This window comes from Pseudomonas sp. NBRC 111123 (assembly GCF_001320205.1).
GTDB classification, from domain to species: Bacteria; Pseudomonadota; Gammaproteobacteria; order Pseudomonadales; family Pseudomonadaceae; genus Aquipseudomonas; species Aquipseudomonas putida_J.
Map to the genome: position 1 here is coordinate 1 of NZ_BCAZ01000043.1, position 47,715 is coordinate 47,715.

Consider the following 47,715-nt stretch of genomic DNA (forward strand, 5'->3'; position numbering starts at 1 on the left):
GGGCCGCAAAGCGGCCCCAGATGCCAGTTATCTTACAAAGGCTTCCCGCGGTTGCCATGCTGGCTAACGAATGCCTGAACAGCCTTCAGGTCATTGGCCAACACGGTGCAACGCTCTTCACGGCTGAACAGATCGCTCAGGTGCGCCGGCAGCTCCAGTGCCTTGCCGACACCGGCCTTCTCTACCGCTTCCGGGAACTTGACCGGGTGCGCGGTGCCCAGCACCACCATCGGCGTGTCCAGGCTGCGGCGGCACTCGCGGGCGGCCTTGACGCCAATCGCGGTGTGCGGGTCGAGCACTTCGCCAGTGGCGGCGAACACCTCGGCGATGGTCTCACAGGTCTGCTCGTCGCTGACGGCCAGCGAATCGAACAGCTTGCGCGCTTCGGTCCAGCGGTCCTGCTCGACGCTGAAGCCACCGCCCTGCTTGAAGGTCGCCATCAGCTCGGCCAGCGCTGCGCCGTTACGGCCGTGCAGGTCGAACAGCAGGCGCTCGAAGTTGGACGACACCATGATGTCCATCGACGGCGACAGGGTCGCGTGCAGGGTTTCCTTGACGTACTGATTGCCGCTCATGAAGCGGTGCAGGATGTCGTTGCGGTTGGTGGCAACGATCAGTTGGCTCACCGGCAGGCCCATGTTGCGGGCCAGGTAACCGGCGAAAATGTCGCCGAAGTTGCCGGTCGGTACCGAGAACGCCACCGAACGGGCTGGGCCGCCCAGCTGCAGCGCCGCGTGGAAGTAGTAGACGATCTGGGCCATGATCCGCGCCCAGTTGATCGAGTTGACCGCAACCAGGCGAGTGCCCTTGAGGAACGACTGGTCGGCAAAGCTGGCCTTGACCATCTCCTGGCAGTCGTCGAAGTTGCCTTCGATGGCGATGTTGTGGACGTTGTCGCCAAACAGGGTGGTCATCTGGCGGCGCTGCACTTCCGACACACGCTGGTGCGGGTGCAGGATGAAGATATCGACGTTTTCGCAGCTGCGGCAGCCTTCGATAGCAGCGGAGCCGGTGTCACCGCTGGTGGCACCGATGATCACCACACGCTCGTTGCGCTTGGCCAGCACGTGGTCGAGCAGGCGACCGAGCAGTTGCAGGGCAAAATCCTTGAACGCCAGGGTCGGGCCGTGGAACAGCTCCAGCACCCACTCGTTGCTGTTCAGCTGGCGCAGCGGGGCGACCGCAGCATGGGCGAACTCGCCGTAGGTTTCTTCGAGGATCTTCTTGAAGTCGGCATCGGCGATGCTGCCTTCGACGAACGGGCGCATCACCCGGAAGGCCAGCTCGTGGTACGGCAGGCCTGCCCAGGAGGCGATTTCTTCCTGGGTGAAGCGTGGCAGGTTCTCAGGGACGTACAGGCCGCCGTCGCTGGCCAGGCCAGCCAGCAGCACGTCTTCGAAATTCAGGGCCGGAGCCTGGCCGCGGGTACTGATATAGCGCATGGGTGCAAACCTTCGATGCTAGGGCCGCGCAAGCGGCCCGATTGGCAAATTAATTCAGCTGTTCGACGCGGATGCGCACGACCTTGCCGACCACGTCCTGCAGGGCTTCCAGGGCGACGATGGCGTCGTTGATGCGCTGCTCGACCACACCGTGGGTCAGCAGGATCATCGGCACCAGGCCGTCCTGTTCCTCGGCTTCCTTCTGCATGATCGATTCGATGTTGATGCCGCGCTCCGACAGGATGCTTGCCACCTGGGCCAGCACGCCGGGGTGGTCCTTGGCCTGGATACGCAGGTAGTAAGCACTTTCGCAGGCCTCGATCGGCAGGATCGGGTGGGCCGACAGCGAATCTGGCTGGAAGGCCAGGTGCGGCACGCGGTTTTCCGGGTCGGAGGTCATGGCACGGACCACGTCGACCAGGTCACCGACCACCGACGAAGCGGTCGGCTCCATGCCGGCGCCAGCACCGTAGTACAGGGTGGAACCAGCGGCGTCGCCGTTGACCATGACCGCGTTCATCACGCCGTTGACGTTGGCGATCAGGCGGTCGGCCGGGATCAGCGTCGGGTGCACGCGCAGCTCGATGCCTTCGGCGGTGCGGCGGGCCACGCCCAGGTGCTTGATGCGATAGCCCAGCGCTTCGGCGTAGTTCACGTCAGCGGTGGTCAGCTGGGTGATGCCCTCGGTGTAGGCCTTGTCGAACTGCAGCGGGATACCAAAGGCGATGGACGCCAGGATGGTCAGCTTGTGCGCGGCATCGATGCCTTCGACGTCGAAGGTCGGGTCGGCTTCGGCATAGCCCAGTGCCTGGGCTTCGGCCAGCACGTCGGGGAAGGCGCGGCCCTTCTCACGCATTTCGGTGAGGATGAAGTTGCCGGTGCCGTTGATGATGCCGGCCAACCAGTTGATACGGTTGGCCGACAGGCCTTCGCGGATCGCCTTGATCACCGGGATACCACCGGCCACTGCCGCTTCGAAGGCCACGATGACGCCCTTCTCCCGGGCCTTGGCAAAGATCTCGTTACCGTGCACGGCGATCAGCGCCTTGTTGGCGGTAACCACGTGCTTGCCGTTCTCGATCGCCTTGAGCACCAGGTCGCGGGCGATGGTGTAGCCACCGATCAGCTCGATGACAATGTCGATTTCCGGGTTGCTCGCAACTTCGAACACGTCAGCGGTAATGGGGGTACCGGTAATCTGGCAGTTCGGGTTCTGCGAGCGCATGGCAATCTGTGCCACTTCAATACCGCGCCCGGCACGGCGGGCAATCTCCTCGGCGTTGCGCTGAAGTACATTGAAGGTTCCGCCACCGACGGTCCCCAACCCACAGATGCCTACTTTGACCGGTTTCACTGTGAACTCCCCATTGAACGGCCGGCGCCTTCACCGACCGTGAAACATGCCGTCACCCCATGACGACGGCGTATTGAATGAATTACTTGGCAGCCTGCTGCTCGCCAGCCAGGGCCAGTTTGGCCACTTGCGGTGCGGGCTGGTAGCCCGGAATCACATGGCCGTTCTCGAGCACGATGGCCGGCGTGCCGTTGACGCCGATCTGCTGGCCCAGCTGGAACTGCTTGCTGACCGGGTTGGCGCACTTGGCTGCCTTGATTTCCTTGCCTTCGACCATCTTGTCCATCGCCGCCCGGCGATCGCTGGAGCACCAGACTGCTTGCAGTTGCTCATCGCCCGGCGAACCGAGGCCCTGGCGCGGGAAGGCGACATAGCGCACTTCGATACCGCGGCGGTTGAGCTCGGGCACTTCGGCGTGCAGCTTGTGGCAGTACGGGCAGGTAGTGTCGGTGAATACGGTGATGTGCGACTTGGTCTCGCCCTTGGCAGGGTAAACCACGGTCTCGGCGGCTGGAATACCGTTGATGAGCTTGGCGACGCCTTGACGCTCGGTTTTTTCTGTCAGGTTGACCGGCTTGCCGTCCTGCAGCTGGTACAGGTAGCCCTGCATGACGTACTGGCCGTCAGCGCTGGCATACAGCACACGGCCGCCCTGCAGCTTGACTTCATAGAGGCCATTGAGCGGGCTGCTGCCGACGCTTTCAACCGGCACTTCGAGTTCGAGGTTCTGCAACGACTTGCGGATGGCCTGCTCGGCGCTGGCATTGCTGTCGGCCGCGGCAACGGCAAAGGTACTGGCCAGCGCCATCACGGCGGCGGCGAAAATCTGGGTCACGCGCATGGGGAACTCCTGGAGGCGGACAGGGGCCGGCGGGCGTCACCTGCGGAAAAAACGCGGCAACCGTGCGGCCCTTGATGCAAACCGCCCAAGCCTACCACATCAAGGTGCAAATGAAGGGGCCTGCAAGGACCGGTCAGCGGAACATGAAAAACATTCATCCACGTGGATGATGCTGGGCGTGCAGTTGCTGCAGCCGCGCCTTGGCCACGTGGGTGTAGATCTGGGTGGTCGACAGGTCGCTGTGGCCCAGCAGCATCTGCACCACGCGCAGGTCGGCGCCGTGGTTGAGCAGGTGCGTAGCGAAGGCATGACGCAGGGTATGCGGCGACAGCGACTTGTCGATACCGGCCACCCGCGCCTGGTGCTTGATGCGGTGCCAGAAGGTCTGGCGGGTCATCTGCTCGCCGCGCTGGCTGGGGAACAGCACATCGCTGGGGCGGCCGTTGAGCAGGTCGGCACGGCCGTCACGCAGGTAACGCTCCAGCCATACCACCGCCTCCTCGCCCATCGGCACCAGGCGCTCCTTGCTCCCCTTGCCCATCACCCGTAGCACGCCCTGACGCAGGTTGACCTGGTCGAGGGTCAGGCTGACCAGTTCGGTCACGCGCAGGCCGCAGGCGTAAAGCACTTCGAGCATGGCACGGTCGCGCTGGCCAATGGCTTCGGCCAGGTCCGGCGCCTGCAGCAACGCCTCAACGTCGGCTTCCGACAGGGATTTGGGCAAGGGCCGGCCGAGTTGCGGCATGTCGACCTGCAGGGTGGGGTCGACGGCAATCAGTTTTTCCCGCAGCAGATAGCGAAAGAAGCCGCGCAGGCCTGAGAGAAAGCGCGCCGTGGAGCGAGGTTTGTAGCCTTGGTCGAGGCGCCAGGCCAAGTGGTCGAGGATCAGCTCGCGGCCGGCATCGGGAAGGGTTACCGAATGTTCCTGAAGCCAGCCGTTGAACAGGGCCAGGTCGCTGCGATAGGAGACTCGAGTGTTGTCGGACAGGCCTTTTTCAAGCCACAGGGCGTCGAGGAACTGGTCGATCAAGGGGTGGTCGAGGGCAGGCATGAAATCTCGATGGCAAACGACGAAATGACGCTTAGTCTTTCATAACAACGCCGGCATAGGGAGCCCGCATGAGCGAACAGCAAATCCTTCTGAGTGTGGGTGGCATTGGCGCGGCTGCGCTTGCCTGCCAATGGCTGGCCTGGCGCCTGAAACTGCCCGCCATCCTGTTCTTGCTGCTGTGCGGAATCGTCGCCGGCCCAGTGCTGGGCTGGCTGTCACCTGAGGCCCTGTTCGGCCCACTGCTGATGCCCCTGGTGTCGCTGGCTGTAGCACTGATCCTGTTCGAAGGCAGCCTGACCCTGCACCTCTCTCAGTGGCGGGAGATCGGCAGCGTGGTGCATCGCCTGGTCACGCTCGGGGCGCTGACCACCTGGCTGGTAATCGCCCTGGCCACCCACTGGCTGCTGGCATTCGAATGGCCCTTGGCGATCCTGTTCGGCGCGCTGACCCTGGTGACCGGGCCTACGGTGATCGTGCCCATGCTGCGCGTGGTACGGCCAACTGCGACGATCGCCAACATCCTGCGCTGGGAAGGCATTGTCATCGACCCGATCGGCGCCTTGCTGGCCGTGGTGGTCTACAGCTTCATCATCGCCAGCGGCGACGGCCTGAGCCAAAGCCTGATCACCTTCGCCGGGGTGATTCTGTGCGGCTGCGCACTGGGTGCAGCCGGTGGCTGGCTGCTGGGTCAGGTGATGCGTGAGCAGTGGCTGCCGGAGTACCTGCACAACTTGGCCTCCCTGGCTGCCGTGCTGGGCATCTTCATTGCTGCCAACCAGATCGTCCACGAGTCCGGCCTGCTGGCGGTGACGGTGATGGGCATGTGGTTGGCCAACATGCGCGGGGTCGATGTACGGCAAATCCTGCACTTCAAGGAAAACCTGAGCGTCCTGCTGATTTCCGGGCTGTTCATCCTGCTGGCCGCCCGCCTCGACCTGCATGCCCTGTTCTCCCTGGGCCCGGCGGTGCTCGCCTTGCTGTTGGTCATTCAGTTGCTGGCCAGGCCGCTGAATGTGCTGGTTTCCACTGCCGGATCCTCACTGAACTGGCGCGAGCGCGCCCTGCTGGCCTGGATAGCGCCGCGCGGCATCGTGGCTGCTGCGGTTTCGGCGGTATTTGCCATTCGCCTGGACCAGGCTGGCCACCCCTCGGCCTTGCTGCTGGTGCCGCTGACATTCGCCGTGATCATCGGTACGGTCGTACTGCAAAGCGCTACTGCCCGCCCGCTGGCGCGGCTGCTCAAGGTTGCAGAGCCTGCCCCCAGCGGCTTTCTGCTGGTAGGCGCCAACCCGCCTGCGCGCACGCTGGCCAAAGCATTGCAACAGCTCGGTTGCCGCGTCCTGCTGACCGATTCGAGCTGGGAAAACATCCGGGCTGCACGCATGGATGGCTTGCCGACCTACTTTGGCAACCCGGCCTCGCAGCACGCCGACGCGCATCTGGACCTGGTCGGCCTCGGCCATCTGCTGGGGCTATCGCCTGCCGGCGAACTCAATGCCCTGGCGTGCGCACGGTTTCGCCATGATTTTGGCCACAAGCGGTTGTTCGTACTGGCCAGCGGGCTGGAAAACCGGCGCAGTGACAAGCATCGCGCCAGCGAAGAACACCGCGGCCAGTTGTTGGGTTCCAGCCCCATGACCTACCTGCAACTGGCCAACCGCCTGCTTGAAGGGAGCGAATTGTTCAGCACCACGCTCACTGAAGCCTTCGGCTGGCAGCAGTACCAGGCCTTGCATGGCGAACGCGCAACCTTGCTGTTCGCCCGCGATGCCCACGGCTGGGTGCATGTCGCATGCCCGGACGCCCCGCTCGCCCCTCAGGCAGGCTGGACGCTGGTATCACTGATCGACCCGGAGCCGGCCGACGCGTGAGGGTCAACTACCGGGCAGTACCGGCACCGGGCGCTTGTCCTCGTCGATGGCGACAAAGCTGAACACGCCATGGATCGCCCGCTCGCGCCCATCCAGGTACATGTTCTCGACGAACACATCCACTTGCACCTGCAAACTGGTATTGCCCACCTTGACCACCGTGCCTACCAGTTCAACGATCGAGCCCGCCGGGATCGGGTGCTTGAAGTCGATGCGGTCGGTTGACACGGTCACCAACGGCAGCCGGCAGAAGCGTGTGGCCGCAATGAACGACACTTCGTCCATCCACGCCAGCGCGGTGCCGCCGAACAGGGTGTTGTGGTGGTTGGTGGTGTTGGGGAACACCGCTTTGGTCACGCGGGTCACCGACAGCTCGGTGCGGCGCTGGATTTCCTGGTCTCGGCTGGTCATATCCGTCACTTTTCACGGGTTTCAGAATGCAAAAAAGCAGCCCGAAGGCTGCTTTTTTCTCGCAAGGGGCCTTAGGCCACCGGGCAAACTGTACTCAGGACAGTTTTTCCTTGATGCGAGCGGCTTTGCCGGACAGGTCGCGCAGGTAGTACAGCTTGGCTTTACGCACGTCACCACGACGTTTCACGGCCAGGCTGTCGATCTGCGGGCTGTAGGTCTGGAAGGTACGCTCAACGCCTACGCCGCTGGAGATCTTGCGCACGGTGAAGGCGCTGTTCAGACCGCGGTTACGCTTGGCGATGACAACGCCTTCGAAAGCCTGCAGACGGGAACGATCACCTTCCTTCACTTTAACCTGAACGACGATGGTGTCGCCTGGTGCGAAGGTTGGGATTTCCTTGCTCATCTGCTCGGCTTCGAGCTGCTGGATGATCTTGTTGGTCATGCTGTGCTCCTAAGATGGATACTTGATCCACCATCGATACGTTTAACTATCGTCCCGCTCGTGGAGATATTCCTCGAGCAGCTTCTTCTCTTCTCCAGAAAGCGAGCGACTTTCCAGAAGATCGGCGCGTCGTTCGAAGGTCCTACCAAGGGACTGCTTCATCCTCCAACGCCGGATATGTGCATGGTTGCCACTTAGCAACACGTCGGGAACACGCTGATCCGCATACACCTCAGGCCGGGTGTAGTGCGGGCAATCCAGCAGACCGTCAGTGAAGGAATCTTCCTCCGCCGAGTCCACATGCCCTAAAGCTCCGGGCAGCAGCCGTGTAACCGCATCGATCAGTACCATGGCCGGCAGCTCGCCACCGGAAAGCACATAGTCGCCAATCGACCACTCCTCATCGACATGAGCCTCGATAAAACGCTCGTCGATGCCTTCATAACGGCCGGCGATCAGGATCAACGATTCCTGTTCGGCCAAGCCTTTGACCGCCTGCTGAGTCAGCTTGCGGCCTTGCGGCGAAAGGTAGATCACCTTTGCCGATGCTCCGGTCGCTTGCCTGGCGCTAACCAGGGCGTCTTCCAGAGGCTTGATTTTCATCACCATGCCCGGACCACCGCCAAACGGCCGATCATCCACGGTGTGGTGGCGATCTGTGGTGTAGTCCCGCGGGTTCCAGCAAGTCACCTGAAGCAACCCCTGTTTCACCGCACGGCTGGTAATGCCGTACTCTGTGATGGCCGAGAACATCTCGGGGAACAGCGTGATGACGTCTACGCGAAGGTTACCCATCGTTTAGAAGTCCGCGTCCCATTCAACCCGCATCACGCCTGCTTCCAGGTCGACGTTGAGCACGCATTGCGCCGTATAGGGCAACAGACGCTCGCGATCATCCAGGCTGCCTGCGCAGGGCTTGACCACCATTACATCGTTCGCACCGGTCTCCAACAGGTGATCGACCTTGCCGAACAGCTGTTCGTCCTGGTTGATGACCTTCAGGCCCTGCAGCTGGTACCAGTAGTACTCGTCTGCGGCCAGGTTGGGCAAAAGGCTCCGCGCAATGCAGATTTCATGACCACTCAGAAGACGGGCTTCATCGCGATCATCAAGGCCTTTCAGTTTCACGACCAGGCCCTTTTGGGAGCCACGACCGCTGACCAGCTCGACCTGCTTTACCTTGCCTTCGTGCCGAAGCGTCCAGCGCGGATAATCCAACAGGTTTTCAATCGGATCGGTAAAGGAATACACCTTCACCTCGCCGCGAACGCCGTGAACCGAAAAAATCTTGCCAACGACGATGAGGTCGTCAGCCTTTTCTGGCGTCGCGTTCATACTGTTTAGGCGGCAGCCTTGGCAGCGTCCTTCAGCAGCTGAGCAACGCGCTCAGACGGCTGTGCGCCCTGGCTCAGCCAGTAGGAAACGCGCTCTTGGTTAACCGACAGCTTGACTTCGGCGCCCGATGCGATCGGGTTGAAGAAGCCTACGCGCTCAACGAAACGGCCGTCACGGGCGTTACGCGAGTTGGTCACGGTCAGGTGGTAGAATGGGCGCTTTTTCGAGCCGCCACGGGCAAGACGAATGGTTACCATGTGAACATTGTTCCTATAGTCGGTGCTGCAAATCTGAATGCCAAATAGGCACACGGGTGCCCAAAAGGCCGCATATTCTCGGGGAATACACGGACATTTGCAAATGCCTTTTTCGACAGAGCCCCGCCCTGCCGTCCAGATTTGCCGGTTAAGCCACGCAATTCGCGGCCGTTACCCCGCCGGAGCGGGGGTTCCGGGCGCCCACTCATCTGAAAGCAGGCGCCCAAAATAGGGGTTACAGCTTCGGCATGCCGCCGCCTGGCAGCATCCCGCCCAGGCCACGCATCATCTTGGCCATGCCGCCCTTGGCGGAGAATTTCTTCATCATTTTCTGCATCTGCTTGTGCTGCTTGATCAGCCGGCCGATGTCCTGCACCTGGGTACCGGAACCGAGGGCGATACGGCGCTTGCGCGAACCGCTGATCAGGTCGGGGTCGCGACGCTCGGCCGGGGTCATCGAGTTGATGATCGCTTCCATCTGCTTGAACTGCTTCTCGGCTGCACCCTGGGCGTTGCCCATCTGCGACAGGTTGACCCCGCCGATGCTCGGCAGCTTGTCCATCAGGCCGCCGAGCCCGCCCATGTTCTTCATCTGTTGCAGCTGGTCGCGGAAGTCTTCGAGGTCGAAGCCCTTGCCCTTCTTCAGCTTCTTGGCCAGCTTGTCGGCCTTGGCCTTGTCGATGGTCTGCTCGGCCTGTTCGATCAGGCTGAGCACGTCACCCATGCCAAGGATGCGCGAGGCGACACGGTCCGGGTGGAAGGGCTCGAGGGCTTCGGTTTTCTCGCCCATACCGATGAACTTGATCGGCTTGCCGGTAATGGCGCGCACCGACAGCGCAGCACCGCCACGGGCGTCACCGTCGACCTTGGTCAGCACCACACCGGTCAGCGGCAGGGCTTCACCAAACGCCTTGGCGGTGTTGGCGGCGTCCTGGCCGGTCATGGCGTCGACCACGAACAGGGTCTCGATCGGCTTGACCGCGGCGTGCAGCGCCTTGATCTCGGCCATCATGTCGGCGTCGATGTGCAGGCGGCCGGCGGTGTCGACGATGACCACGTCGATGAACTTGAGCTTGGCTTCACGGATCGCCGCTTCGGCGATGGCCACCGGCTTCTGGCTGATGTCGGACGGGAAGAAGGTCACGCCGATGTCGTGGGCCAGGGTTTCCAGCTGCTTGATCGCCGCCGGGCGGTAGACGTCGGCGGAAACCACCATCACGCTCTTCTTCTTGCGCTCCTTGAGGAAGCGCGCCAGCTTGCCGGCGGTGGTGGTCTTGCCCGCACCTTGCAGGCCGGCCATCAGGACCACGGCCGGCGGCGCGGCATTCAGCGCGAGGTCTTCGTTGGCCGCGCCCATCAGGCTTTCCAGCTCGGCCTGGACGATCTTCACGAACGCCTGGCCCGGGGTCAGGCTGCGCGACACCTCAGTGCCGACCGCACGCTCCTTGACGCTGTTGACGAAATCCTTGACCACCGGCAGGGCAACGTCGGCCTCAAGCAGGGCCATGCGCACTTCGCGCAACGTGTCCTTGATGTTGTCTTCAGTCAGCTTGGCCTTGCCGGTGACATGGCGCAGCGTCTGTGACAGGCGGTCGGTCAGGTTTTCGAACATGGTGATCCTTACAGGCCCAGTAAAAGCCGAGGTTTGTCAGGCGCCCGAGGGGGAAATGCACACCCGCCAGGCACAGCAAGGCGGCGATTATAACGAAGTGCGGCGGCGGCGCACACCTTGCAGCCGATCGGTCTGGATGGCCGGTGTCGATCTATGCCAAACTCCGTCTCTTTCAGGGCTCTGCAACCAGGACTTATGGTCTCCTCACCCAGCCTCATCCCCAACCTGATCGCCGCCGGCTTATATATAGCTGCGGCCATCTACCAGGGCTCCTACCTGGCCCAGGGCCGCAAGGCCGACAAACGCCTGCTCGGCCTGCTCGGCACCCTCGCCGTGGTCGCCCAGGGTGGCGCGCTGTTCTTCCAGCTGATCACCCCACTGGGGCTGAGCCTGGACTTCTTCAGCGCCGCCAGCCTGATCGCCGTGGCGGTCATCGCCCTGACGCTGGTGGCCTGCCTGCGCATCCCGGTGGAAAACCTGCTGGTACTGCTGTTCCCGCTCGGCGCCATCACTGCCCTGCTGGCGCAGTTCGCCCCGCCCGGCACGGTGCCGCTGATCGACGAAGAACCGGGCATCCTCGCGCACATCCTGTTGTCGATCCTGGCCTATGGCCTGTTCACCATCGCGGTGTTCCAGTCGCTGCTGTTGCTGCTGCAGGACCACCAGTTGAAGAACAAGCACCCGTCCGGGCTGATCCGCAACTTCCCGCCGCTGCAGACCATGGAAAGCCTGCTGTTCGGCTTCCTCTGGGCGGGCTGGTGCCTGCTCTCGCTGTCGCTGATTTCCGGCTGGCTGTTCTTTGAGAACCTGTTCGCCCAGCACCTGGTGCACAAGACCTTGCTGGCCTGCATCGCCTGGATCGTGTTCAGCGTGCTGCTGTGGGGCCGCACCCGCCTGGGCTGGCGCGGACACAAGGCAATCCGCTGGACCCTGGCGGGTTTCTGCCTGCTGATGCTGGCCTACTTCGGCAGCAAGCTGGTTCGCGAATTCATCCTGCATATCTGACGGCCGCCCATGGACACCCTGCCGTACGCACCGCTTCTCGGCATTCTTGCACTGGCGCTACTGTGGTCGGCGTTGTTCACCGCCGTGGACGCCGCCCGCCTGCAACTCAATGGCTCACTGCGCAATGGCGATGACGGCCAGCCGCTGTTGCCGGCCCAGGCCCTGGTGTTGTGTGCCAGCCTGGGCAAGCTGCTGGTGCTGGGCCTGGCTTGCCTGATCGGCCAACGCCAGAACGGCGAACACGGCTTCTGGCTGGCTGGCCTGGCCGCCGTGGCAGCCCTGTCGGTGTTCGCCGAGTTTCTGCCGCGGCGCCTGGCCCGGCGTAACCCGCAGGCCTTCATCAGCCTTGGCCTGAGCCTGCGGCCATTTCCTCTGGCCCTGCTGCAGCCCTTGGCCTGCCTGTTCGACGGTATCGCCAAGCTGATGCTGCGGCCGTTCCGCGTACAGCCTGCGGCTGTGGCCCTGCACCCGCAGGAGAACGACGATTTCGACGAAGACGACGAGCACGAAACGCCGCGCCACGGCCTTTTGGACGGCCTGCAATCGCTGGACAAGATCACCGTCAATGACATTCTGGTGCCACGTAACGAAGTCGATGGCATCAACCTTGACGACCCCATCAAGCAGATCATCGAGCAGCTGATCGTCAGCCGGCACACGCGCCTGCCGGTGTACCACAGCGACATCAACCAGGTCGAAGCGATCCTCAACACCAAGCTCATCAGCCACCTGCTGCCAAAGGCCGAGCTGAGCCTGGAACAACTGCTCGGCGCCTGCTACGAACCCTACTTCGTGCCGGAAAGCACGCCCCTGCAGATGCAGCTGCTGAACTTCCACAAGCAACAGCGGCGCCTGGGCGTGGTGGTGGACGAGTATGGCGAGGTGCTGGGCATCGTCACCCTGGAGGACATTCTCGAGGAGATCGTCGGCGAGTTCGAGGACGAACAGAGCCTCGACAACCCGCACGTGCATCCGCAGCCCGATGGCACCTTCGTCATCGAAGGCGCCGCCTCGCTGCGCGAAATCAACCGTTCCCTGGGCTGGCACCTGCCCTGCGACGGCGGCCCGAAAACCCTCAACGGGCTGGTCACCGAAGCCCTCGAGAGCATTCCGGAAAGCGCCGTTTGCCTGAAGATCGGCCGCTATCGCCTGGAAATCCTCGAAACAGAGGACAATTGCGCCAGCAAGGTACTGGTGTGGACCGTGACCCGATAGCTATACTCGGGTCACGCTTACCCAGCCCCGCCGTCCCGCCTGCTACCCGCACCCGGCGCCACACGGCCAGTCCGCTCCACTGACACCTCTGCGGTCCTGCTTCAACACCCCGAACAGTGCCCGCTCCCGCCCCTACCCCCCTTGGGCTGGCGTCAGTCGCGCGAACACAACAACAAATACGCTCCGGCGTCCGCGACGCTGTGCCTGCCTTCGAACCATGCACACCACGCAGACAACGCCCATGGAGCGGACCAGACTGTTAGGGACCTACTTAATGACCACCAGCACCTATGCCCAAGCGCCTGCCGCGCCGGTCAACTCGCCCGCGCGGGTTGCCACCGCCAGCTTCATCGGCACCGCCATCGAGTTCTACGATTTCTACGTCTATGCCACCGCTGCCGCGTTGGTGATCGGCCCAGTGTTCTTCCCATCCGGGTCAGGCACCGCGCAGATGCTCGCGGCGTTCATCACCTTCGGCATCGCCTTCCTCGCCCGCCCGCTGGGCTCGGCACTGTTCGGCCATTTCGGTGACCGCATCGGGCGCAAGTCGACATTGGTCGCCTCGCTGCTGCTGATGGGTTTGTCGACCACGCTGATCGGCGTGCTGCCGGGCTATGACAGCATCGGCGTGTGGGCACCGATCCTGCTCTGCCTGCTGCGCTTCGGCCAAGGCCTGGGCCTGGGTGGTGAATGGGGCGGCGCAGCACTGCTGGCCACCGAGAATGCACCAGAGGGAAAACGCGCCTGGTTCGGCATGTTCCCGCAACTTGGCCCTTCGATCGGCTTCCTCGCTGCCAATGGCCTGTTCCTGACCCTGGCCATGCTGCTCAGTGACGAACAGTTCCGCGATTGGGGCTGGCGCATTCCATTCCTGCTCAGCGCCGCGCTGGTGCTGGTGGGGCTGTATGTACGCCTGAAGCTGGAAGAAAGCCCGGTGTTCGCCAAGGCAGTGGCTCGCCACGAGCGGGTGAAGCTGCCGGTGGTCGACCTGTTCGCCAAATACTGGCTGCCGACCCTGCTGGGCGCAGCGGCGATGGTGGTGTGCTATGCGTTGTTCTACATCTCGACCGTGTTCTCGCTGAGCTATGGCGTGACCACCCTGGGCTACACCCGCGAGACATTCCTTGGCCTGCTGTGCTTCGCCGTGGTGTTCATGGCCCTGGCCACTCCGCTGTCAGCCTGGCTCAGCGACCGTTACGGGCGCAAGCCGGTACTGATCGTTGGTGGCCTGCTGGCGGTGGCTTCGGGCTTTACCATGGAGCCGCTGCTGACCTCGGGGTCGACCACCGGCGTGGCGCTGTTCCTGGCCATCGAGCTATTCCTGATGGGCGTGACCTTCGCGCCGATGGGGGCGCTGCTGCCTGAGCTGTTCCCGACCCACGTGCGTTATACCGGCGCTTCGGCGGCGTATAACCTGGGCGGCATTGTCGGGGCCTCGGCGGCACCGTTCTTTGCCCAGAAGCTGGTGAGCATGGGTGGGCTGAGCTGGGTGGGGGGCTATGTGTCGGCGGCGGCGGTGATCAGCCTGATTGCCGTGCTATGCCTTAAAGAAACCCGCAATACCGAGCTGTGAGCCATTGGGGCTGCTGTGCAGCCCTTTCGCGACACAAGGCCGCTCCTACAAGGAATTGCGATCACCTGTAGGAGCGGCCTTGTGTCGCGAAAGGGCCGCAACGCGGCCCCGTGCGGTCTCGGATCAGAACTCGACCTTGACCGCCTGCGAAGCACGGGTCGCCTTGGCCCGCGCCGCTTCGACCGACTCATCACGCGCCAGGCACACGCCCATGCGACGGGTGCCGTTGATTTCCGGCTTGCCGAACAGGCGTATGGCCGTATCCGGCTCGCTCAGGGCTGCCCCCAGGTTGGCAAAGCGGGTCTGCTGCGACTGGCCTTCCGGCAGGATCACCGCCGAAGCCGACGGCCCGAACTGGCGCACCACCGGAATCGGCAGGCCAAGAATGGCGCGAGCATGCAGGGCGAACTGCGACAGGTCCTGAGAAATCAGGGTCACCAGGCCGGTGTCATGCGGGCGCGGCGAGACTTCGCTGAACCACACCTGGTCGCCTTTGACGAACAGCTCCACACCAAACAGACCACGACCACCCAGTGCATCGGTGACCGCCTTGGCCACGCGCTGCGACTCGGCCAAGGCTTTCGCGCTCATGACCTGTGGCTGCCAGGACTCCTGGTAATCGCCCTTCTCCTGACGGTGGCCGACCGGCTCGAGGAAGGTGGTGCCACCCACATGGCGCACAGTCAGCAAGGTGATTTCGTATTCGAAATCGATGAAGCCCTCGATGATCACCCGGCCTTTGCCGGCGCGCCCGCCTTCCTGGGCGTATTCCCACGACTTCTGCAGGTCGGCATCGCTGCGCAACAGGCTCTGGCCCTTGCCCGAGGAGCTCATCACCGGCTTGACCACGCACGGGTAACCGACGTCGGCAACGGCTTTGGCGTAGTCCTCGTAAGTGTCGGCGAAGTGGTACGGCGAGGTCGGCAGGTCCAGCTCTTCAGCGGCCAGGCGGCGGATGCCTTCACGGTTCATGGTCAGCTGGGTGGCGCGGGCGGTCGGCACCACGGTGAAGCCTTCGTTCTCCAGCTCGACCAGCGTGGCGGTGGCGATGGCTTCGATTTCCGGAACGATGTAGTGCGGTTTTTCCGCCTCGATGATCGCCCGCAGGGCAACGCCATCGAGCATGTTGACCACGTGGCTGCGGTGCGCCACCTGCATTGCCGGGGCATTGGCGTAGCGGTCGACGGCGATCACCTCGACGCCCAGGCGCTGCAGCTCGATCACCACTTCCTTGCCCAGCTCGCCACAGCCGCAGAGCAGTACACGGGTCGCGGTCGGCGACAATGGGGTTCCGATACAGGTCATTTCAGGTCCTCGAAGGCGTCCGGGGCCGCACCAGGCTTGGCGCGGCCCGCTGAAAAAGGACCAGTATTCTACACCATCAACCTGCCACAGCGGCCCGCCGCGCACGAAATGCCATGGCCAGCCAGACGGCCGTGACACCGGCGAATTTCGAAGCCATGGCGGTGCCGATCACAGCCGGCGTCAGGGCGCCGATCATGCCGAAGAAGATGAAGGTATCCACCGGAATGCTCAGCGCCGAGCTCAGCCACAGGCGGTCACGCAGCGGCCGGCGGGTGATGCTGAACACCAGCCAGTCAATCAGTTCGGAGACGAAGAACGCAGTGGCGCTGGCCAGGGCGATGGCTGGCTCCGAGGTGGCATACGACAGCACCAGGGCCAGCAGCATGGCAATCAGCGCGCCGTGGCCGAAGCGGGTCTGCACCATGTCGCGCAGGATGAACACCAGGCCGCCCCAGCAGGACCAGATGATGTCCAGGTGCGGGGCGCTGGAGAAGGCGTAGTTGATCAGCACTACGCTACTGATATAGGCAATGAGATAGAACATGGCGAGTGATCTGTGGGCAAGCCGCACAGATTACTTGATTTTGCGGTCAGTGCCCAATAATCAGCCCGGCAGCCAGCGCCCGCTCATGGCAAAGCTTCAGCACCGCCCGGCGCTCGGTATTGTCCATCCGCCCCCAGCGGCCGATCTCGGCCACCGTGCGCTGGCAGCCGGTACAGATATCCTGCTCGTCCAGCGCGCAAATGCTCACGCACGGCGAAGCCACTGGCCGCTCGGCTGCCACTTCACTCATCGTCGGCCACCAGCTCCCGCGCATAACGCTCGGCATTGTGCACATAGTGCGCGGCGCTGGCTTCGAGCAGGCGCATCTGCTGCTCGGTCAGCTCGCGCACCACCTTGCCTGGCGAGCCCATTACCAGCGAACCATCGGGGATTTCCTTGCCTTCAGGGATCAGCGCGTTGGCGCCGATGATGCAATGCTTGCCAATGCGCGCGCCGTTGAGGATAACCGCGTTGATGCCAACCAGGCTGTAGTCGCCGACCGTGCAGCCATGCAGCATGGCGTTGTGACCAACGGTCACGCCCTTGCCCAAGGTCAGCGGCGAGCCCATGTCGGTGTGCATCACGCTACCGTCCTGGACGTTGCTGTCCTCGCCGATGTCGATCAGCTCGTTGTCACCCCGCAGCACCGCACCGAACCACACGCTGGCACGGGCCTGCAGGCGTACCCTGCCAATCAGGGTGGCGTTGGGTGCGGCCCAGCTTGTGGCGTGGCATTCGACCCGATGGTCGCCCAGGCGGTATTTCATGTTCGCTCCTCAGAGGTTCACGCAGATGGCGGGGTGTGCCCCGCTCAGATTTCGATGTAGCGCTCAGGGGGTTGATGCAGGCTGATTCCCGCGTCATACAGCAGGTTGACCAGCTCGACGATCATGATTGCCGACAGCCCCCAGATCTTGTACTCACCATAGCGATAACTGGGCACGTACCAGCTACGGCCCTGGTAATCGATACGGTGGGTGTGGTCACGCGGGTCCTGGCGGAAGAATTCCAGCGGCACGCTGAAGACTGCCGCGATTTCGGCATCGTTGGCACGGTATTCGACGAAATCCGGGATCAAGCCGACGAACGGGGTCACTTTCAGGCCGTGCAGGGAAATCAGCGGGCTGAGCGGGCCGATTACCTCCACCAGGCCGGGTGGCAGGCCGATTTCTTCTTCGGCCTCGCGCAATGCGGTAAATACCAGGTCCGGGTCTTCCGGGTCGCGGCGGCCACCGGGAAAGGCGACTTCGCCGCCGTGGGTCGACAACCCCTTGGCACGCAAGGTCAAGACAAGCTCGGGTGCTTCGCTGCGGGTAATGGGCAAAAGTACCGCCGCCTCGGGGAACCGTCGGTCGGTTTCCAGTGAAGCCGGTTGGTGGTTGCTCATTCGGCGAAGTAGCTCGTCCAGCATTGTGCACTCTCGTTTCCAAAGCCTGCCGTGCATGATGCACCAAAAGCCGCGAAGCACCCAAGCCCCACACGCTTGCGGCAGCCCGGCCTGACGCGCCAAGATAACCCGGTCTACAGGGAAGAAAAGCATGAAATTCTGCAGCGCGTGCGGCCAGCCGGTCATTCAGCGGATCCCCGAAGGCGACAGCCGCCTTCGGTTCGTCTGCGAACATTGCCAGACCATCCACTACCAGAACCCCAACATCGTCGCCGGGGTGCTGCCCAGCTGGGGTAGCCAGGTGCTACTGTGCCGCCGCGCCATCGAACCGCGCCGCGGCTTCTGGACGCTACCCGCCGGCTTCATGGAAAACGGCGAGACCCTCGACCAGGCCGCCCGTCGCGAAACGGTCGAAGAGGCCTGTGCCCGGGTCGGGGATATGGCCCTGTACCAACTGTTCGACCTGCCGCACATCAACCAGGTGCATGTGTTCTTCCGCGCCGAGCTGGCCGACCTCGATTTCGCCGTCGGGGTCGAAAGCCTGGAAGTACGGTTGTTCGAGGAACACGAAATACCGTGGGGCGAGCTGGCTTTCCGCACCGTCACTCGCACACTAGAATGCTATTATCGCGACCGCATCAGGCAGCACTACCCGATTGGCCATGAATACCTGCCGCCGATGAATGTTTCGCCCACCACTTAAGCTCGCAGGTACTGCTTCATGCGTTGGTTGTTCGCCCTATTCTGCCTTTGCGTTACCACGGTGTCCCAGGCGGCCTTCACCGAAGTCATCATTCGCAAGCCGCAACCGCCCGTGCCGGCCCAGTCGCAGTCCCAGGCGGCCATGCAACCGCTGATCGACAAGGTGCTGGTGATCAAGTCCGAGCGGCGCCTGCAGCTGATCAGCCGCGGCGAGCCGCTGAAGACCTACCGCATCTCCCTGGGCAAACAGCCCAAGGGGCCGAAGGAACGCGAAGGCGACAAGAAAACCCCAGAAGGCCTTTACTGGCTGGACTGGCGCAAGGAAAGCGACCGCTTCAACCTGGCCATGCACATCACCTACCCGAACGTCAGCGACGCCGCCCGCGCCACCCGCGAAGGCTGGAGTGCCGGCAGCATGATCATGATCCATGGCACGCCGATCAACGATGACTACCCCGAGTGGTACTTCCACACCCTCGACTGGACCGACGGCTGCATCGCCATGCGCAACCGCGACATGCAGGAAGTGTGGGACCTGGTCCGTGATGGCACCTTGATCGAGATTCGCCCCTGATAGTCCTACATTCAGATTGAGCTTGTAGGACCTTTCATACTTCAATTGCACACCCGCCCTACGCCCTGCTGAAGCCGGAGACTGCATCCAAGCGAAGGCATCAATTCTTAGCATCCCCGCAAACGAGTACGTGATTCGTACACCACTTGCGGGGATGTTCCATGCCATGCCGATTCCGCCACATCGCCAGCAGGCTGCTTGCCCGGTGCCTCTCTGGCCTGCTGGTCACCTATACGGCCCTGGCTGACGACCCCGCCAGCCTGCACCTGCGCGACCAGCAGCAGTCACTGCGCCAACTCGAACAGCAACAGCGGCTCAAGCGCTGGCAGCTACCTACCTCGCCCGAGAGCCGCGAGCAGGCCCCCACCCTCACGGCCAACAGCCAGTGCTGGGCCGTATCCGGCCTGCGCATCATTGGCAATCGTCAGCTTGCGGATCAGGCACTTGAGCCCGCCCTGCGCGAGCGGGTGCTGCCCTGCATGGGCATCGATGACATCAATCGCCTGCTCAGGGGCATCACCCAGTTGTATGTCAGCGCGGGCTTTCCGACCAGCCGACCCTACCTGCGCCAGCCGCCTCGGGATGACGCACCACTGGATATCGTGATCGTCGAAGGCTTTGTCGAGTCCATCGAGCTCGCTGGCCCGGCGTTACCCCTGTCACTGAGCGGCGCCTTCCCCGGCGTACTGGGCCACCCCCTGTACTTGCCCGACCTGGAGCAAGGGCTCGACCAACTCAACCGCCTGCGAGCCTATGAACTGGGCATGGACCTGCTGCCGGGCGAGCTGCAGGGTGGCACCCGGGTGGTGGTGCAACCGCAGAGGGCTGGCTCGCGATGGCACCTGGACAGCCGCCTGGACAACCGCGGCAGTGAACTCACTGGCCGCCACCGCCTGAACCTGAGCCTTGGCCTGGACAGCCCGCTGAGGCTGAATGACGACCTGCGTGTTTCACTGCTGTCCAACGTCTTCCGCGCCCCCGGCCAGACCCAAGGCATCACGCTGTATTACAGCGTTCCTTACGGTCCCTGGACCTTTGCCCTCAACGCCAGCCAACTAGCCTACGACGCCCCGCTGCCCCACAGCCGGCAAACCAGCGAAGGCAGCAGCAGCTACCAAGGCCTGAGCGTCGAGCGGGTGCTGTGGCGCAACCAGCAAGGCCTGCTCAGCGCCAGCACAAGGCTGGACCGCAAGCAGTTGATCAACCGCAGCGCTGGCGCCGTTGTCACCCAGCAAAGCCCGACGCTCACCAGCCTCGAGGCTGGCATCAACCTGCTGTGGCTCGAAGGTGGGCTTTGGAACGGATATGTGGGCATTGCCCAAGGCCTGGACTGGTTCGGTGCCGATGAGTCGCCACTGGGCGTAGAGCGCCTGCGCCCAGACTATCGCAAGTACCGCGCCAGCCTGCTGCACCTGCGCCAGGGGCCGGCGAACGCGCCTTGGCGCTGGCAAAGCGAACTGGCCCTGCAGTACAGCAGTGACGCGCTGCCTGCCGTCGAACAACTGCTGGTCAGCGACGATTCGACCGTACGGGGCTTTCGCCTGCGCACCTACTCCGCTGCCAGCGGTGCAGCCTGGCGCAACACCTTCAGCCAACCCCTGCCAACGAAGTGGGCTCAGCCCCTGCAGATACGCCCTTATTTCGGGCTGGATGTGGGGTGGGCCCGGCCAGCCGCTGGCAAGCCCTCGCAACGCCTGGCAGGCGCAGCCGCCGGCATCGAGCTGAGCCTGCCCGACACTCGACTGCGCCTGGACTACCAACGCGCCCTCTACACCAGCGACCTGCCTCGCTCCGGACTGGAGCCTGGCTTCTGGGTACTGGAATGCACCTTGAGCCTCTGATTCCCCACAACAAAGAGAACGAGAACATGCATAAACGCTCGCCGTTACCGTCTACTCGCCCGGATACCTTACGCTGGGCCATCTTCCTCGCGCTGCTCGGGCCCACCAGCGCTTTCGCGCAAGGGGGCCTGGAGGCCGCCAGCGGCCCCGCAGGCACCCCTATCATCAACAACGATCACGGCGTACCGGTGATCGACATCGTCCCACCCAACGCCAGTGGCCTGTCGCATAACCAGTTCCTCGACTACAACGTCGCACAACCCGGTGTGGTGCTGAACAACGCCCTGCAGGGCGGCCAGTCGCAACTGGCCGGCGCACTGGCCGCCAACCCGCAATTCCAGGGCCAGGCGGCGTCGACCATTCTCAACGAGGTGATCAGCCGCAATGCCTCGCTGATCGAAGGCCCGCAGGAAATCTTCGGCCGCCCCGCCGACTACATTCTCGCCAACCCCAACGGGATCACCCTCAATGGCGGCAGTTTCATCAACACCACCCGCGCAGGGTTCGTGGTCGGCACACCTGAATTGCAGGATGAGCAGTTGCAAAACTTCAACACATTGAATGCCGGTGGCACTTTACAGGTGCTGCAGGGCGGCCAGAGCAATGCCGAGGGTGCGCTTGAGCTCATTGCCCCCAAGGTGGACCAGCAGGGCTTGCTCATGGCCAAGGGTGACCTCAACGTGACCGTTGGCCGCAATCGCATCGCCCATGCCGATGGCCAGGTCCTCGAACACCTGCCGGGCACCCCGTCGAGCATCGACGCCAACCTGTTCGGCGCCATGCGCGCCGGGCGTATTCGGGTGGTCAGCACCGCCGAAGGTGCCGGGGTACGCATGGGGCCGGTAAAGGCCAAGGCTGACAGCGGCATCGCCATCCACTCGGCTGGCTCATTGCACGTCAGTGGCGAGGCCGACCAGCCTGCCGAACTGCACAGCGAACGCGGCAGTTTGCAGCTTACAGCCGCCGATGACCTGACGTTGAGCGCCGTCGACGGCAAGGCCGAGCATATCGAAGCCAAGGCTGGCAAGCAGCTCACCCTGGACGCCAAGACCCGTGAAAACATTGGCCACGACCGCGACAGCTGGAACAAGAAGTTCCTGTTCATCACCCGCGAAACCTACAGCCGCAACAGCACCACCACCGAGCGCCAGCAACGCGGTGTGCAATTGGAAGGCAGCGACAGCATCACGCTGCAGTCCGGCGCCAACATGCGCCTGGTCGCCGCCCAGGTGAAGGCAGGTGGTGACGTAACCCTCGACAGCGGCGCCAACCTGGACATCGCCGCCGGTATCGACAGCACGCAGTTCAAAGAGCAGGTGCGCCATCGCAAGGACCTCTGGCGCGGTGATAGCGACACCGACACGTACACAGAGCGCGCACGGCCCAGCGCATTGAGTGCCCAACGCATGACGGTCAAAGCCAAAGACACACTAACCGTCGAAGGCAGCAGCCTGCATAGCCGCAGCGACATGGACATCAACGCCAGGCGAGTCGAGGTCGGCACAACCGCCCTGCAGCAACGCAGCAACGACAGCAACTACCGTGGCGACCTGGTCTCCGGGACCTTCTTCGGCGATCGCAAGGGCAACGACACCGAAGGCCGCAGCGTTGCCGGCAGCAGCGTCACCGCCGGTGGCAAACTGAACATCCACGCCGACCAGGTCAGCATCAAGGGCAGCACCGTGCACGGCAAGGAGGATGCCGTGCTGTACAGCGAAAAAGGCGCACTGGCCATCGAAGCCGACCATGGCAGTACCCGCTCCACCAAACGCGCAAGCGACAGCAAGCTGTTCGGCCTGATCGGCAGCGACCACGAAAACACCACAAGGCAACAGCAGGTGCTGGTCAGCGATGTCAGCTCGTCCAGCAACCTGCGCCTGGCCAGTGCCGATGAGCTGCGCATCCAGGGGGCCAAGGTCGAAGCCGGCGCGCATCTGCAGGTCGAAGCCAAGGGCGATGTGCTGATCGGCAGCGCACAAACGGTCCAGGAAAGCGAAACCCGCGATCGGCAACGTGGCTTGACTGCCAGTGCCCGGCAAACCCAGAACGCCGAAGACGGCAAGCCGGAGTCGCGCCAGTACGCGGCAGGCGTGGCCTATGAAGTGAGCACTCGCCACGAAAAGGTGCGCGACACCACGCAGGTTGCCAGCGAGCTGAAGGGCGCCACGGTTGGCCTGGCCAGCGAGGCACACCTGCAGGTCAACGGTTCCACAGTCCAGGCCAGTGCTGGCGACCTCGACGTGAAGGCCAGGCAATTGACACTGGGCGCCACCCGCAATGAGCGCGAATCGACCACCCGCGCAAGCCAGAGCGGCGGTGGTTTGACCGTCACGGGCGGCATCGACCGCCTGGGTAGCCTGTTCGAAGGCCATCACAACAGCAGCGTGGTCACCGAACGCGACAGCAAGGCCCAACGCAGCGAGCTGCAGGCCAGTGGCAACCTGAAGCTCGAAGCGGACGAACTGGTTACCGAAGCCGCACGGGTCACTGCCGGCGATACCCTCAAGGTCTTTGCCAAGCGCATCGACAACCGTGCGGTCCAGGACACCCACGAGCGCGAAGAACTACGCAGCGAGTGGTCCGGCAGCCTCGGCGCCAGTGTCGAATACCGTGACCTGACCCGGCCGATTGAACGGCTGGTGCAGGGCGAAGAAGCCGCACGCTTCCAGCAGGCATCGCCCGAAGACGCGATGGCGGCGCCCAGCGTCGGCGCCGACATGACCGTGGAGCACCTCAAGCGCCTGGAGAACCAGCGCCGAGGCATCGCCCAGGTCAGCGAGCTGTCTGGCGCGAAAGTCGAGGCCAAGGCCGAGAGGATCGACGACGAAGGTACCGCTTGGCGTGCAGAGGCCGGCAAATTGCAGATCGATGCCCAGGAGCATACGGTGCGCGCCGCCGAAAACACCCAGGAGGACAGCGTGCAGCGCTTGGCCTATGGCGGTGACCTGCGCGTGGACACCAGCGCTGGAAGTGACGTGAACGTGCGCGCCGCAGGCAAGGGGGGCTCGCTGGACAAACACGCCACGGCCAGTACCGCAGTGCCCGGCAGCCTGTATGGGCAACAGGGCATCCAGGTCCAGCTGGGAAGCGATGGCCGCTATGAAGGCACACGCATGAACGGTGGCGAAGGCAAAGTGGTCATCCACAGCGCTGGCAGCCTGTCGTTGACCCAGGCCAGCGACCACGCCGAGCAACTGACCCGCCAGCTTGACGGCAACGCGTGGGCCAAGGTCGGCAACCGCCCTGGCAGCACCGGCTTCGACGGCCGCGGCTATCTCGACAACACGCAGCAGCTGGCCGAGCAAACCAAGGCTCGCGTGGCACAGATCGACGCCAAGGGTGAGGTACGCCTCAGCAGCGTGGGTGATCTGTCGCTCGAAGGCACCCGTATTGGCAATCGCGAGGCCAAGGCCGGCGGCATTCTCGTGCACAGTGACGGTCGCCTGCAGGTCAAGGCAGGCAACGACACCCAGCAAGCTGCAGGCGGCAAACTCGGCGGTGGCCTGGAGCTGGCAGGCAAGAGGGGCGACACCAAAGGCGGTGGCATCGGTGGCCATTTCACCCATGGCAAGCAGGATGAAAACTCCCGTCAGGCTGTCGATGCCCAATTCGCCAGTGCCGGCAAGCTGACCCTCAGCAGCCGCGCTCGCGAAGACATTGCCCTGCACCTTCAAGGCCTGCAGGCATCAGCCGAGCAGATCGAACTCGATGCGTCCCGCGGCGGCATGCTGATCGAGGCTTCTTCCAATCAGGAGCAGCGCAACAACCTCGACATCAGCGCCGGGGCCGGTTTCAACATGGCCACAGGTACCCCCCACACCCGAGGCCTGCATGGCCGCGCCAAGGTCGAGCTGGACAAGCGCGACAACCAGACCTGGAACGCCAGCAACTTGCGCGCCGAAACCATCGACCTGCAAAGCCGTGGTGATACCCGTATCGAAGGTGCCAGCCTGGAAGCCGGGCGCATCACCGGCGCGATCGATGGCGACCTGCGCATCGCCAGCCGCAAGGACAGCGTCGACAGCCTGACAGTGAAGGGCGATGCACGCCTGAGCCAGGAAAAGAACCCGCAGGGTTACGTCAACGCCGCCACCTCGCTGGCCGGGCCACTGGGTGGCAAGGTCAAGGAAAAAGCCGGCTCGGCGTTGAGCAAGGCCGACCCAGGCTTCTCGCCGACCTTCAGCCTTGAGGTGTCGCATGTGCAGCGCGACAGTGTGGCGCAACAGGCGGTTCTCAAGGGCAGTGACGGTGTCGAGTTGAAGGTGGGGGGCGAAGCACAGCTGGTTGGCGCACGCCTGCAGTCGGCCAAGGGTGCGGTAGCGCTCGATGCCGGCTCGGTGAGCCAGGAAACCTTGAGTGGCAATGATTACCGTCGGGATGTATCGATCGATGCGTCCAATTCGCCGGTTGACCTGGGCACGGCGATTGCCGAGATGGCCAAGGGTAAGGGGGCTGCAGATGGCGAGAATGCGCTGGACCTGGGGTTGCTGAGGACCAGTGGGCATAGCCGGAGTGAGCAGTGGGTTTCCAGTGTGCAGGGTAAGGTGAAATAAGGGGGGAGGCGCGCAGGTGCCTGCCTTGAGATGTTCAGCGCCTGTAAGATCGAGCGCCGCCCGCGCGGCGCATCGCGGATAAATCCGCTCCTACATCTGTTGCAACGTGCCACGCCTGTAAGGCCATGGTTGTCAGCCGGTTTACACGGCTCAAGTCATGCGCCAAGGCTGGCAACCATGGCGTAACAGGTTCGGCACGTTGCAACAGATGTAGGAGCGGATTTATCCGCGATGCGCCGCGCGGGCGGCGCTCGATCTTACAGGCGCTGAACATCTCAAGGCAGGCACATGGTGGCCCTCCCCCAATCCCTCACCCAACCTACCAACGCACCTCGCGCCGCCCCACCAGGGCCTGCGGCCCCAACCACTGCACGCCTCGCAGCAACGGCGTCAGCGCCGCCTCACTCTGCAAGTCGAACATCACCTGAGCCTTACGCCCCGCAAGGTCAGCATCCAGCTTCAGCTCATGCTGCCCCTGCTGCGCCAATTGCCCACGCAAACGCCAGCCAGCGCGGCAATCCATTTCCACCCAGCCCTGCCCCAACCCCAGCGACCATGGCTCACTCAAGGCCAAGTCAGTAACACTCAGCCGCCCTTCGCTACTGCGACACTGGCGCCCCGCGCCCTGCAAGCGCAGCCCCCCTTGCCACTGCCCGGCCAGGCGGTAATCCGTCAGCACTGTTGCCTGGGCGGCCAATGCCGCAGCTTCCAGCCGCCAGCGCCATGGCCAGCCTTCGGCGCGCAATTGCCAGGCCTGGCCCTGGAAACCGAGCTGTGCATCGGCCTGCATGCGCCATGGCCGCAATGCCCAGCGCAGCGGCCCGAACGGCCCCAACTGCTGTGCCTGGCCATGCCACAAGCTGCCGCTGACATCACGTGCCGGCAGGCCAACTCCGCGCGCCACCCAAGCGGCCGGCAACTCCACCAGCAAGGTCAAGGAGAACACCATCACGCACCACAACAGCCCGCGACGGTTCATGGCTGCAGCACCAGGTCCAAGCGCAGGCCCTTGGTATCCTGCTCAAGCCCCCACTGCAAAGGCTGCACACCTTCCGCACGCAGGCTTTGCAACCAGCCCTGCAACACACGCTCATCCGCTACCTGACCCCGCAGTTGCCAGTTTTTGCCTTGCACATCGACGTCAGTCAGATCGATTCGCCGGGCCTGGGCTGACTGGCGCAAGCGCTCCAGGCTCACACCCGGGCCGCCCTGAATGTTTGCGGCTTGAGCTGCCAGTTCGCGCCACAGGCTCAGGTCACGCCATTGCGCCAGGCCTTCACGCACGGCCAACAAGCCCAGCAGGCAGCCAATCAGGGCCCATGCCAGGCGCAGGCGATGACGCTGTATCCAGGCCCGATTCATGTGGCTGCTCCCAGGTCGAACACCACCTGCCCGTCCTGTACCTGCACAGCAGCGCCCACAGCGCTGGCCATCTCGGTCCACGGCGGCGCGGCGCCATCGCCATCCAGGCGCAGGTGCCAACGTTGGCCATCGAAACGCACGGCACGCAGGCGCCAGGACGGGTGCTCATGCAGCCACGCTTGCAGACGTGCCTGCAGGTCTTCGAGCTGACGTTCGCGCAAATGCTGTTGCAGTTCGGTTTCCCGCATACGCTTGAGGGCCTGCGCCGCTTGCCGGGCGCTGGCCTGTTCTCCGGTCACCGCCAGCACCTGCGCACGCCAGGTTTGCGCCTGCCGCCATTGCTGGCCCAGCCAGAGGCCGGCCCACACAGAGGCCAGCATCAGGCAAGCGACAAGCAAGCGCAGTTGTTGCGGCGATACCCGTGATAGGGAACGCGCCCGGCGGGGCCGATCAAACAGGCTGGGCAATGTGTCGAGTGCCGCCAATGAGCTGGGCCAAGTGCTGGTCACCCCGTGCTTGTGCAGGCCCGACCAAGGCTGCTGCGGCAGCTCGCCCAACGCTGCGGGCCAGGCCAGCCAATGTTCAACTCCGTCCTCGCCCCGCCCTTTGCAAAGGGAGACGTCCGCTGTGCGCTGCCATTGCCATGCGCTGCCCGGCTCGGGAGTGGGCAGCAGCTGGAACTCGGCCCAGCAGCACTCGACCTGCAGCCCCCACTCGGCACATTGCTCGCGCCACGGCTCCAGCAATCGACGCTCCACCGCCATCAGGTGCAATTGCCCTGCCTGCCGTGAAAGGCAGGCACATAGCACTTCATCCGGGTTCTGCAGCAAGCGGTCCTCCAGCAACAACGGCCACTCGTCACGCTTGATCCCGGGAGGCGCAGCCAGCTGAAACTGGCTGCAACATTCGCCAGGGACGATCAGTGCCACCCGTGCCTGCAGGTTCGCCGGTGGCTCGCCCTGCCCTTGGCGCTGGGTGACACCTGCCTCGACCAGTAGCCAGTCCCAGACTTCGCCCGGGCGCAGCAGTAACCACGGTCGCGCTGGCGTAGCGCGGCGCCATTCAAACGTCATGAACGCCCCCAAGGGAGGATGAAGGTGCAGACATAGGGTGCTCCATCACGCTGCAATTCCAGGCGCACGCCACGGCCGGGGTGCGCGGGTTGGTCGGAGGGCCAGGGCAGCCAGCGACCACCCTGGTGGTAAAGAATATTGATGGCGCTGACACGCGGCAGTTGCTCGCGCAGCACCCAGCGCGGCTCGCTGGCGGCGTAGAGATCGGCGGAGCTCTCCAACAGCAGGCGCTGATCACGCACATCAAAGCGCACGCGCTGGCGTTGCAGGCGCGAGCCGCCTTCGGCCTCGGGCAAGGCGGCGGCGGCCACCCACAGCAACTGCTGGCGGTCGGCCTGCCAGTCGAACCAGCGACTGGCCAGGGGCAGACGCTGTTCATACAGGCGGCGCAACACCGGGCTGTCGAAGCGCCGTTCCAGGGCCAGACAGAACTCCAGCACGCTGGTTTCCTGCGTGTTTACCTGTAGCCGCTCGCGCACCTTGAGCCAGCCGTTGACCAACGCCGCCAGCATGACCCCGAGCAGCGCGGTCAGGGCCATGGCCACCATCAGTTCGATTAGCGTCAGGCCCGCCTGACGCCGTTTCAGGGGCAGACACTGCCCCCCTGCGGTTGCGGGTTCACCCGCGAACACCGGCAAAGCCGGTGCCATGCACCGCGATGCCTGCTTCGCGGGTAAAACCGTTCCCACAAGGTCCGCGCAAGTTTCACGAGCGTTGCCAATCATGGCTGCTCCAGAAACAGGGTGTACTGCCCTAACGGCACGCGCTGGTCGCGGTCGGCATACAGCTGCAGCTCGCCACGGCGCAGGTCGCGCACGCCGGTGCGGCGCAGCTGCATTTGCCAATGGCAGGCTTGGCCACCTTGACTGAGTACGCCATCGACCTGGTTGCTGGCCGGCCAATACTGCTCGACGGCAAAGCGCGCCTGCAGCTCCCGAGCGCAGAGCACGCCCAGACGATGCTGCTGCACGTTGGCCTGCACCGCCAGGCGCTGGCGCAACACCTGGCTGGTGATGACCGCCAGCACCGCAGCGATCGCCAGGGCCACGGTCACTTCCAGCAAGGTGAACCCGCGCTGCTTGCGTCTCATGGCGCCATCGCCACACGCAACTGGCCGTCACGGCCCCACTCCCAACGCTGGCGGCCTTGCGCCCAGCGCCAGTGCACCGAGCCCGGCTGCGCCCAGCCCTGCGGCGTGAACAGAACACGTGGCTGCGCGCTGGCCGGCCAGTCAGGGCGCAGGCCCTTTGGCCAATCAAGCGGGGCGCCTGCCTCGACCACCCAGCCGTCGCCTTCACGGCGCACGAACTCCGGTCGCTGACCGGTCCAGCGCAGCCCACGCAGTTGCCCGGCATGCCGGGCCAGCGCCGCCTGGCTGCGGGTTTCCACGGCCAGCCGTTGCAGCGCCTGGTCGACGCTGGCCTTGCCACTGTCGAGCCAGGCCACCGCCATGCCGGTCATGAGCCCAGCAATCGCCAGAACCACCAGCAATTCGAGCAGGCTGAAGCCACGCTGGTCGCGCATCGGTCACAACGCCCAGTTACCAAGGTCAGCATCCTGGCCTTCGCCACCGGGCACCCCATCGGCGCCCAGCGAATACACATCGACCCGCCCATGCTCACCGGGCATGCGGTACTGGTATGGGGTGCCCCATGGGTCTTCCGGCAGGCGGCGCACATAGCCGTCGCTGCGCCAGCTGCGTGGCAGGGGCTCCTGGGTCGGTTTTTTCACCAGCGCGGCCAGTCCCTGTTCGTTGCTGGGGAAGCGCAGGTTGTCCAGGCGGTACATGTCCAGCGCCTGCTCCAGGGTCGCCAGGTCGGCCATGACTTTCTGTTTCATGGCCTTGTCCTGATTGCCCAGCACGCTGGGCGCGACCACGGCGATCAGCAGGCCGATGATGAAGATCACCACCATGATTTCCATCAGGGTGAAGCCGCGCTGGCGGTTGCGTCGATGCTGCATGGAAGTACTCCTTGTTTTCACAGTTGCAGGCCCTGGTTGAGTTGCATGATCGGTAACAGCACCGCGAGCACGATGAACAGCACCACGGCGCCCATCACCAGGATCATCAGGGGTTCGAAAAGCGCCATGGCGGTGTCCACCTGGCGGGCAAAACCGCGCTCCTGGTCGTCGGCGACGCGTTCGAGCATGTCGGCCAAGGTGCCGCTGGCCTCGCCGCTGCCGACCATGTTCACCAGCAATGGCGGGAACTGTTGGCTGGCATCCAGGGCGCGGTGCAGGCTGGTGCCGCCCTGCACCTGCTGGCGCACTTGCTCCATGGCCAGGCGAATGCGCCGGTTGCCAACGGTTTCGGTGGCCACCTGCAACGCTTCGAGCAGGGCCACGCCACTGCTGCAGAGGATCGCCAGGCTGCGTGCCAGGCGGGCGCTTTCCAGCACCTGCAGCAATAGGCCGATGCGCGGCAGGCGCAGCAGCAGTTCGTCGCGGCGCAGGCGCCACTGCGGCGTGCGCAGCAGCCAGCTGCCCAGCACGCCGAAAGCCAGCGCCAGCCCTAGCAGCCACGGGCCTGCATGCACCAAGCCCTGGCTCAGGCCGATCAGCAGCGAGGTGATCAACGGCAGGCTCTGCCCGGCGTGGGCGAACTGTTCGGTGAGCTTGGGCACGACGAAGGTCATCAGGCCGACCACCACTGCCAGCGACACGCCCATCAGCACGCAGGGGTAGATCAGTGCGGTGCGCGCCTTGTGCTGCTGGCGCTGCACCTGCTCGAGGTGATCGGCCAGCCGGGTCAGCACCTGGGCCAGGCGCCCGGAGCGCTCGCCGGCCTCGACCAGCGCGCAGTACAAACCGGTAAAAGGCGCCCCTTGACGGGCAAGGCTGCGGGCTAGGCCGAGGCCTTCAGCCAGCGAGCCGCGCAAGGCCACCAACACGCCATGCAAGGCCGGTTCGCGCAGTTGCCGTTCAAGCGTGGCCAGCGCATCGACCAGCGGGATACCGGCACCGGTCAGGGTTGCCAGCTGGCGGGTCAGCTCGCACAGCTGGGCCCGGCTCAGGCGTTGGCGGCGCGGTTGGCGGCTGCCGGCTTCATGCCGTTGCAGTTGCCGCGGGAACAAGCCCTGCTCGCGCAGCAGCTGGCGTGCATGGCGTTCGCTGTCAGCCTGCAGGCTGGCTTTGTGGGTCTTGCCGGCGAGGTCGACGGCTTGGTAGCGAAAGGTCGGCATCGGTCAGCCCTGCACCACACGCAGCACTTCGGCCAGGCTGGTTTCGCCGCGGGCCAGGCAGTCGCTGGCCATCGCCACCAGGCTTTGCCGGCGCTCGGCCAGGTAATCCTGCATGGCCAGTTCGCTGGCACCGTCGTACAGCAGGCCGACCAGGCCGGTATCCAGTTCGATGAATTCATAAAGCCCCAGGCGGCCGACATACCCGCTGCCCTGGCAGTGCTCGCAACCGACCGCGTGATAGCTGCTGTGCAGTGCCGCCAGTTCCGGCCACAGGGCGCGTTCGGCCGGCTGCAAGGGTTGCGCAACCGCACACTGGCACAGCCGCCTGACCAGCCGCTGGGCCAGCACACCGCGAAGGCACGAGGCGATCAGGAACGGCTCGATGCCCATGTCGCGCAAGCGCGTGACTGCACCCACCGCGCTGTTGGTGTGCAGCGTCGACAGCACCAGGTGGCCAGTGAGGCTGGCCTGCACGGCGATCTGCGCGGTCTCTTGGTCGCGGATTTCACCCAGCATGATCACGTCCGGGTCCTGGCGCAGAATGGCGCGCAGGCCACTGGCGAACGTCAACCCCGCACGTGGGTTGATGGCGGTCTGGCCAATGCCGGCGATGGCGTATTCCACGGGGTCCTCGACGGTGAGGATGTTACGGCTGCCGTCATTGAGGCTGTTGAGGCTGGCGTACAGCGTGGTGGTCTTGCCCGAGCCGGTCGGGCCGGTGGACAGGACGATGCCGTTGGGCCGCGCCAGGCAACTGCGCAAGCCCTGCAGCACGGCAGCGGGCATGCCCAAATTGCCTAGCGCCAGCAGGCTGGCCTGCTTGTCGAGCACCCGCATCACCACACGCTCACCGTGGATGCCAGGCAGCGTCGACACCCGCACGTCCACTTCCCGACCTGCCGCGCGCAAGGTGATGCGGCCATCCTGAGGCTGGCGTTTCTCGGCAATGTCCAGCCGTGCCATGACTTTGATCCGCGACACCAGCATCGCCGACAGTGCCCGCGGTGGCCGCAGCACCTCGCGCAGGTGGCCATCGACGCGCAAGCGCACCACCAGGCTCTGCTCGAAGGTTTCGATGTGAATGTCCGAGGCACGCAGCCGCAGCGCCTGGCCGAACAAGCCGTTGATAAGGCGGATCACCGGGGCTTCGTCGTCGCTTTCGAGCAAGTCCTCGATACGCGGCATTTCGCTCATCAGGCTGTCGAGGTCGACCTGCTCGCCGATACCTTCGATCAGCGCTTCGGTCGCGCCTTGGCCGGCTTCATAAAGCTGGCCAAGGCGCTTGTCGAACTCCGCAGGCTCAAGGTATTCCAGCGCCATGGGCCGGCCATGCACGCGCAGCAATTCCTGCAGCTGGTCGCTGTCGGCGTCGCTGCGCAGCCACAGCTGCCAGCCTTCTTCAGCCGCAGCCATGGCCAACCCGGCCTGCCGGGCCAGCCGATAAGGCAACATCACCAGTTACCGCCTTCAAGGCGCGCACGGCTGGCGGGGAACACCTGCAGCAACGGCGTGCCCTCGGCCAGGTCGGGCAACTGCAACGGCGTGGTCTGCTGCAAGGTGCGGTATTTGTCTTCGCTCAGGCCTGCCAGGCTCGGCCCATCGCGCAGGATGCGCGGGCGGATGAACACCATCAGGTTCTGCTTGGTGTTCTTGCTGGCATCGGAACGGAACAGCCGGCCCAGGCCGGGAATGTCACCCAGAAACGGCACGCGCTGGTCGCTGGTGCTGAGTTCGTCGCTGATCAGCCCGCCGAGGATGACCAGGCCGTTGTCTTCGACCATGACCTTGGTCTTGATCTCGCGCTTGTTGGTGATCACGTCGCTGGCGGCCCTGGAATCGGCAATCGACGAGACCTCCTGGACGATGTCCAGGCGCACGCTGTTGTCGATGTTGATCTGCGGCTTGATGCGCAGTTTCACGCCGACTTCCTTGCGCTCGATGGTCTGGTAAGGGTTGGCGTTGTTCTGGGTGACCGAGCCGGTCACGAAAGGCACCTCCTGGCCGACCAGGATCGACGCCTCGGCGTTGTCCAGGGTCAGCAGGGTTGGTGTCGACAACAGGTTGAAGCCGCTCTTGCCCTTGAGGGCGTTGATCAACATGGCGAAGTTGAAACCGCCGCCGATATGGCCAAAGCCGGCCGTAGCCCCGGCGGTGGACGACAGCAGGTCACCCAGTGCCTCGTTGTCGCCACTGGCGGCAGCGCCGGCGATGTTGGCAATGTTTACCCCGTTGCTGCCGAAGTTGACGATGCCGGCGCCGAACTTCTCATCGGCGAACAACCACTGCACGCCCAACTCCTGGGCGCGGCTGTCGGACACCTCGGCGATGATCGCCTCGACCACCACCTGGGCGCGGCGGATGTCCAGCTGTTCGACGATCGAGCGGTAGGCCGCCAGTTCGCTGTCGGGGCCGACCATGACCACGGCATTGGTGCCTTCTTCGTATTCAAGACGGATGCCGGAGTCGCTGGCGGCAGCCATCACCGGGCGCTCCTTGCCCTCTCCTTCGCCTGCCGCTTCGCCAGGCACTGCGCCTTCCTGGCTGAGGCCGCGCAGCACCTTGACCACTTCAGCCGCATTGGCGTGGCGCAGGTACATGACCTGGGTATTGCTGTTGTGCTGGTTGTCGCTGGGGCGGTCGAGCTGGCCGAGCAATGCCCGCACCCGCTCGGTGCTGCCGCGTACCAGCAAGGCATTGCTGCGCGGGTCGGCGACCACTTGCGTGCTGTCGACGCCTTGCTCGCGGGCCAGCAGGCGGGTGAGCAACTGGGCGGTGTCGACAGCGCTGGCATGGCGCAGCGGCATTACCTGCAGCGGCTCGTCACTGACCTGGTCGAGCTGGCGCAGCAGGCTGTCGATGCGTTGCAGGTTGCTGCGCCAATCGGTGACCACCAGCAGGTTGGCCGCGGGGTACGGCGTGATCACGCCAACGCGGGGGTCGATCAGCGGCTTGAGGATGCCGAGCATCTGTTCGCTGGCGGCATTGCGCACATTGAACACCCGGGTGGCCACACTATCGCTGCCCTCGCCTTGTTTGCCCGCTGGCTCGACCGGCACCGGCTCCAGGCGTGCGGCCTGGTCAGGAACGATCTTCACGCTGCCGTTGGGCAGGTCGACAGCGGCGTAGCCCTGAGCGCGCAGCTGGGCGAGGAAGATGTCGTAGATGGCATCGGCATCGTGGCGGTCGACGGTGCGCACGGTGACCTTGCCCTTGACCCGCGGGTCGACGATGAAGGTGGTGCCAGTGATGCGCGACACGCTGTTGATGAATTCGCCCAGTTCGGTGTCGACGAAGTTCACCTCGTACAACGGCGTGCCGTTGTCATCGAAGGTTTCCGGCTCTTCTGCCCAGGCGAGTGACAGGCCCAGGCTCAAGGCCGCAGCCACGCAGTATCTGGCAAACATCATTCATCCTTGGCGCTTGAAGCCGGTCACGGCGGGGCGTGGCGGCCAGGGCAGGCGTTCGCGCCGCCCCTGGTTGTCGAAAATCAGGCCATCGGCGTCGATGTCCTGCAATACGATGCCGGGTGCCAGGCGCTGCCCACGGCCGAGTGTGCGCACCTGCTGGCCGTAGCGCAGCACTACCACACTGGCCGACAGCGGTTGGGCCTTGAGGCCGCCGAGGTACTGCAAAGGCAGGCGGGTGATGGCGATTGCGCCGTCATCCGCGGCGGGCTGCCAGTGGCCAATCAGCAGGCCTGGCAGCGGGGTAGCGGCGACCTGCGCCGGGCTGGCCGGCTGCGGCTGGCGCCCCAGCTGCAGCACGCATTGGGCGGCCAGCCAGCCGGCCAGGGTCAGCAGGCCGCCGGTCATCACGCGTGAAACCAGGCTCACGAAACAGCCTGCCGCGGGTGCCAGCCTGGGTGGCCTTGCACGTAGCGCACCTCGGGCAGTTGCAGTGCTGCCAGCTGCCAGTCGGCCTTCTGCCGCGCCAGCCAGCCCTCGACACGTTGCCACAGGGGCTCGCCCGCCCGGGCTTCGAATTGCAGGCCAAAGGTGCGGCACTGGCCCTGCAGCGCTTCGACACCAGTGATGCGCTTGCCTTGCGGGCTGTAGCTCACACGCCAGGCCTGACCCTGCCAGCGCGGCAGGTCCTGGCTGTTGTCGAGCAGCAGCGGGTCACCAAACAGTTGCTCGGCGGCGTTCTCCAGCACCTGTTCGACTTGCCGGGCCGGGGCCTCGACTACCGGTGCAGGGTAACCACCGGTCAGGCTGATCAGGTGCTCGCGGGTAATGGCTTCGCCCGCCGCCAGCGGGTAGTCGTAGCGCAGGCCTGGCAGTAGCACTGGCATGCTGCCGTCATCAGCCAAAGCCTGGTGCAGCAGGCGGTCCCAACTGCCGCCACGGGTGTCGCGCCGCCACAGGGCCTGCGGCGCGTGCGCCAGTGGCTGGTCGAGCCATGCCGCGTGGCCGGCACGTTGCTGGTGCAGTTCATCCCGCAACTGGCTGGCGCGCATCTGCGCGGCGGGGGCCAGGTAGCGCTCAAAAGCCGGGAAGAATTGCCCGTCGAACTGCCATTGCCCGGCGACCTGCTGGCAACGTAAACGGAATGCACCGCTACCACGGCAGCCGGCGAACAGCACCGGCACCCGCCGGCCACTGGCCTGGGTGGCCTGTACCGGTGCTGGCCACAGGTCTTGGCCACGGGCACAAAGCAGTACGTCGACTTCTGTCAGCCGCTCAGCCAGCCACAGGCCTGGCCCGGTGCCGACATCGGCCATCGCCACGACCAGGTCGGCCTGGCGACGGGCCTGCTCGAAGGTCGGCAGCAGTGACTGGTACCACTGTTTCAGCGAGGCTTTCTGGTCCTGGGCGTACGGGTCTGTGACGCCGACCACAGCGATGCGCGCACCACCGCGGTCGAAGACGTGCAGGGCCTCAAGGTTCAGCGACTTGCGCTGATCGCCCGTGAGCCCGGCAGCGAGGGTGATAGCGGAAGACTGGCGGTAAAGCGCCGCGCTGCGCTGGGGCCAGAGCACGCGTTCATCGCTGCTTACCCGCGCCTCGCTGCCCAGCAACTGGCTGCCTTGTACACCGCTTTCGCCCTGGGTGAGGTAGGCCAGGCCACTGCCGTTCCAGCCTTGGCCATTCTCCAGGGTCAGGCTGTTGCCCGGCCCGGCTTCGCCACGCAGTTGCTCCAGCAACGCCGCAAGCACGGCATAGCCGCCCAGCTTGACGCCCGCCGCCTGGTTGGCATCGAGCAAAGGCGCCAACCGAGGGTAAGCCAGGCTGGCACTTGACCCCGTCATCCACGGCGCCCGGCCCAGGTGGCTGACCGGGCCCAGACGCGTGGCCGGCACGACTGGCAGGCCCGGTTGGCGTGCGTCGAGGGTGTCGGCGACGTACAGCAGATCCACACGGGCGCTGCCTCCCCCCTGCCCTGGCAACGCAGAGCAGGCGCCGAGCAACGGTGCCAGCGCACCGACACCCATCCAGCTGATCAATTCGCGCCTGTTCACACTGCTTGCCATCGGGCCCGCCATCCTTATCCGAGTTCTCGTTGGGCCCGGATGTTGCGGCGTTGGCATGACAGTTTAATGGCAAAAATCCGACAATCATTCCAGATTGATCTGACTTTATTTGCAATAAGAACTTACAGTTTTAAAAACCCGTTAATAATTCTGCCAATGAATCATCACAGTAGCGCCCTAAAGTCGCGGTTTCCTCTAACTCAGCCACTACAAGGACACCCTGATGAGTCGAGATACCGGCGATAACCTGGACCGCAACCACAGCGGCAACCTGCCGATGGCCAGCGTCATGGACGCTTACCTGAGCCGTCGCAGCGTGATGCGCGGCAGCCTGGGCGCCGCCATTGCCATGATTGCCGGTACCGGCCTGACCGGCTGCTTCGACAGTGGTGGCGGCTCCGATGACGATCCGGGCACAACCGAGCCACCGGTGACTCAACCGCCTGTGACCGAACCCGAAGAGCCAAAACTGGCCTTGGGCTTCCAATCCATCCCAGGCTCGCGCACCGACGCCTGCGTGGTTGCTGCCGGCTACAGCGCCTACGTGCTGGCCCCTTGGGGCACGCCGCTGAACAGCAACGGCAACCCGTGGAAATCGGACGGCAGCAACACCTCGACCGACCAGGCCAATGCCATGGGCATGCACCACGACGGCATGCACTTTTTCCCGATCAACGGCAGCTCTGAAGACGGCCTGCTGGCGATCAACTTCGAATACATCGACACCGCTGCCCTGCACCCCAACGGCCCGACCACCGACGCCAGCGGCAAGCGCCCGGCCGAAGAAGTGCGCAAGGAAATCAACGCCCACGGCGCTGGCGTGGTACGCCTGCAGAAGGTCAACGGCCGCTGGCAGGTAGTCGATAACGACCCGCTCAACCGCCGCTTCACTACCGCCTCGCGCATGGAGCTGACCGGGCCGCTGCGCGGCACCGACCACGTCAAGACCAAGTATTCGGCCGACGGCACCCACTGCCGCGGCACCAACAACAACTGCGGCAACGGCTACACCCCGTGGGGCACCTACCTGACCTGCGAAGAGAACTGGCCGGGCATCTTCGTCAACAAGGGCACCCGCCCGGAAGACCAGCGCCGCATCGGCGTCGGCACCTCCAGTGGCCAGTACAAGTGGGAAAGCGCTGCCGGTGACAGTACCGAAGTCGCCGATGAATTCGCCCGTTTCGACGTGACCGTCAAGGGTGCCGCCGCCACCGACGACTACCGTAACGAAGCCAGCACCTATGGCTACATCGTCGAGATCGACCCGTACAACAGCAGCACCCTGGCCACCAAGCGCACGGCCCTGGGCCGCTTCCGCCACGAAGGCTGCTGCCCGGGCCTGCCGGTGGTCGGCAAGCCGTTGGTCTGGTACATGGGCGACGACTCGAACAACGAGTACCTGTACAAGTGGGTTTCCGCGGCCGTGTGGGATGCCGCCGACGCCAACCCGGCCGACCGCCTGGCCACCGGTGCCAAGTACCTGGACCAGGGCAAGCTGTACGTCGCCCGCTTCAATGCCGACGGTACCGGCGTGTGGCTGCTGCTCGATGTGAATACCGCCACTACCGCTGGCAGCACCCTCGGTGCATTGTACGGTGACCTGGCAGGCATCATCCTCAACACCCGAGGTGCCGGCGATGCCGTGGGCGCCACGCCGATGGACCGCCCGGAGTGGACCGCCGTCAACCCGCTCAACGGCGATGCCTACCTGACCCTGACCAACAACAGCGCGCGTACTGCGCAAAAGGTCGATGCGGCCAACCCACGCGGCCCGAACCGCCACGGCCACATCATCCGCTGGCATGACAGCGACGACCAGCTGAGCTTCACCTGGGACATCTTCGTGTTCGGCGCCAACGCCGCCGGTACTGCCGACATCAACCGCTCGGGCCTGACCGAACTCAACCAGTTCGCAAGCCCCGACGGCATGAGCTTCGATAGCCGAGGCGTGCTGTGGTTCGAGACCGACAACGGCGAGACCACCCTCACCGACTACACCAACGACCAACTGCTGGCGGTGATCCCCACCGACCTGGTCGATGCCAGCGGCAAGCAGGTGCCAATCAATGCCCAGAACCAGACGGCCCTGCGCCGCTTCTTTGTAGGGCCGAACGGTTGCGAGGTAACCGGCATCAGCTTCACGCCGGACAACAAGACCTTGTTCATCAACATCCAGCACCCGGACAACTGGCCGTATACCGACAAGGCCACCGATGCCACTCCGGCCGGGGCCAAGGTACGGCCGAGGGCTACAACGGTAGTGATTCAGCGTAATGATGGCGGGGAGATCGGGACCGCCTGATTGATCTGTGCACCGAGGGCCGCTTTGCGGCCCTTTCGCGACGCAAGGCCGCTCCTACAGGATTTGTGCGATCCTTTGTAGGAGCGGCCTTGTATCGCGAATGGGCTGCAGAGCAGCCCCGGCAATCTCCAGCCTCACCAGGCCATCGGCTCACGGCTGCGCACCCGTACCTGTTGCGCCGGCACACGGGCATGCCACTGCACCACCCCTAAAGCCTCCACCTGAAACTCGCTGCGCATCACCCTGCCCTGCTCCTCGAACGACAGCTGCAACAGATAATGCCCACTGTTGAGCAGCAAGCCTTCGCTCAACCGCTCGAATGTCTCGTCATCCACTGCCCCCAGCGCCTGGCGCAATGCCGAGGCATCCTCATACCCCGACGCCGGCCGCCCGCTGACAATGCGGGCAAGCAACGAACGCGGGTAACGCCCCTCATACAACGCATCGAGCAACGGCAAGTGCTCCAGCCCAAGGGCATTGGCATTCAAGCGCCAGCCCGCGGTCTGCGGCAAGGCGCACAGCATCGGGTAGCGGCGCTGGCGTGCAGCGTCTGGCTCAAGCAGCAGGTTCAGCTCACTGGTATCGAGCATCGGCTGGTTGGCCGCCAGCCGCGGCGGTTGCTGGCGCAGGTACTGGGCGCTTTCGGCCCCCTGCAGGCGGGCATCGCTGTCACTGTCGAGCCAGTCGGCCAGTGCATCGACCAGGCGCTCGGCGGCCATGTCGTCCCCCAGCAGGTGCTTGAGCTGGCGCTCGGCGCGCTCGCCGTCGGCCCCCAGCAGCGCATTCACATTGAAGCAGGTGTGCTGGTCACGCACCCGTAATTGCGCCTGCCCGGCACCGAAATCGTACTTCAACGGTTGCCCGCGCAAGGCTTGCCAGAACAATGGGCTGAGCCGCCAGGCAGGGTCACGCAGGGCCTGCTCGGCATAGGCCAGGCCGGCCTGTTCCATCGCTCGCACCTGCACCCGCTGACGCAGCAACTGCACATCATCCACCTGCCGCCGGCCATCCTCCACCAACCAGGCCATGCCTGCGGCAAGCATGGCCAGCACCACCATCACCATCAGCAGTGCCGCGCCCTGCTGCCGCTTGCCACTCATCCCGCGCCCCCTCTTCAATCACCGAAAGGCGCCAGTCAACACGCGGGTTGTTGCAGTCAGGTTGCAATGGCCTTGCAGTCATGTTGGCGTCATCTGCAAGCGGCAGGATTGGCCTTCATTTTCATGACCTTACAGGAGTGGTCGAAATGGGTGGCATCGGAATCTGGCAACTGGTGATCGTACTGCTGATCGTGTTCCTGCTGTTTGGCACCAAGCGCCTCAAGGGCCTGGGCAGCGATGTCGGCGAAGCGATCCAGGGCTTTCGCAAATCCATGGGCGGCGATCATGACGCCTGCGCACCAGGTGCCGCTAACGTGCAGCAGCAGCCATCGGTAACCGCCCAGGCGGCACAGCAGCCGCAAGCGGATCGCCAAGCCTGATGTTCGAGATCGGTTTCAGCGAGCTCTTGCTGGTAGGCGTCGTCGCGCTGCTGGTGCTTGGCCCCGAGCGCCTGCCCGTCGCGGCACGCACCTTGGGCCGGGGCCTTGGCCAGGCGCGCCGGGCGATGAACGGGTTACGCGCACAGATGGAACGCGAGATTGACATGCCCAACCTGGACAGCGCGCCCTTGCAGCGCCTGGAGCAGGAAATTCGCCAGGGCATCAGCCTCAAGGTGGAATCGGCCGGTGACGCCATACCTGGTAGCATCGCCCGGGAGAGCAGCCCATGAGCATTGCCCTGGACCCGGCAGCACGCATGCCATTGACCGACCACCTGCGGGACCTGCGCAAGCGCCTGGTGCGCTGCCTGTTGCTGCTGGCGCTGGTATTCGCCGGGTTGTTTCCATTTGCCCAGCAGCTCTACACGTTGATCTCGGAACCGCTGCGCCGCTTCCTGCCGGAAGGCGCCAGCATGATCGCCACCAGCGTCACTTCGCCGTTCCTCACGCCTTTCAAGCTGACGGCGATGTGCGCGCTGTTCGTGGCCATGCCACTGTTGCTGCACCAGGCCTGGGGCTTCCTCGCTCCGGGGTTGTACCGCCGCGAGCGGCGCATCGCCCTGCCGTTGCTGGTGTCGAGCATACTGCTGTTCTATGCCGGCATGGCCTTCGCGTTCTACCTGGTATTCCCGATGATGTTCGGCTTCTTTGCCAGTGTGACACCGGATGGTGTGGCGATGATGACCGACATCAGCCAGTACCTGGACTTCATCATGGCGCTGTTCCTGGCGTTCGGGTTGGCTTTCGAGATCCCGGTGGCGACCTTCATCGTGGTCTGGGTCGGGCTGGCCAACGTGGCTACATTGCGCAGCAGCAGGCCTTACGTGATCGTTGGCTGCTTCGTGGTCGGGATGATTCTGACACCTCCTGACGTGTTTTCTCAGACTATGCTCGCGATCCCCATGTGGATGCTGTTCGAAGTGGGGTTAGTTGCCTGCCGCTTGCTCAGAAAACCTGAAAGCAACCATTGACGCGTGAAGATGGCCGCCGTGTGGGCAATCAAAGCTGGAAGCCATCCCTGATGTCTAAAAAGTACAGAGGGGCACATGCTGGGCGCCCTCTGATCAATGAAGGCAATAGGTTATGCCCACCTCTGTTAACGTTCCGACTCAGGCTTCCTTTGAAAGTACTCATGCCCTCGACCAATTGATGGGCATTGCGAAGACCACAAGCCAGCGCACCTTTGAACTGACCTTGAAGTCGATATACGGCTATGGGCTTCCCGTGGAGCCCATTACCAAACTGCACGATGACCTTCGCGCAGGCGCGGTAACCAATCCTGCTTATCGAATGGTAGAGGACAGTCCTAAGACGGCCAGCTACGACCGCGCTAGCCAAACCATCGAAGTGGACCTTGCTGCCATAGAACAAGCCCTGGAGCAACCGCACACGACTCCATTGCTGCTGATGGCCATACTCAGGGCATTTGCTGATCACGTCGGGTATCTCGTCGGCGCCGATGCTGCCGACAGCTCAATAAAAGAAGCAGCTGAACAGTATCTCGCCACGCTGGCCCTCCTCGATCGTTCAACCGGTAACGGAACAGTCATTGCAAAAATAGAAGGGGAAGATTTTTCCGAAACGATACTGCTCAACTTGAGCCTCCCGCCGAAGGGCGACCAGATCGATGGCGGGATGATCAAGGAGAAGATCTTCCCGACACTCAGATTTTCAGCTGGGACTGGGAGCGGTTCAGACCAGTCTTTTGGCCATGAATCCATCGAAAAGGCTCTGGCAACTGCAGGTTTTACGCCTGAGCAGCGCAAAGCAATCTACTTCGGCAACTGGCTGCGCGATTACTCGCAATTGGTCGACCCCAAGCTCGTTCGTGCAGAACATGAACCGAAGGACTTTCCACGCAAACTCTCAAGAGCCACCCTGACCAATCTCGTGGATTTCCTGGCACTGAAGGAGTTTCACAGCCTCCAGACTACCCCTGAAGACCGCGAAACCTACAAGGTAAATGAGAAAATGCTGGGTGTGTATCGGCCTTCCGAACATATCGATAATCCGCTTACCTTAGATGAAGCTACCGACCCACAATCAATCGATCCAGACTTCGAGCCTTTGCGGCAATCGGACCATGAATACATGCAACTGGATCACGACCGGTCCATGTATCGTTATTTCGAGCCTGCCCAAGACTACATGTATCAAAAGATCATAGATGCGTCGAACGCGGGTCCAACACCAGAAGGCATGCGCTTTTTTGGCGAAGCGCTGCATGTACTGGAAGACCTCTTCGCTCACTCGAACTTCGTCGAACTGAGCCTTCGCAAGGTCGGTCACACCGAGGTGCTTGCCTGGACAACAAAAAAACAGGTCCGGCATGAACGGCCCTTGGTAACCGGCCTGTTCAGTGGGACTGATGTCCTTGGCAGTGTGCTCGAACCGGTAGCCAAAGTTCTGTTCCCCGCCAAGGGTCTCGAATACGCCCCAACCCGTCCGGGTGAACGTAGTGATACAGAGCAAATGCTGTTGATCTTGCTCCGAGAACACGAAGACCCAGAGTGGCTGCAGACGTTGGAGAGCTACCTGGCCCTGCGCGACAAAGCGGCGGAACAGCCATGGTACAACTGGCTGGGGCTTACGAACCATGTGGTGAAGATACCGTTGAAGGCTATCAGCCATTTGATCGACTTGGTCTTCCAGAACTTGCTGACATGGGCTGGCGACAACATCGATGATCTTCAACTGTTGCTGGGTAAGGATCCAAATATCGACGACGATACCCATCCGACCCATTCGCAGCTGGCAAAGGATCATGACACCCACCCATTTCATACCCTGTCGTCACTACTGGCGCAGTATGCGGTAGAGGAAGTGGGCCGTGCGATGTATCAGTATTGGCAGGGTGATACAGGTAGAGACCCGGCATCGTTGGCAAAGAGCTACTTCACACATCCTGATGCCAGTGACTGGCAGGACGATATCGTCCAGGCTTGGGCAGTCAGTAATCAGGACAACATTAACGATGGATGTTCGAGCGGAAGTTTGAGCGAACGCCGAGCAGCATATCAGCAGCAAGCCCGTGAAAGATTGAGGAACCTCGAAAACCTCAATCAGCATTCTACGATCAAAGATCTGGAAATACTTAACAACCTATTACCATTCGGCTGAAGCGCCTTCTCAGCCTAAGCGGCAGCAACACCGTACCGGATTCAGATATCCAGCAGGCGCCAAACCTCATAGGCTGGCGTCTCGTACGGGTGGCTCAGCTTGAGCGCAGCGACGACCTGAGCGATCAGGTCGTCGGCTACCACCAGCTCCACCTTCCACTCCTCGACCACCTCGACCTGGCCGGTTTGCCCGAGGAACGGCTGGCTGCCGTCCAACGGGCGAAACTGACCTTGGCCCAAGGCCTGCCAGGCGCAGTGGTCATAGTCGCCGATACGCCCACCACCTGCGGCGAACACGGCGGCCTTGACCCCTTCAACATGGCTGGCCGGGACGAAGAAGGCGAGCTTGTACACGCCTTAGTTCACCCACACGCGGGCGTTGCGGAACATACGCATCAGCGCGGCGTCTTCCTGCCACTCATCCGGGCGCCAGGAGTTCTGCACGGCGCGGAACATACGCTCCGGGTGCGGCATCATGATGGTCACGCGGCCATCGCGGCTGGTCAGGCCGGTGATACCACGCGGCGAGCCGTTCGGGTTGGCCGGGTAGGCTTCGGTCACCTTGCCGTGGTTGTCGACGTAGCGCAGGGCCACGCAACCGGACAGGTCAGCTGCCAGCAGTGCCTCTTCGCTGGCGAACTCGGCATGGCCTTCACCGTGGGCGATGGCGATCGGCATACGCGAACCGGCCATGCCCTGCAGGAAGATCGAGTTGGACTTCTGCACCTCGACCATGGCCACGCGCGCCTCGAACTGCTCCGAACGGTTGCGCACGAAGTGCGGCCAGTGCTCGGTGCCCGGGATCAACTCGTGCAGGTTGGACATCATCTGGCAACCGTTGCACACGCCCAGGGCGAAGCTGTCGGTACGCTCGAAGAAGGCCTGGAAGGCATCGCGGGCGCGGCTGTTGAACAGCGCCGACTTGGCCCAGCCTTCACCGGCGCCCAGCACGTCACCGTAGGAGAAACCACCGCAGGCAACCAGGCCCTTGAAGGCTTCGAAGTCGACACGGCCGGCGAGGATGTCGCTCATGTGCACGTCGATGGCAGCGAAACCTGCACGGTCGAAGGCGGCAGCCATTTCGACCTGGCCGTTGACGCCCTGCTCGCGCAGGATCGCCACTTGCGGGCGCACACCCGTCTTGATGTACGGTGCGGCGATGTCATCGTTGACGTCGTAGCCCAGCTTGACCGACAGGCCCGGGTTTTCTTCCTCGAGCAGCAGGTCGAATTCCTGGTCGGCACAGTCGGCGTTGTCGCGCAGGCGTTGGACCTGATAGCTGGTTTCGGCCCACTGGCGTTGCAGCATGCGACGGTCGTCGTCGAACAGCACTTCGCCGTTGAGGCTGATGGAGACTTCACCATTGTTGATCGGTTTACCGATCACCGCGACGCACTCTTCGCCCAGGCCGGCGGCACTGAACTGTGCCAGTACGTCCGGGGTGGCATCCTGGCGTACCTGGATGACTGCACCCAGCTCTTCGTTGAAGAGGATGGCTGCCACGTCGGCCTTGCTGTCGGTCAGCGGGTCGAGTTGCAGGTCGAGGCCGCAGTGGCCGGCGAAGGCCATTTCCAGCACGGTGGTCAACAGGCCGCCGTCGGAACGGTCGTGGTAAGCCAGCAGGTGACCGTCGGCGTTCAGGCCCTGGATCACGGCGAAGAACGCCTTGAGGTCTTCGGCGTCGTCAACGTCCGGTGCCTGGGCCGCGATCTTGCCGTAGGTCTGGGCCAGGATCGAGGCGCCCATGCGGTTTTTGCCGCGGCCCAGGTCGATCAGGATCAGGTCGGTCTCGCCCTTGTCCATGCGCAGTTGCGGGGTCAGGGTCTGGCGGATGTCAGTGACCGGTGCGAAGCCAGTGATGATCAGCGACATCGGCGAGGTGACGCTCTTCTCGACGCCCTCTTCGCTCCACTTGGTCTTCATCGACATCGAGTCTTTGCCGACCGGAATGGTGATGCCAAGCTCCGGGCACAGCTCCATCCCCACAGCCTTGACGGTGTCGTACAGGCGCGCATCTTCACCCGGGTGGCCGGCAGCGGACATCCAGTTGGCCGACAGTTTGATGTCAGACAGCTTCTCGATGCGTGCTGCAGCCAGGTTGGTCAGGGTCTCGCCGATTGCCATGCGCCCGGAAGCCGGGGCATCCAGCAGCGCCAGCGGGGTACGCTCGCCCATCGCCATGGCTTCGCCGGTGTAGACGTCGAAGCTGGTGGCGGTGACGGCGCAGTCGGCCACCGGCACCTGCCACGGGCCGACCATCTGGTCGCGGGCAACCAGGCCGGTGATGGTGCGGTCGCCGATGGTGATCAGGAAGCTCTTGCTGGCCACGGCCGGGTGGTTCAGCACGCGCTGGACAGCCTGGTCCAGGTCCAGCTTGCTTGGGTCGAAGTCATCGCCCAGCTCGGCTTCGCGGGTGACCGAACGATGCATGCGCGGCGGTTTGCCCAGCAGTACGTCGAGCGGCATGTCCACTGGCGTGTTGCCGAAGTGGCTGTCGGTGACGGTCAGGTGCGGCTCTTCGGTCGCTTCACCGACCACGGCGAACGGGCAGCGCTCGCGCTCGCAAATGGCCTGGAAGCGCTCGAAGTCAACGGCGCTGACGGCCAGCACGTAACGCTCTTGCGACTCGTTGCTCCAGATTTCGTGCGGGGCCATGCCCGGCTCGTCGTTGGGCACGTTGCGCAGCTCGAAGCGGCCACCGCGGCCACCGTCGTTGACCAGCTCAGGGAAGGCGTTGGAGATACCACCGGCGCCAACGTCATGGATGAAGGCGATCGGGTTCTTGTCACCCAGCTGCCAGCAGCGGTCGATGACCTCTTGGCAACGGCGCTCCATTTCCGGGTTTTCGCGCTGTACCGAAGCGAAGTCCAGGTCAGCCGAGCTGGCACCGGTCGCCACCGACGAGGCAGCGCCGCCGCCCAGGCCGATGAGCATGGCCGGGCCACCGAGCACGATCAGCTTGGCGCCGACGGTGATCTCGCCCTTCTGCACGTGGTCTTCACGGATGTTGCCCATGCCGCCGGCGAGCATGATCGGCTTGTGGTAGCCGCGCACTTCTTCGCCATGCGGGGTATTGATGGCCTGCTCGAAGGTACGGAAGTAGCCGGTCAGGGCCGGGCGACCGAATTCGTTGTTGAACGCAGCACCGCCCAGCGGGCCTTCGATCATGATGTCGAGGGCTTCGACGATACGCTCCGGCTTGCCGTAGGCCTGCTCCCATGGCTGCTCGAAGCCCGGGATGCGCAGGTTGGACACGGTGAAGCCGGTCAGGCCGGCTTTTGGCTTGGCGCCACGGCCGGTCGCGCCTTCGTCGCGGATTTCGCCGCCGGAGCCCGTGGAAGCGCCGGAGAACGGGGCGATGGCGGTCGGGTGGTTGTGCGTCTCGACCTTCATCAGGATGTGCACCGGCTCCTGCACCGCGCCGTACTGGCGGGTTTCAGGGTTCGGGAAGAAGCGCCCGGCGACGCTGCCTACGATCACCGAGGCGTTGTCCTTGTAAGCCGACAGCACGCCTTCGTTGTGCATCTGGTAGGTGTTCTTGATCATGCCGAACAGGCTCTTTTCCTGAGCCTGGCCGTCGATGTCCCAACTGGCGTTGAAGATCTTGTGGCGGCAGTGCTCGGAGTTGGCCTGGGCGAACATCATCAGTTCGATGTCGTTCGGGTTGCGCTTGAGGCCCTGGAAGGCGTTGACCAGGTAGTCGATCTCGTCTTCGGCCAGGGCCAGGCCCAGGTCGATGTTGGCCTTGGCCAGCGCGCCGCGGCCACCGGCCAGGATGTCGACCGAGGTCATCGGCTTGGGCTGGGCGTGGCTGAACAGGTCGGATGCCTGCTCCAGCTGGGCCAGCACGCGTTGGGTCATGCGGTCGTGCAGCTCGGCGGCGACGACCGCGGCGTCGGCATCGCTCAGCTCACCGGCGACGTAGTAGGCGATGCCGCGCTCCAGGCGCTGGATCGACTGCAGGCCGCAGTTGTGGGCGATGTCGCTGGCCTTGCTGGCCCATGGCGAGATGGTACCCAGGCGCGGCACAACCAGGAACAGGCGGCCGGTCGGCTCCTGTACCGGCACGCTCGGGCCGTATTTGAGCAGACGGCCCAGCACCTGCTGCTGGTCGGCGGTCAGCTCGCCGTCAACGTCGGCGAAGTGGGCAAATTCGGCATACAAACCAGTAACAGCGGGGACTTTCTGGCTCAGTTGCTCGAGTAATTTACCGTGGCGAAAGGCAGAAAGGGCAGGAGCGCCGCGCAGGATCAACATCGTCGGGACAGCCTCAGGAAGGGGTGTGCTTAGAGGCCGTGCATTCTAGCCTAATTCGACGGCTTTCGGCACCCGCTCTAAGCCATGGCTGCC

At 63.9% G+C, this 47,715-nt stretch carries 43 protein-coding genes; 13 read left to right on the forward strand and 30 right to left on the reverse strand.

The genetic code is table 11. The features are described 5' to 3' along the window. Nucleotides 1-32 precede the first annotated feature (32 nt). From thrC to xerD, 4 genes are all read right to left on the reverse strand, one after another. Nucleotides 33-1,442, reverse strand: coding sequence for a threonine synthase (gene thrC / locus APH27_RS19715; RefSeq protein ID WP_027920098.1), 1,410 nt, complete (start codon nt 1,440-1,442; stop codon nt 33-35). Between the two features lie 49 nt (nt 1,443-1,491). Further along, a complete protein-coding gene (locus APH27_RS19720) occupies nt 1,492-2,796 on the reverse strand; it encodes a homoserine dehydrogenase (protein WP_060485691.1) in 1,305 nt (434 codons plus the stop codon). 82 nt (nt 2,797-2,878) lie between these two features. Then, nucleotides 2,879-3,637 carry a thioredoxin fold domain-containing protein gene (locus APH27_RS19725; protein ID WP_027920100.1) on the reverse strand — a complete coding sequence of 253 codons (759 nt, stop codon included), beginning with the start codon at nt 3,635-3,637 and terminating at the stop codon, nt 2,879-2,881. Between the two features lie 154 nt (nt 3,638-3,791). Then, entirely contained in the window at nt 3,792-4,688 is an 897-nt protein-coding gene (xerD, locus tag APH27_RS19730) for a site-specific tyrosine recombinase XerD (protein WP_027920101.1), read from the reverse strand. Nucleotides 4,689-4,756: 68 nt separating this feature from the next. Here xerD and APH27_RS19735 point away from each other — a divergent pair, with 68 nt between their 5' ends. After that, nucleotides 4,757-6,559 carry a sodium:proton antiporter gene (locus APH27_RS19735; protein ID WP_060485692.1) on the forward strand — a complete coding sequence of 601 codons (1,803 nt, stop codon included), beginning with the start codon at nt 4,757-4,759 and terminating at the stop codon, nt 6,557-6,559. Between the two features lie 3 nt (nt 6,560-6,562). Here APH27_RS19735 and APH27_RS19740 read toward each other — a convergent pair whose 3' ends face one another. The 6 genes from APH27_RS19740 to ffh form a co-directional block, all read right to left on the reverse strand. Continuing rightward, a complete protein-coding gene (locus tag APH27_RS19740) occupies nt 6,563-6,970 on the reverse strand; it encodes an acyl-CoA thioesterase (RefSeq protein ID WP_027920103.1) in 408 nt (135 codons plus the stop codon). Between the two features lie 94 nt (nt 6,971-7,064). Next, entirely contained in the window at nt 7,065-7,415 is a 351-nt protein-coding gene (gene rplS, locus APH27_RS19745; RefSeq protein WP_023629812.1) for a 50S ribosomal protein L19, read from the reverse strand. Nucleotides 7,416-7,457: 42 nt separating this feature from the next. Then, nucleotides 7,458-8,210: a tRNA (guanosine(37)-N1)-methyltransferase TrmD gene (gene trmD / locus APH27_RS19750; RefSeq protein ID WP_027920104.1), complete on the reverse strand. Its 753-nt coding sequence runs from the start codon at nt 8,208-8,210 to the stop codon at nt 7,458-7,460. A gap of 3 nt (nt 8,211-8,213) precedes the next feature. Continuing rightward, nucleotides 8,214-8,750: a ribosome maturation factor RimM gene (rimM, locus tag APH27_RS19755; protein WP_027920105.1), complete on the reverse strand. Its 537-nt coding sequence runs from the start codon at nt 8,748-8,750 to the stop codon at nt 8,214-8,216. A 5-nt stretch (nt 8,751-8,755) separates the two neighbouring features. Beyond that, nucleotides 8,756-9,007, reverse strand: a complete 252-nt coding sequence (gene rpsP / locus APH27_RS19760) for a 30S ribosomal protein S16 (RefSeq protein WP_027920106.1) — start codon at nt 9,005-9,007, stop codon at nt 8,756-8,758. A 235-nt stretch (nt 9,008-9,242) separates the two neighbouring features. After that, nucleotides 9,243-10,619: a signal recognition particle protein gene (ffh, locus tag APH27_RS19765; RefSeq protein WP_027920107.1), complete on the reverse strand. Its 1,377-nt coding sequence runs from the start codon at nt 10,617-10,619 to the stop codon at nt 9,243-9,245. A 195-nt stretch (nt 10,620-10,814) separates the two neighbouring features. Here ffh and APH27_RS19770 point away from each other — a divergent pair, with 195 nt between their 5' ends. The 3 genes from APH27_RS19770 to APH27_RS19780 all read left to right on the forward strand — a co-directional run bounded on the left by APH27_RS19770 (nt 10,815) and on the right by APH27_RS19780 (nt 14,412). Next, complete coding sequence (locus tag APH27_RS19770; protein ID WP_027920108.1) at nt 10,815-11,624, forward strand: inner membrane protein YpjD; 810 nt, start codon at nt 10,815-10,817, stop codon at nt 11,622-11,624. A gap of 9 nt (nt 11,625-11,633) precedes the next feature. Beyond that, a complete protein-coding gene (locus tag APH27_RS19775; protein ID WP_060485693.1) occupies nt 11,634-12,839 on the forward strand; it encodes a transporter associated domain-containing protein in 1,206 nt (401 codons plus the stop codon). Nucleotides 12,840-13,113: 274 nt separating this feature from the next. Further along, nucleotides 13,114-14,412 carry an MFS transporter gene (locus APH27_RS19780; protein ID WP_027920110.1) on the forward strand — a complete coding sequence of 433 codons (1,299 nt, stop codon included), beginning with the start codon at nt 13,114-13,116 and terminating at the stop codon, nt 14,410-14,412. A 123-nt stretch (nt 14,413-14,535) separates the two neighbouring features. On the opposite strand, the gene purT is transcribed toward APH27_RS19780, so the two are convergent. From purT to APH27_RS19805, 5 genes are all read right to left on the reverse strand, one after another. Further along, complete coding sequence (gene purT, locus APH27_RS19785; RefSeq protein WP_060485694.1) at nt 14,536-15,717, reverse strand: formate-dependent phosphoribosylglycinamide formyltransferase; 1,182 nt, start codon at nt 15,715-15,717, stop codon at nt 14,536-14,538. A gap of 76 nt (nt 15,718-15,793) precedes the next feature. Continuing rightward, on the reverse strand, nt 15,794-16,261 hold the full coding sequence (locus APH27_RS19790) for a VUT family protein (protein ID WP_027920112.1): 468 nt from the start codon (nt 16,259-16,261) through the stop codon (nt 15,794-15,796). A gap of 46 nt (nt 16,262-16,307) precedes the next feature. After that, complete coding sequence (locus APH27_RS19795; protein ID WP_027920113.1) at nt 16,308-16,511, reverse strand: DUF1289 domain-containing protein; 204 nt, start codon at nt 16,509-16,511, stop codon at nt 16,308-16,310. Beyond that, nucleotides 16,504-17,028, reverse strand: coding sequence for a gamma carbonic anhydrase family protein (locus APH27_RS19800; protein ID WP_027920114.1), 525 nt, complete (start codon nt 17,026-17,028; stop codon nt 16,504-16,506). The genes APH27_RS19795 and APH27_RS19800 overlap by 8 nt, the downstream gene beginning before the upstream one ends. Nucleotides 17,029-17,072: 44 nt before the next feature. Beyond that, complete coding sequence (locus APH27_RS19805) at nt 17,073-17,672, reverse strand: CoA pyrophosphatase (protein ID WP_027920115.1); 600 nt, start codon at nt 17,670-17,672, stop codon at nt 17,073-17,075. 127 nt (nt 17,673-17,799) lie between these two features. On the opposite strand from APH27_RS19805, the gene APH27_RS19810 reads away from it, so the two are divergent. From APH27_RS19810 to APH27_RS19825, 4 genes are all read left to right on the forward strand, one after another. After that, on the forward strand, nt 17,800-18,351 hold the full coding sequence (locus APH27_RS19810) for an NUDIX hydrolase (RefSeq protein ID WP_027920116.1): 552 nt from the start codon (nt 17,800-17,802) through the stop codon (nt 18,349-18,351). Nucleotides 18,352-18,369: 18 nt separating this feature from the next. Next, nucleotides 18,370-18,924 carry a murein L,D-transpeptidase family protein gene (locus tag APH27_RS19815; RefSeq protein ID WP_060485695.1) on the forward strand — a complete coding sequence of 185 codons (555 nt, stop codon included), beginning with the start codon at nt 18,370-18,372 and terminating at the stop codon, nt 18,922-18,924. A 161-nt stretch (nt 18,925-19,085) separates the two neighbouring features. Continuing rightward, the gene (locus APH27_RS19820) at nt 19,086-20,765 is read left to right on the forward strand and encodes a ShlB/FhaC/HecB family hemolysin secretion/activation protein (protein ID WP_060485696.1); all 1,680 of its coding nucleotides are present in this window, start codon (nt 19,086-19,088) and stop codon (nt 20,763-20,765) included. A gap of 26 nt (nt 20,766-20,791) precedes the next feature. Beyond that, the gene (locus tag APH27_RS19825) at nt 20,792-25,318 is read left to right on the forward strand and encodes a hemagglutinin repeat-containing protein (RefSeq protein WP_060485708.1); all 4,527 of its coding nucleotides are present in this window, start codon (nt 20,792-20,794) and stop codon (nt 25,316-25,318) included. A 319-nt stretch (nt 25,319-25,637) separates the two neighbouring features. Here APH27_RS19825 and APH27_RS19830 read toward each other — a convergent pair whose 3' ends face one another. The 12 genes from APH27_RS19830 to APH27_RS19885 form a co-directional block, all read right to left on the reverse strand. Continuing rightward, entirely contained in the window at nt 25,638-26,297 is a 660-nt protein-coding gene (locus APH27_RS19830) for a type II secretion system protein N (protein ID WP_060485697.1), read from the reverse strand. Next, the gene (gene gspM, locus APH27_RS19835; RefSeq protein WP_027920121.1) at nt 26,294-26,680 is read right to left on the reverse strand and encodes a type II secretion system protein GspM; all 387 of its coding nucleotides are present in this window, start codon (nt 26,678-26,680) and stop codon (nt 26,294-26,296) included. The genes APH27_RS19830 and gspM overlap by 4 nt, the downstream gene beginning before the upstream one ends. Then, the gene (locus APH27_RS19840) at nt 26,677-27,753 is read right to left on the reverse strand and encodes a type II secretion system protein GspL (RefSeq protein ID WP_060485709.1); all 1,077 of its coding nucleotides are present in this window, start codon (nt 27,751-27,753) and stop codon (nt 26,677-26,679) included. The genes gspM and APH27_RS19840 overlap by 4 nt, the downstream gene beginning before the upstream one ends. After that, on the reverse strand, nt 27,750-28,340 hold the full coding sequence (locus APH27_RS19845) for a type II secretion system protein J (RefSeq protein ID WP_027920123.1): 591 nt from the start codon (nt 28,338-28,340) through the stop codon (nt 27,750-27,752). The genes APH27_RS19840 and APH27_RS19845 overlap by 4 nt, the downstream gene beginning before the upstream one ends. 134 nt (nt 28,341-28,474) lie before the next feature. Beyond that, nucleotides 28,475-28,843 carry a type II secretion system protein GspI gene (locus APH27_RS19850; protein ID WP_027920124.1) on the reverse strand — a complete coding sequence of 123 codons (369 nt, stop codon included), beginning with the start codon at nt 28,841-28,843 and terminating at the stop codon, nt 28,475-28,477. Further along, nucleotides 28,840-29,277: a type II secretion system minor pseudopilin GspH gene (gene gspH / locus APH27_RS19855; protein ID WP_060485698.1), complete on the reverse strand. Its 438-nt coding sequence runs from the start codon at nt 29,275-29,277 to the stop codon at nt 28,840-28,842. The genes APH27_RS19850 and gspH overlap by 4 nt, the downstream gene beginning before the upstream one ends. Nucleotides 29,278-29,280: 3 nt before the next feature. Beyond that, on the reverse strand, nt 29,281-29,715 hold the full coding sequence (gene gspG, locus APH27_RS19860) for a type II secretion system major pseudopilin GspG (RefSeq protein ID WP_060485699.1): 435 nt from the start codon (nt 29,713-29,715) through the stop codon (nt 29,281-29,283). 17 nt (nt 29,716-29,732) lie between these two features. Beyond that, nucleotides 29,733-30,935 (reverse strand): type II secretion system inner membrane protein GspF, encoded by a 1,203-nt coding sequence (gene gspF / locus APH27_RS19865; protein ID WP_060485700.1) that lies wholly within the window; start codon nt 30,933-30,935, stop codon nt 29,733-29,735. A 3-nt stretch (nt 30,936-30,938) separates the two neighbouring features. Continuing rightward, the gene (locus tag APH27_RS19870; protein ID WP_060485701.1) at nt 30,939-32,387 is read right to left on the reverse strand and encodes a GspE/PulE family protein; all 1,449 of its coding nucleotides are present in this window, start codon (nt 32,385-32,387) and stop codon (nt 30,939-30,941) included. Further along, nucleotides 32,387-34,339 (reverse strand): type II secretion system secretin GspD, encoded by a 1,953-nt coding sequence (gspD, locus tag APH27_RS19875; RefSeq protein ID WP_156335900.1) that lies wholly within the window; start codon nt 34,337-34,339, stop codon nt 32,387-32,389. The genes APH27_RS19870 and gspD overlap by 1 nt, the downstream gene beginning before the upstream one ends. A 3-nt stretch (nt 34,340-34,342) precedes the next feature. Beyond that, nucleotides 34,343-34,747, reverse strand: a complete 405-nt coding sequence (locus tag APH27_RS19880; protein ID WP_371262724.1) for a pilus assembly protein PilZ — start codon at nt 34,745-34,747, stop codon at nt 34,343-34,345. 17 nt (nt 34,748-34,764) lie between these two features. Further along, nucleotides 34,765-36,405, reverse strand: a complete 1,641-nt coding sequence (locus APH27_RS19885; protein ID WP_060485703.1) for a hypothetical protein — start codon at nt 36,403-36,405, stop codon at nt 34,765-34,767. 223 nt (nt 36,406-36,628) lie between these two features. Here APH27_RS19885 and APH27_RS19890 point away from each other — a divergent pair, with 223 nt between their 5' ends. Then, nucleotides 36,629-38,707 (forward strand): PhoX family phosphatase, encoded by a 2,079-nt coding sequence (locus tag APH27_RS19890; RefSeq protein WP_060485704.1) that lies wholly within the window; start codon nt 36,629-36,631, stop codon nt 38,705-38,707. Between the two features lie 134 nt (nt 38,708-38,841). On the opposite strand, the gene gspK is transcribed toward APH27_RS19890, so the two are convergent. Continuing rightward, nucleotides 38,842-39,807, reverse strand: coding sequence for a type II secretion system minor pseudopilin GspK (gene gspK, locus APH27_RS19895; RefSeq protein WP_060485705.1), 966 nt, complete (start codon nt 39,805-39,807; stop codon nt 38,842-38,844). A gap of 146 nt (nt 39,808-39,953) precedes the next feature. Between gspK and tatA the strand changes: the two genes are divergently transcribed. The 4 genes from tatA (at nt 39,954) to APH27_RS19915 (ending at nt 43,366) form a co-directional block, all read left to right on the forward strand. Then, complete coding sequence (gene tatA, locus APH27_RS19900) at nt 39,954-40,187, forward strand: twin-arginine translocase TatA/TatE family subunit (RefSeq protein WP_027920134.1); 234 nt, start codon at nt 39,954-39,956, stop codon at nt 40,185-40,187. Next, nucleotides 40,187-40,477: a Sec-independent protein translocase protein TatB gene (gene tatB / locus APH27_RS19905; protein WP_027920135.1), complete on the forward strand. Its 291-nt coding sequence runs from the start codon at nt 40,187-40,189 to the stop codon at nt 40,475-40,477. Before tatA ends, tatB begins: the two co-directional genes overlap by 1 nt. Then, nucleotides 40,474-41,217 (forward strand): twin-arginine translocase subunit TatC, encoded by a 744-nt coding sequence (tatC, locus tag APH27_RS19910; protein ID WP_060485706.1) that lies wholly within the window; start codon nt 40,474-40,476, stop codon nt 41,215-41,217. The genes tatB and tatC overlap by 4 nt, the downstream gene beginning before the upstream one ends. Nucleotides 41,218-41,329: 112 nt before the next feature. Further along, entirely contained in the window at nt 41,330-43,366 is a 2,037-nt protein-coding gene (locus tag APH27_RS19915; protein WP_060485707.1) for an HET-C-related protein, read from the forward strand. Nucleotides 43,367-43,407: 41 nt separating this feature from the next. On the opposite strand, the gene APH27_RS19920 is transcribed toward APH27_RS19915, so the two are convergent. Together APH27_RS19920 and purL are read right to left on the reverse strand one after the other, a co-directional pair. After that, entirely contained in the window at nt 43,408-43,719 is a 312-nt protein-coding gene (locus APH27_RS19920; RefSeq protein ID WP_027920137.1) for an NGG1p interacting factor 3 protein, NIF3, read from the reverse strand. A gap of 3 nt (nt 43,720-43,722) precedes the next feature. After that, on the reverse strand, nt 43,723-47,622 hold the full coding sequence (gene purL / locus APH27_RS19925; RefSeq protein WP_027920138.1) for a phosphoribosylformylglycinamidine synthase: 3,900 nt from the start codon (nt 47,620-47,622) through the stop codon (nt 43,723-43,725). Nucleotides 47,623-47,715: the final 93 nt, after the last annotated feature.

Excerpts from the sequence above, each read along its gene's own strand:
- thrC (WP_027920098.1), bottom strand. The coding sequence starts at position 1,442 with ATGCGCTATATCAGTACCCGCGGCCAGGCTCCGGCCCTGAATTTCGAA.
- APH27_RS19725 (WP_027920100.1), bottom strand. The coding sequence starts at position 3,637 with ATGCGCGTGACCCAGATTTTCGCCGCCGCCGTGATGGCGCTGGCCAGT.
- xerD (WP_027920101.1), bottom strand. The coding sequence starts at position 4,688 with ATGCCTGCCCTCGACCACCCCTTGATCGACCAGTTCCTCGACGCCCTG.
- APH27_RS19735 (WP_060485692.1), top strand. The coding sequence starts at position 4,757 with ATGAGCGAACAGCAAATCCTTCTGAGTGTGGGTGGCATTGGCGCGGCT.
- APH27_RS19740 (WP_027920103.1), bottom strand. The coding sequence starts at position 6,970 with ATGACCAGCCGAGACCAGGAAATCCAGCGCCGCACCGAGCTGTCGGTG.
- rplS (WP_023629812.1), bottom strand. The coding sequence starts at position 7,415 with ATGACCAACAAGATCATCCAGCAGCTCGAAGCCGAGCAGATGAGCAAG.
- trmD (WP_027920104.1), bottom strand. The coding sequence starts at position 8,210 with ATGGGTAACCTTCGCGTAGACGTCATCACGCTGTTCCCCGAGATGTTC.
- rimM (WP_027920105.1), bottom strand. The coding sequence starts at position 8,750 with ATGAACGCGACGCCAGAAAAGGCTGACGACCTCATCGTCGTTGGCAAG.
- rpsP (WP_027920106.1), bottom strand. The coding sequence starts at position 9,007 with ATGGTAACCATTCGTCTTGCCCGTGGCGGCTCGAAAAAGCGCCCATTC.
- ffh (WP_027920107.1), bottom strand. The coding sequence starts at position 10,619 with ATGTTCGAAAACCTGACCGACCGCCTGTCACAGACGCTGCGCCATGTC.
- APH27_RS19770 (WP_027920108.1), top strand. The coding sequence starts at position 10,815 with ATGGTCTCCTCACCCAGCCTCATCCCCAACCTGATCGCCGCCGGCTTA.
- APH27_RS19775 (WP_060485693.1), top strand. The coding sequence starts at position 11,634 with ATGGACACCCTGCCGTACGCACCGCTTCTCGGCATTCTTGCACTGGCG.
- APH27_RS19780 (WP_027920110.1), top strand. The coding sequence starts at position 13,114 with ATGACCACCAGCACCTATGCCCAAGCGCCTGCCGCGCCGGTCAACTCG.
- purT (WP_060485694.1), bottom strand. The coding sequence starts at position 15,717 with ATGACCTGTATCGGAACCCCATTGTCGCCGACCGCGACCCGTGTACTG.
- APH27_RS19790 (WP_027920112.1), bottom strand. The coding sequence starts at position 16,261 with ATGTTCTATCTCATTGCCTATATCAGTAGCGTAGTGCTGATCAACTAC.
- APH27_RS19795 (WP_027920113.1), bottom strand. The coding sequence starts at position 16,511 with ATGAGTGAAGTGGCAGCCGAGCGGCCAGTGGCTTCGCCGTGCGTGAGC.
- APH27_RS19800 (WP_027920114.1), bottom strand. The coding sequence starts at position 17,028 with ATGAAATACCGCCTGGGCGACCATCGGGTCGAATGCCACGCCACAAGC.
- APH27_RS19805 (WP_027920115.1), bottom strand. The coding sequence starts at position 17,672 with ATGCTGGACGAGCTACTTCGCCGAATGAGCAACCACCAACCGGCTTCA.
- APH27_RS19810 (WP_027920116.1), top strand. The coding sequence starts at position 17,800 with ATGAAATTCTGCAGCGCGTGCGGCCAGCCGGTCATTCAGCGGATCCCC.
- APH27_RS19815 (WP_060485695.1), top strand. The coding sequence starts at position 18,370 with ATGCGTTGGTTGTTCGCCCTATTCTGCCTTTGCGTTACCACGGTGTCC.
- APH27_RS19820 (WP_060485696.1), top strand. The coding sequence starts at position 19,086 with ATGCCATGCCGATTCCGCCACATCGCCAGCAGGCTGCTTGCCCGGTGC.
- APH27_RS19825 (WP_060485708.1), top strand. The coding sequence starts at position 20,792 with ATGCATAAACGCTCGCCGTTACCGTCTACTCGCCCGGATACCTTACGC.
- APH27_RS19830 (WP_060485697.1), bottom strand. The coding sequence starts at position 26,297 with ATGAACCGTCGCGGGCTGTTGTGGTGCGTGATGGTGTTCTCCTTGACC.
- gspM (WP_027920121.1), bottom strand. The coding sequence starts at position 26,680 with ATGAATCGGGCCTGGATACAGCGTCATCGCCTGCGCCTGGCATGGGCC.
- APH27_RS19840 (WP_060485709.1), bottom strand. The coding sequence starts at position 27,753 with ATGACGTTTGAATGGCGCCGCGCTACGCCAGCGCGACCGTGGTTACTG.
- APH27_RS19850 (WP_027920124.1), bottom strand. The coding sequence starts at position 28,843 with ATGAGACGCAAGCAGCGCGGGTTCACCTTGCTGGAAGTGACCGTGGCC.
- gspH (WP_060485698.1), bottom strand. The coding sequence starts at position 29,277 with ATGCGCGACCAGCGTGGCTTCAGCCTGCTCGAATTGCTGGTGGTTCTG.
- gspG (WP_060485699.1), bottom strand. The coding sequence starts at position 29,715 with ATGCAGCATCGACGCAACCGCCAGCGCGGCTTCACCCTGATGGAAATC.
- gspF (WP_060485700.1), bottom strand. The coding sequence starts at position 30,935 with ATGCCGACCTTTCGCTACCAAGCCGTCGACCTCGCCGGCAAGACCCAC.
- APH27_RS19870 (WP_060485701.1), bottom strand. The coding sequence starts at position 32,387 with ATGTTGCCTTATCGGCTGGCCCGGCAGGCCGGGTTGGCCATGGCTGCG.
- gspD (WP_156335900.1), bottom strand. The coding sequence starts at position 34,339 with ATGTTTGCCAGATACTGCGTGGCTGCGGCCTTGAGCCTGGGCCTGTCA.
- APH27_RS19880 (WP_371262724.1), bottom strand. The coding sequence starts at position 34,747 with ATGACCGGCGGCCTGCTGACCCTGGCCGGCTGGCTGGCCGCCCAATGC.
- APH27_RS19885 (WP_060485703.1), bottom strand. The coding sequence starts at position 36,405 with ATGGCAAGCAGTGTGAACAGGCGCGAATTGATCAGCTGGATGGGTGTC.
- APH27_RS19890 (WP_060485704.1), top strand. The coding sequence starts at position 36,629 with ATGAGTCGAGATACCGGCGATAACCTGGACCGCAACCACAGCGGCAAC.
- gspK (WP_060485705.1), bottom strand. The coding sequence starts at position 39,807 with ATGAGTGGCAAGCGGCAGCAGGGCGCGGCACTGCTGATGGTGATGGTG.
- tatA (WP_027920134.1), top strand. The coding sequence starts at position 39,954 with ATGGGTGGCATCGGAATCTGGCAACTGGTGATCGTACTGCTGATCGTG.
- tatB (WP_027920135.1), top strand. The coding sequence starts at position 40,187 with ATGTTCGAGATCGGTTTCAGCGAGCTCTTGCTGGTAGGCGTCGTCGCG.
- tatC (WP_060485706.1), top strand. The coding sequence starts at position 40,474 with ATGAGCATTGCCCTGGACCCGGCAGCACGCATGCCATTGACCGACCAC.
- APH27_RS19915 (WP_060485707.1), top strand. The coding sequence starts at position 41,330 with ATGCCCACCTCTGTTAACGTTCCGACTCAGGCTTCCTTTGAAAGTACT.
- purL (WP_027920138.1), bottom strand. The coding sequence starts at position 47,622 with ATGTTGATCCTGCGCGGCGCTCCTGCCCTTTCTGCCTTTCGCCACGGT.